This window comes from Phyllobacterium brassicacearum, from assembly GCF_003010955.1.
GTDB classification, from domain to species: Bacteria; Pseudomonadota; Alphaproteobacteria; order Rhizobiales; family Rhizobiaceae; genus Phyllobacterium; species Phyllobacterium brassicacearum.
The window spans coordinates 115,120-170,913 of sequence record NZ_PGGO01000007.1 but is presented as its reverse complement, the minus strand read 5'-3'; the positions used below and the strand labels follow the sequence as shown (position 1 = coordinate 170,913).

Here is a 55,794-nt window from a genome sequence, read left to right as displayed (position 1 = left end):
ACGACGCTTTCGATCTTTTTGGCAAGCTCGAAATCCTTGTCGGTGATGCCCTTTGCGGCATGATTCTGTAATAGGACCTCCACCCATGCATAAGAAGCCTTGAGATCAGGATGATGCCAGGCGGCTTCCGCCAGATGTCCGACAGTGTTGATCACCATCAGTGTCGATTTCCAGCTATGGGTCTTGTATTTGCGGCGAATCCAGCCGTTCTCATAGCGCCAATGCGGCAATTCCTCTTTCAGTTTTGCTACAATTTCGCTCTCCGAGTAGACCTTCTCCTTCGGTCCGGCGTTCTTCGTTTCATCGTTCATTTTGTATTGTCCTCCTATTCTTTGCGCATCATGCTTGCGCCTCGTTTGAAAGACGATATCATAGTGCAGGGCCCGATTTTTGAGATTATGTAAAGAATACGCAAATGTCGGAATCCGTCACGATCAAAGTCCCGGCCCGCCTGCATCTTGGCTTTCTTGATATACCGCGTTCAGGTCACGACCGGTTCGGGAGCGTCGGTCTCCCCATTCAGGATATCGCTACCGTCCTGACAGTTTCCCGTGCGGCGGACACACAGGTTCATGGCGAGGAGCAGAACCGCATCCTGCGGCATGCCGCCACGCTCTGCGCACATCTCGGGATCAAGGCGCAGCACCGGATCACAGTGCAAAGTGCCATACCGAGACATGTCGGCCTTGGCTCGGGCACGCAGATCGCACTGGCCGTTTCGGCAGCACTGCGCACGCTGCATTCCCTGCCACTGGACATATCCAACGATGCTGCCCTGCTCGGGCGCGGTTCCCGGTCGGGGATCGGCATTGCCGCATTCGAAGAAGGCGGCGTGATTTTCGATGCAGGCAAGGGACTTGGCGGCGAGGCTCCAACAGTCATCTCGCGCATGCCATTTCCGGAAGACTGGCGCATCATTCTCGTGCTCGACACCTTTACACAGGGCATTCACGGCGAGGCCGAGATCGAAGCGTTCCGGACGTTGCCGCCCTTCCCGGCCCCCACCTCGGCCTTGATCTGCCGCCACGTGTTGATGGGCCTGATGCCGGCACTGATCGAACAGGATATTGCCTCGTTCGGCAGGGCTGTGGGAGCCATCCAGACCGAGATCGGCACCTACTTTGCGCCGGCACAGGGCGGCGTATTTACCAGCAGGCAGGTCGAGGCAACCTTGCATCGCCTGGCGAAGGCTGGCGCCTTCGGGATCGGCCAGAGCTCCTGGGGCCCGACAGGCTTTGCCTTTGCCGCTTCGCAGTCCGACGCGGAACGCATCGTCGACGAGATCGGGGGACGTTCTCCCGGCACAACGATCCAGATTGTTGCGGGCAGAAATGCGGGGGCGGATATCACGCACACCGCCTTGAACCTCGCCAGAGCTTAAAAAATGGGCACCATCACTAATACGGAGCGGATAAAATGAGCCGCAAGACGATCCTTCATATGCTGACCCCCCTCCGGCACATGAGCCCCTTCGACGTCAATATGGCGCTCGATGCGGGTTACGACGCAGTGATCCCCTATACGGATGTCAGCCTTGCCGATGTGGGCAATCTGGTCCAGGACGCCATCTTCTCGCGCCCACCGGATGCAGGCGTCGCAACGGGCATTTTCCTTGCAGGCAAGGATGCGCCGCTCGCGCTCGATATGCTGGACGTGGCGAAGAAATCCATGGTCCCGCCCTTCGAGATCTCGGTATTCGCCGATCCGGCAGGGTCATTCACCACCGCAGCGGCAATGGTCGCCAAGGTCGAGAAAGCGCTGATCAAGCACCACGATCGCGAGTTGAACGGCACATCGGTGGCCATCTTTGGCGCGACCGGTGTCGTCGGCTACTGCACCGCAGTGATTGCCGCCGGCGAAGGCGCCAAGGTGACCATCGTCGGGCATGACGGGATCGAGCGCGTTCAAGAGATAGCCGCCTCCATGAAGGAGCGGTTCGATGTAACGGTCGAACCCGCAGATGGTTCGACCGAAGCCCAGAAAACCGCTGTGATCAGGGATTCGGAGGTGGTCCTGACAGCTGCGAAAGCCGGTGTGCAGGTGATCTCGAAAGCACAACTTGGTTCTGCAGGCGGTCTCCTTGTCGCGGCGGATGTGAATGCCGTCCCGCCGGCCGGTATCGAAGGTCTGAAAGTCAATGCCAATGGGGAGACACTCGATGCGACACAGGCTGTCGGCATTGGTCCGCTTTCCATCGGCAACGTAAAATACAAGACGCAGGCTGGTTTGTTCGAACAGATGATCAAAGCCGAAAAGGCCGTTATCTTTGACTTTCGGGACGCTTTCATCCTTGCCCGCAGCATCGCAAAATAAGCCCGTGCTCCTGATCGCTGCGATCTCGGGCCGTTCACTTGCAGCCGCTGCGCGGCGGGCGGGTTTCCGGCCGCTCGTCGCCGACCTTTTCAACGATGCGGACACGTTGGCGCTGGCGGAGCGCGCGATCAAACTTGCGGGAACCCTGCAGAGCGGCATCGACGAGCATCGGATCGTCGAGGCCCTGACGCAACTTGCTGGTGATGATCAGCCTGTTGCGCTGGTTTACGGGTCCGGATTTGAACAAAATCCAGCGATGCTCGACACGATCGCCCCAACATTCCCGGTTGCCGGCAACAATGCGGAGACGATCCGACTGGTGAAGGACCCAGTTCGTCTGTCACACCTGTGCACTGAACTGCGAATCCCGCATCCGGATATTTGCTTCAACACCCCCGAAAATCCCAAAGAATGGCTGACAAAGCTGACCGGCGGCGCTGGCGGCTCGCATGTGAAACTGGCCAATGGCGATGCCTGTAACGGCGGGCGCTATTTCCAGCGCTTCGTTCCCGGGAGAAACCTCTCCGCACTCTTTCTTGCCGACAGGAACAAATCCCATGTCGTCGGCTTCAGCCGCCAATGGGCTTCACCTTCCAGGGAAGCACCCTTTCGCTATGGCGGCGCTGTCCGGTTGCAGCGCTACGACAAGAGAAATACAGGACGGATAGAAGAGTGGCTGACAGGACTGACAAAGCGCACTGGTCTCTGCGGGCTGTGCAGTGCCGATTTCGTCGATAACGGACCCGATCTCCATCTCATCGAGATCAATCCGCGTCCGGGCGCAACGCTGGATATCTTCGATAATGAGACAACGCCCCTCATTCGTGAGCATCTGCGCGCGATCACGGGCACCCGTGTATCGGTGCCCGCCTATGCGGATTCAAGAGCATCGGCAATTGCCTATACGGCCAAGGCCATCAGCGCGTTCCCAAAGGTCGTATGGCCTGCACAAACCGCCGATCACCAGATGCCGGGCACGGCACTTGAGGCCGGCGATCCGGTCTGTACGGTTTTCGCCACTGCAGATTCGGCTGCGGCCGCAATGAGGGCCGCCAAGGATCGTGTCAAGGAAGTTGCAATTCATTGGAGGGAGGATTTCCGATGAGGGATGGTCATGCCTATCTGAACAGAAGCGCGCAGCACATTGCCGATGCCATGATCGAGGATGCAGACCGGCTCGGCATCGGTCACAGCCGGGGTAGTCTGGGCGAACATCTGATCGACGCAGGCGCAAACCATCAAGGCGGCATCGAAGCCGGTCTCCGGATCGTGGAAATCTGCATGGGCGGATTGGGCAAAGTATCGGCCGCACTGGCGACCGGAAAATGGCCGTATTCAGTCGATGTACGCTCTTCGCAGCCGGTGCTTGCCTGCCTTGGCAGCCAGTATGCCGGGTGGAATCTATCCCACGAGAAATATTTCGCCATGGGTTCAGGTCCGGTACGCGCTCTCGCGCGCGTCGAACCGCTGTTCGAGGAAATCCCCTATCGGGAGCCAAACGCCGATTCGTCGGTCGTTGTGCTCGAAACATCGACGCCTCCGCCTGCTGCCGTCGTTGAAAAAGTGTCGAAGGCCACGGGACTCGCGCCTGAAAAACTGACCTTCGTTTATGCCCCGACGCAAAGCCTGACGGGTTCAATGCAGATCGTCGGGCGAGTCCTGGAAGTGGCATTGCACAAGGCGCACGATTTGAAATTTCCAATGGATGCGATCGTTGATGGCGCCGGACGAGCACCCATTCCAGCACCACATCCGGACTTCCTGCAGGCCATGGGACGGACGAATGACGCAATCATCTATGGCGGTCTTGTCCAGCTCTATGTGCGCGGCAGTGCTGAAGCAGCGCGCGATCTGGCGGAACAGTTACCCAGCCGCACATCGCGCGATTATGGGCAGCCTTTCGCCGACATCTTCAAGAAATTCAAGGGCGATTTCTATGCCATTGACCCGCATCTCTTCAGCCCTGCCGAGGTGATAATCACCGCAATTGAAACCGGTGATACCTTCCGCAGCGGCAGTGCAGACAACGCCATGCTTGAACAATCCCTGGGGTGAAAAACAAACAATGCGAGATACGATTCTGATCCTATCCGACCGGCCCGACGCCCAAGTTCGACAGCTTCAATCTTCATTTCGATCACTCGGGTTCGAAGTCCTGGCCCTGGCATTGGCGGATATAGGTTTCGACACCCGTTACCCATCCGGCATTGCCATTCCGGGCATGGCGGGCGCCTTGCCTGCTGCAGTGATCGTCCGGTCTATTTCGTCGGGAACTTTTGAAGCAATAACCCGGCGTCTGGGTATTTTGCATGCTTTTGCACATCTTGGTGTACCCGTCTGGAATTCGGCAAAGGCTATCGAGCGCTGCGTTGACAAATCGACCACGACCTTCTTTCTGGCCCAGGCGGGCCTGCCTACGCCGGAAACCTTTGCCGTCGAAAGTCTCGCAAATGCGAGGGAGGTTGCCGAGCGCGAACTTGCGCATGGTCCACTTGTGTTGAAGCCGCTGTTCGGCTCGCAGGGCAAGGGTATCCGGCTTGTCCGCCGCCTCGACGATCTGCCTTCTCCGGACGATATCGATGATGTCTACTATCTCCAGCGTTTTGTGGCGCACTCCGGCCCGCCATTCTGTGACTACCGTGTCTTCACCTGCGCTGGCGAAGTACTCGGCATGATCACGCGACGCGCCGAAGGATGGATCACTAATATCGCCAAGGGCGCGAAGGCTGAGCCTGTCGTCGGACCACTGCGTAGCAAACTGGAAAGCCTCGCCCTCGCGGCCTCGAACGCAATCGGCACCGATTTCGCGGGTATCGATATCGTCCCCGCGGTTGATGGAAGGCTGCTGGTTCTCGAGGTCAACAGCATGCCGGCGTGGACTGGCCTGCAATCCGTTGTTCCCGTGAAGATCGCCGATTGCATTGCCAACGCTCTCGCTGCACGGATCATGCCGGCTCTGAATGAGAGGCCGGCGGCGTGACACCGGCGCGCGAACAAATCCGGCGTGCCTATATCGATGCCTGCTATCAGGAGATCGAAGCGCTGAAACCGGGCAATGTTCATCGCTTTGCCGATGGTCACCGGATGAACGCCGAGCAGTTTTTTGAAAGCGCCCGGATCTCTTCGTATGCGGTCAGCGACCCCGCGCTTAACACCGGAGAACGTATCCTTGCGGCAGTGACCGCGACGCAAGCCAAAATCGAAACCAACACCAATCTCGGTATCCTGCTCCTCTGCGTTCCCTTGGCCAAAGCTGCCGAGAGCGGTGGCGATCTGCAGACCAATCTTGCCGCGACGCTCGACCTGCTGGACGTCGATGATGCGCGAAATGTATTTGCTGCGATCGTGCTGGCACGACCCGGCGGACTTGGATCGGCGCCGAAGCACGATGTCTCCAACGAACCCGAAGCCCCGCTTCTGGAAGCCATGCGGGCGGGCGCCGATCGCGACATGATTGCCCGCCAATATGTCACCGGATTTGCCGACATTTTTGCGGGCGGGCTTGGCGCGCATGGAGCCGCCGTCGATGCTGACGAGCGCGGGATGTGGCCAACTGTTTTCGTCTATCTGTTTTTTCTTTCGAGCTATCCTGACAGTCACATTGTCCGCAAGCACGGCGCTGTCATTGCCGAGAAAACGCAGAAGGAAGCCAGGCACATTTTCGAACGCGTTGAAGCTTTGAAAGACGGAAAGGAGCGCGAAAAAGTGCTGCTTGCTTTCGATGCCCAGTTGAAGGCCGACGGGATCAATCCCGGAACTTCCGCAGACCTCACAGTCGCAACCCTTTTTGCGATTCACCTCAACTTGGTCTTGCATATTGATGAGGTAAATGCTTGAATTTCACGAGCGGATTTCGTCCGCTGCTATCTGGCCAACCGACCCCCCACTCAAGGGTGCTGCGAACAAGGATAGCTGTCCATCGAGAGTCGTGTCTCGAGAGGTACGGCGTCTTTGGACAAACCATTTGGGACCGCTATAGGGAGGAATCAGGCCGTGGCGAAAATCAATAGAGTTATGGTTGGCGAGTCGCTTGTTGGCGACGGAAATGAAGTTGCGCATATCGATCTTCTGATCGGACCGCGCGGTAGCGCCGTAGAGACGGCGTTCTGCCATGCGCTGACGAACAACAAGGACGGATTCACCTCGCTTCTTGCTGTTATTGCACCGAACCTTGCATGCAAACCGAACACGATCCTGTTCAACAAGGTCACGATCAAGGGCGCCAAACAGGCCGTCCAGATGTTCGGACCTGCGCAGCACGCCGTTGCAAAGGCAGTTCAAGACAGTGTTGCCGATGGCACGATCCCAGCGGAAGAGGCAGACGACATCTTCATCTGCGTTGGCGTCTTCATCCATTGGGAAGCTGAGAGCGATGCCAAGATTCAGGACTTCAACTACCGCGCAACGAAGGAAGCGATCCAGCGCGCGGTGACGGGCTGGCCGACGGCTGCAGAAGCGACCGCGCAGCGCGAATCTGTAAAGCATCCGTTCAGCGCCTAGACAAGAGACAACCCCGCACAGAGCACGCCCTCTGGCGAACCGGAAGGCCTGTTGCGCCGGTTGGCAAAAGTACTGGGCTTCTAAAATTGAGAATGGGGAGAAGGAGCGATCTTCCTCCCCTTCTCAGCTGTGCCGTATGTCTCATTTTCCATCAAAGATGAAATCGCTTCGGGCGTCAGGGAGCCATTGTGCAGCGCTGTTGCGACGAGTGCCGCCGCGATGCCCATCGCTTCCAGCCGCTCGAGATCGTGCAGATCGCGGACACCTCCGGCAGCGATGATGTCCCTATCGCCGGCACGGCGCTTGATGTCGGCGAGGCGATCAAAATCAGGTCCTGAATTGGCCCCAATCCGGCCCAGCGTCATGACGATCACGCGGGACGGCCAATGGTGCGCGTTTTCCAGGATTGACCGGGGGCCGAGGAAGTCGTCGCCACGAAAATCCAGGGAAAGGACAAGCCTCGCGTCGGTACAGAGCCCCTCAAGCGTTGAAGAACCGGTTTGGGATTCGGAGCCGAGGACGGGCGAAATGCCGTTGTTCTGGAGAACGCTAGCCAATTGATCCTGTTCGCTGAAACCGGCGTCGAGCCAGATATTTGCGATCGACAGCAATGGCTGCAATTGATTGAGGGGCGTCCCTTCGCCGCGGCGTTCAATCCGGTCGAGGTCGGCGATATAGAAGGCCGGGAAAGGATAGAGCTTGCGCAGGCCTTCAGCCACATCGACAAGATTGGCCGTCGGACTGAGTGGTGTATCGATCGGTTTATAGGCCTCGCGGTTGCCCATCCGGGCGCGAACCACAAGACCATCTTTTATGTCGAGTACCGGAATGATAAGCACGAGTAGATTCCAACGAATGAGTGCCCCATGAAAACGCGTTTTGCCAAGGAAGGAAAGCCACTTGTGACCGGTTGGGACCTGGGCGGCGCTCATCTCAAGATGGCCCGGTGCAAGGATGGCGAGATCGTCTCGGCAACGATCCTGAAAACACCACTCTGGCTCGGCGTCGATCAGCTGCGGGAAGCCTTGCACGGTCTGGGACCGTTGCGTGAAGACGGCAATGTCAATATCTTCACCATGACCGGCGAACTTTCTGACACGTTCGCCTCGCGCGACGCGGGAATAAGCGGGTTGCTCGGCCTCATCGAGCAGGAATTCGGTGCGGAGGACACCCTCATCTATGCGGGTCGTGCGGGTTTTCAAGACGTGGTTTCCGCGCGCCGCCTTGGCAGCGACATCGCATCCGCCAACTGGCATGCCACCGCAACGCTCAGCGCGAAACTGGCAAATGCCGGCCTCTTCGTCGACATGGGCTCAACCACCACGGATATCCTCGCGTTCAGGGATGGCGAACTCGCCAACAGCGGCTATTCCGATGCCGAGCGGCTCCTAACCGGGGAACTGGTCTATACCGGCTTTGCCCGCTCGGCGCTCATCGGTATTGCTTCCCTTGTACCTGTGCAGGGACGGATGACGCCGCTGATGAACGAATATTTCGCCAACACCGCCGATCTTGGCCGCATCCTCGGCACGCTCGACGAAGCAGACGACAAATATCCGTCGGCCGATCGCCAAGCGAAATCCGTTGCAGGGTCAATCGCCCGCTTGGCGCGTATGGTCGGGCGCGACAGTGCCGACCTCGGAGAGGACGAATGGATCGATATTGCCCGGTGGTTCAGCGAGCATCAGCTGCGGATGATCCATGACGGCGCGTTTCGCGTTGCACGCAATCTTGGATCAGATCGCGCCGCACCGGTGGTGGGCGCCGGGATCGGAAGGCCGCAGATCAAGGAACTCGCCAAGCGGCTGGAGCGGCCCTATCTCGATTTCGGCTCACTGATCCCCGCGACTGAGGCGGCGCGCGATGACGCCAGCAAAGCCGCGCCGGCGGCGGCGGTCGCCTTGCTCGCCTCGATGCACCTGCAGGGCATTAGATCCTAAATGTGCCCGCCGTGGTGATGCACCGCTTCCTTGCCCTTCGCATCGGCAGCATCGCGATGATCCTTGACCCGCTCCATGAGCCATGACCAGGCCTGATGTTCATCAGGGCCGGCCGTCTTCTCGATTGCAATCGTGAGGTACGCGATCTCCGCATCGATCTTCTCCGGAGGGAGCATGTGCAGGCGGCTGACCAGGATGGCCAGTTCGAGCACGGCAGCCTTGGCGCGGTTAAGCCCGGTGAAGGGTGCATGCGTCGCCTCTGCGACGACCTTGCAGAAATGGCGCGGGCGCAGCCCGTCATCGCTGATTGACTCGACGTGCAGCACGGAGTGGCTGAGCGCAGCCTGGAGACGGGGCACCGGGCAATTCTTGACCGCGACTGTCGGCCAATCCTTGCGGCCCGTCAGGCATCCGGCAAACACCAGCATGTCATCGGTATAGTTTGCAACCGCATAAGGAATGGCTGCAAGATTTTCCAGCGTCTTGGAGGGGCGGAAGGGGGCAATGACCCAGCCATCATCCTGCTGGATAATGCCGAGCGGGGCGATATGGGCGATGCCCTCGGCATCGACCGTCGTTACGATAGTCTCCCTGATGTAGGTCATGACGCCACATCCTTCTTTGTTCGCAACGTATGTCCCGCCTCGGCAAGGCGGGTGCGGTCCTGTTGCTTTTCCGGAGCCGCTACACCCCAGGCGAGCGGTTCATCCTGTGCGTATCGCTTGCCAAGCTTCCAGGCGATTTCGGCCTTCGTCAGTTCCGCGCCGAGATAGAAGGCGTGTGCGCCGTCATTTTCAACGCTGAGGCCGGGGAAAAGTTCAAAAGCGTCACCAGCCACCTGGTGGCTTTTCCCGTTGAAAATGTGGACCCCGTCGGGCGCGGTCATGATGCGGAAATTGGCGTCGCGCACGTCAGCGGCAAGAGCGTCAATATCTTGAATACTGTGCGGGTACGGCTTGCGGTCATGGATTTGCAAAAGACCAGCATCATAGCCTCTCGGCAGGGCATGGTCCTGCCTGGCGGCGAACATGACACGGCGGGCACGGTCGTGCTCTTCCACAGTCCGCACTGTGTGCGGACTGACGTTGACGACGAGCACATTGCCGATCGACAGCTCGGAACAGAGGCCCGTGAGGAGTGCCGTCACCCCGGATGAATCGGCGTCGGTAAGCTCGGTCAGGTTGCCGGTTCCCATCATCATCTCAACATCGGGCCAGCGGCGGCGAGCCTCGAGAAACCTCCCAAGAGAATTGGCGAAACCGAAATGGATCGGATCGAGCACGGGATCGGCAATGAAGGGAATATTCGCTGCTTTCGCAGCATCGATGGCGCGGCCAAGCGAATTGAGATCGCCCGGAACGGCCGGGATGAGCACTGGAATTGTGCCATATCTGATTGCAAGGCCGATTGTCTCTTCGGTGAGGCTGAGGAGATAATCCGCGCCGGCCGCAGCACCCGATTCGAGCTCTTCAAGATTGGCCGAATCCACGCTGACGGACAGACCTTGCGCCTTGAGGCCGCGTACAGCATCGGCGAGGTGCGGGAAAGGCGTTTCCGGCAGGCATCCAAGGTCTATGACATCCGCCCCGGCGGCGGACAGCTTCAAGGCGCGTTGCATCAATGCGTCGAGCGACAACGCCGAGGCGTCAACGATCTCGGCAAATATCCGCATCTCATGCTTTGAAAGATCGACAGGCTTGCCTTTGCGTCCAAGAAAAACCGGCAGATCGGCGACCTCATCCGGGCCGCGAACGAAGCGGACGCCAAACCGCTCGCTCAGCCGGTCGAGATCACCCCTGTAGCGGCCGGGGAGAATGACCCGGTCGGCACCGAGAGGCGGCTTCAGTCGCCGGGATATGATCTCCTCCGTCATCAGTGCGGCGACTTTCACGCCGATATCAATGATCTCAAAGGTGAATGCTGTCTTGCCGAGATCGGTCAGCACCCGCTCCAGCCTTGATCGGGCAAGATGCCCGGTCAGAAACAGCAGGTGCTCAGATGGGTGCTCAGCCATCGCCTGCGATCACTTTCTGGCGCTGCGCAATTGCCGCCTGCAGCTCGGCGAGAGATTCAACGACATGTGTACGCTCATAGGTCTTGAGCCGCGCCGTGTTTTCGAGATCGATCGGGCGCGGGTAGACCTTGACCATGCCTCCCGGAGCCATGGTTTCGAGTTCCGGCGCAGTATCGCAGGCAAACACGATCGACGGCACCAGGCACTTTCCCGCCTGCGCATAAACATTGGTCGGCAGCGAGTCTGAAATCCCGACCACGCATTTCGCCACGGTATTCGACGTTGCGGGCGCAATCACCGCCGTATGGTAAACGCCGTGGTAGAAACCGCCAATGGGAATGGAGCTCGCCGTTTTGTCATGCAACACGCGCATGGTTTCTGGAAAATCGAGCTTCAGCCCATACATGCGCAGTACTTCATTCGCAGCTTTCGACACGAAGACGTCGCAATGCTCCAGCGTGCGGATCAGCTCGAAGCTTTCCACGAAGAAATGGCCTGAGCCGGTCAGAGCCCAGGCCCAGCGTGGCGTATGAAGCTGTGTCATTGCGCGACCATTCCTTCGGCGGGCATTTCGTGCTGCATGATCATTCGTCCGGGGATGGTTGCCAAGGGTAAATCGAGCGAATTCAAGGTTTGCGGACCGGCAATGTGGAGGGTCGTGTTGGAACCTAACATGGTGGGCAACATAGCATCGACGATGCCCGCAAGAGCCAGGTCCGATACGCGGGAATAATCCCTGTATTCATCGGTCTGCTTGATCAGCAGGAGCGCATCTGCGCGCAGTTGCCCGCACAACCAGGCACTGAGTGAATCCGAGGTGACATCCCAGGAACATGGAATATCCGCCGCCCCGATCGTCATGGACGCTGGAAGCCATACAGGGATGCGGCCAACGGCCAGCGCACCCTTGATTTCGGTGACCGACCGGACGGATTGCAGACGTTCATAACGCTCGCTGATGGCAATGCCGAATTGATCCATGGCAAGGATGGCCATCGCATGCGCAGCTTCGTTGGAATAGGCCAGGCGCTTTTGCGATATTCTGACCTGGTCAGCAAACGGACCTCCGCCCGGTACGATAATCAGCGGAAAAGTAGCTGTGACCAAGGCATCGATCCAGCGCTGCATTTCCTCGTTGCCCGCCGTGCTTCCTCCCAGTTTCACGACGAGCGGCTTCATGAGGTTGCGCCCTTCCTGCCTCCATGTGCATGCACCGGTTCGGCCTTGCTTGCCGCATGCCTAGACTTCGCCGCGCTCTTCACATCGTTTTTCCGCTCGATCTCGACGCCAACACCGCCGGGTCCTAGCTCGAGCTTCTCCGCCCGGACGACGACGCGGGTAACACGGGGATTTTCCAGAACGAATGCTGCCACCTGCTCGGCAAGTGTCTCGGCGAGTTCGATGTGCCCCTGCGCAACGATGGCCCGTATACCATCCATGATGAGATCGTAGGAAACGACATGGCGCATGTCTTCCGGGTTGCGGGTCACCCGCAAGACATCGGCCGTTACATCGAAGCGCACGTTCTGCGACTTGCCATGCTCGAAGCTGTAGGCGCCAATTTGCACCGGCAGCACAAAATCGCGGACGAAAATCTTGTCCGTGCCAAGCCCGAGCTCTGCCGGATCAGGGAAATAGCCGCGTGCCGCGAGAAGTTTGTAATCGACCCCTGCTGGTGCGCCCGGCCCCTGTGCCTCGGGTATCAAGGCCCGTATTTTTGCGGTCGCTTGCGCTTCGACAGGAGAGTTCCGGCTCAGCCCTGCACACAGTGCTCCGCGAAAACCGAGAAAATCCGGCTTGAACGCCAGCAGCCTCGGAACGTCCGGCGCCTCAAGCGATCCTGCAACACCGGACATCAATCCGTGTGACTGGCAGTCTTTGACGAAATGCCCGATCTGGTCCGGCGTCATGTGATCCAGAAGACGGCCTGCCGCCTTCTTGGCCGTATCGATCATCACGCCATGAAATCCGGCTGCTGCAAATCTCTCGGCCAAACCTTCCTCATATTCATTTCGGTGGTCGGCGAAGAGAACGGCAATCAATTTCTTGTGTGACGCGAGCGGTTGCAACACTTCGATGCAGGCGGTCAACTGGCCAAAAGGGAAGAACCCGATCTTGATATAATCCACGCCGGTCGCCGCAATTTCCTCCACCTTGCGGCGGATGGTTTCGGGTTCCATGGGAAGATCGCCGCATGTGGCACTGATTGGTCGCCTGCCCGAAATAAAATCAAATACTTCCAATAGCTTCTGCGTCTCCACCGCTCCCAAAGCCCCGTTCGACGGGTCTTTCAGATCGATGATGTCAGCGCCATTGTGAAAGACTATTTCCGCTTCCTGCCGGTTCTGCACACTGGCCAGCATTTTTGTCATCAGCATAGTCCTTCAACGAGGTGAGAAACGTCCGCCTTTGGCAGATAAAAGGTGACACAAAGGGTTGAGATTTTAGCGGGGTTGTTTAAAAACACTATGGGCACCTCTGTTCTTAAGCGACCGCCATCACATGAATGGCGGCAAATCTGAATGGTATGATCATGAAGAGTATGGTGCCAAACACTCTTGTGTTTTTATTCGGCTTTTTTTTGCTCTTCGTCAACGTGTCCGAGCTGCCAGCGCAAGAGGCATCGGCAAATAAACCCACCAAAGCCGTCACAGAAACCCGTATCGGCTATCTGCGCGCCTATGAGCCGCAACTGGCCCTTTCAGTGCTCGATATCCCTCCCCGCGACGAAGGTGTGGCCGGTGCCAATGTCGCCATCAATGACAACAACACGACCGGCAAGTTTCTTGGTCAAAGCTTTACACTTGATGCAACCGAGACGAAGTTCGATGCAGATGTTGTTCCCGTCTTCAAGGAAATGCTTGCGCGCGGCGACCGTTTCATCCTGACCGACATTTCAGCCAAGCAGCTGCTGTCCATCGCTGACATTGCGAAGGAAAATGGTGCGCTGCTTTTCAATGTCGGCGCTACGGACGACATATTGCGCGAGGGGGGGTGCCGATCGAACGTCTTCCACACGGCGCCGACGCGTACGATGCTTGCAGACGGGCTGGCGCAATATCTGGTCTGGAAACAGTGGCGCAGATGGGTGCTGCTCTACGGGTCGCACGAACGCGACCAGCTCTATGCCGATGCCATCCGGCGCGCAGCGACGCGCTTCGGTGCGACGATTGTCGAAGAGCGGCTCTATGAAGACAAGGGCAGCGCACGTCGAACCGACACCGGCGTGATCCAGGTGCAGAAACAGATGCCCGTATTTACCCAGAACCTGCCCGAGCACGACGTTGTCGTTGTCGCCGACGAGAGCGAGGTTTTCGGCAGCTATGTGCCCTACCGCACCTGGACACCACGGCCCGTCGCGGGAACAGCGGGGCTTATTCCCTCAAGCTGGCATCCTGCCAGCGAACAATGGGGCGGCTCACAAATCCAGAACCGTTTCGACAAGGCAACCGGACGGCGAATGCTGTCGAAGGACATGCAGGCCTGGACCGCGGTGCGCATATTGGGAGAGGCCGTGACGCGAACCAAGGGTAATGATCCAAGCCAGGTCGAAGCTTTCATCAAGGCGGACGATTTCTCGATCGCCGCCTTCAAGGGACAGAAGGTGACCTTCAGAACGTGGAATTGGCAGTTGAGGCAACCGATCCTGCTTGGCGACAACCATGCCGTCGTTTCCACATCGCCGCAGGAAGGCTTCCTTCATCAATTTTCGGAGCTCGACACGCTGGGAGTCGACCGCCCTGAGACCAAGTGCAAGCTGAACTAACTCTTTGTTTCATCGCAATTCCGGACGGAAAACCACTTCACACTTTTCCTGGAATTGCTCCAATGGGAGGAATGAAATGCGACGACATTTGTGCCTGCTCGCTGCGACTGTGGCGCTGCCACTCCTTGCACAGCCCGCATGGGCAAATATGGTTTACGTCTCCAACGAGAAGGACAATACGGTAACCGTCGTCGATTCCGCGACAATGGAGGTGGTCAAGACCATCGATGTCGGCCAACGTCCACGTGGCATCACCATCTCCCATGACGGAAAACTCCTTTACGTCTGCGCCAGTGATGACGATACCGTCGAGATCATCGACACCAGCACGAACGAGATCGTCGGATCGCTTCCGTCTGGTCCGGATCCCGAACTCTTCGTCCTGTCACCGGATGGGAAAACGCTGTACGTCGCCAATGAGGATGACAATCTCGTCACCGCAATCGATGTCGCCGGGAAGAATGTGATTGCCGAGATACCTGTGGGTGTCGAGCCCGAAGGCATGGGCATCAGTCCGGATGGCAAGACCATGGTCAACACGTCTGAAACGACCAACATGGCGCATTTCATCGATACCTCGACACATGAAATCACGGACAATGTGCTGGTCGACTCCCGACCGCGTTTCGCTCAGTTCAAACCCGACGGCTCGGAAGTATGGGTTTCGGCAGAGATCGGCGGCACGGTCTCGGTCATCGACAACAAGAAGCGCGAGGTCACGCATAAGATCACATTCGAGATTCAAGGCTTGCGCTCGGAACAGATCCAGCCTGTGGGGGTGCGCATTACCGCCGATGGCAAGAAAGCCTATGTCGCCCTCGGTCCGGCCAACCGCGTGGCAGTGGTCAATGCAGAGACCTACGAGGTAGAGAAATACATATTGGTTGGGCAGCGTGTGTGGCAGCTGGCGTTTACGCCCGACGGCAAGACCATCATCAGCACCAACGGTCTGTCGAACGACATCACCTTCATCGACACCGCGACCGACGAGCCAGTCAAGTCTGTCACCGTCGGGCAATTGCCATGGGGCGTGACGGTAGCGCCGAATTAATTCCATAAATATCAATGGGAGGATAAAAATGACGAACTGTAAATCATTCGCTCTGGCCGCATTTCTCAGCATCGTGGTCGCTCAACCCTTCGCCTTCGCACAGGCGGATGACGACGACGATGATGCGCCGGCAGCGGCAAAGAGTGAGACGCAGACAAAGGCACCGGCAATCAGCCGCGCCAGCAAGAACGTGCCCGAACTCATCCTTGGGTCCAAGTCGGATGATTTTGCCGTCAACAAGAAGGATTTCGAGCTTGTCGCCGGTCAAGGCTATCGCTGGAAGATCACGTCTGCCGCCGGACTGGAATACAAATTCGTCACTGATCTCTTCCGCAATGTGTGGATGAACCAGATCGTCATCAATGATCTCGAAGTGCACATGAACGGCGGGCCGGCATGGCTCGAATTCGATGCGCCCGGCACAATCAATGTGCAATTCACAGCGGTACGCCCCGGAGAGTACACTTGGTCGGTTCCTGACCTTGCCGACAAGGGGATGAAGGGTAAGATAACCATCAAATAGCCGTTGGCCGGACAGTGTTTCATTGCAATTCCGGACGCAAAACCGGTTCCCACTTTTGCTGGAATTGCTCTAGACTGACCGATACACAACGTACCAAGGGTGGAGCGCGATGGGTACAAATGCCGGACTGAAGGACGTTCAGGGCAAAGCCTTGCCGGAAGCCAATAGTCCGGCGCTGGAACTTGCATCCGTAAGCTATGCCTATGGCAAGCGACAGGCGCTGGATAATGTCTCGTTTTCAATTCCTCCCGGTCGGTTTGCCGTGCTCCTCGGATTGAACGGCGCAGGCAAGACGACGCTCTTCTCGCTGGTCAGCCACCTTTTCGCAACGCGTAATGGCCATATCCACGTCTTCGGCCACGACATAAATCGCAGGCCAGGCGATGCGCTGCGGCGTCTCGGGATCGTCTTTCAGGCACGTACACTCGATCTCGACCTGTCCGTGCAGCAGAACCTGTCCTACCACGCTTCGCTGCACGGGATCGGCGCGCGCGCCGCGAACCAGCGCATTCACGAACTCATGCAATCCATCGACATGAGCGATCGCCTGTATGACAAGGCACGCAGCCTCTCCGGCGGACAGATCAGACGCGTCGAGATCGTCCGTGCGCTGCTGCACCAGCCATCGCTGCTGCTGCTCGACGAAGCGACCGTCGGCCTCGACATCAAGTCACGCGCCGCGATCCTCGCCGATATTCGCAAGCTCGTGCAGGAGAACGGGATCAGCGTGCTCTGGGCGACACATCTGATCGACGAGGTCAGCCATGCGGACCAGGTCATCGTGCTGGACCGGGGCAAACTCGTGGCGAATGGAGCTGTAAACGATGTCGTCAAGTCAGCGGGCGCCACGACAATCAACGAGGCCTTTTCGCGGCTCACCGGCGTCGTCCCGCTAAATCCAGGACACAGGCAATGACTGATATTACCAACCCCGGGCTGGCACCACTGGCACGCAAGCGCTTCGGGCTGCTGCAATATCTCGTATGCCTCAAAGGCATACTCGTCCGCGAGGGCCTGCGCTATCTCAACCAGCGCGAGCGATTCATTTCATCGCTTGTCAGGCCGCTTCTTTGGCTTTTCATCTTTGCTGCGGGCTTCCGCCAGGTGCTTGGCGTTTCCATCATCCCGCCCTACCAGACTTATGTTCTCTATGAAGTCTACATCACCCCCGGCCTCTGCGGCATGATCCTTTTGTTCAGCGGCATGCAATCGTCGCTCTCCATGGTCTATGACCGGGAGATGGGGAATATGAGGACACTCCTCGTCAGCCCCTTTCCGCGCTGGTTCTTGCTAGTCTCCAAGCTCCTAGCGGGCGTCGCTGTCTCAATCATCCAGGTCTATGCATTCCTGTTCATCGCCTGGTTCTGGGGGGTGAAGGCGCCGGTGTCAGGATATTTGTTGATCCTGCCTGCCCTTTTCCTCTCGGGAATGATGCTCGGTGCATTGGGAATGCTGCTATCCTCGATGATCAAACAGCTGGAAAACTTCGCTGGCATCATGAATTTCGTGATCTTCCCGATGTATTTCGCATCTTCGGCCCTTTACCCGCTCTGGCGTGTCCAGGAGGCAAGTCCCCTCCTCCACAAAATCTGCCTGCTCAATCCGTTCACCTATGCGGTGGAGCTTGTCCGGTTCGCCTTCTATGGGCAGATCGAATGGACGTCGCTTGCCGTGGTCTGTGCTTTCACCTTCGTCTTTATTGCCGGCGCCATCATTGCCTATGACCCTTCACGAGGTCTCGTCATCAAGAAGCAAGAGGGAGGGAACAATTGAAGCGATTGCGCATCATCATGTCGGGGGCCACAGCCTGCCTTCTCCTCTATGCAGCAAGTCCGGGCATGGCGCTTGCAGCGGCGAGCAACGATCCCGACTGGCCGTGTATCCAGCGCAAGGTACCTGAGCTTTCCATCGGTCAGGTGTGGAACGGGCCGGAAATTCCAGAAACCGCCGGAAACTGGAATGCCGATCCAAAGATCGAAGACCTTGTTGGCGAATTGGCAGCGCGGCGAAATCCGCTTGATGCCGCGCAAAAGCAGATCGTCGAGTATGCCGGGACTCTGTCCAGGGACCAGGTAAACGACAAGCTTTTCCAACTTTTTCAGGGGCTGTTCGAAACGCTCAATCGTGAGCGCGAACAGGTTATTTCCGGTATTTCGCGTTATGCAGCCAAGCAGCGGGAGCTCGCAGCGGATCTGCGCAAGGAGGCCTCTGCAGTGGATGCAATGCGCGCTAAAGCCGATGCCGATCCGGACGAGTTGGAGAGACTTGACGAGAGACTGAAATGGGAAACCCGGGTGTTCGAGGAACGGGTCCAATCGCTGACATATGTCTGTGAAGTCCCGACGATCATCGAGCAGCGGCTCTACGGCCTGTCAAAGACGATTGGCCAATCAATGATCAAATAATAGGTTCGGCGACACGTCCTATGCGCCGGTAGGTAAAAGCGTCCGGTGTCTGATCTGACGTCTTTGTGTTGACCGCTTCCTTGATCAGGGCGCCCATCCGCGCATGGAGTGGAGATTTGATGCAGGCAGGATCGGTTGCCGCAGCATCACCCGCTATCGCCATGGCTTGACAGCGGCAGCCACCCCAGTCGATCTCCTTACGCTCGCAGCTCCGGCATGGTTCCAGCATCCAGTCCGTGCCGCGGAACGCGTTGAACGCCGACGATTCGTGCCAGATGCGACTGAGACTCCAGTCGCCAAAACGCTCGAAATGCAGCGATTTGATCGTACCGGCGGCATGGCAGGGAAGGACAGTACCGTCGGGTGCAACCATGAACGCATCCCGAGCCCAGCCGCCCATGCACGGCTTCGGATAGATTGCGAAATAGTCGGGCGTGACGAAATCGATCGTCATGATGCCGCGCAATCGCTCCTGTGCCTCTTCAACAATCTGGACCTGGCGCTCGACCGCTTCCCGTTCCGGCATCAAGGCATTGCGGTTAAGCAGCGCCCAGCCCGCATACTGCACATTGGCGATTTCCAGCCGTTCCGCGCCGAGCGATAGCGCAAGTTCGATGAACTCCGGCACTTCCTCCATATTGTGCCGATGGATGGGAGCGTTGATCGTCAGCGGCAGGTCGACTTTCCGGACGCGCCTTGCTGTTTCCAGCTTTTTCTCATGAGCACCGCGGGAGTTGCCGATCTTTTCCGTCGTCGCAGCGCGTGCACCCTGGAAGCTCAGCTGAATGTGATCCAGCCCGGCGTCAGCGAAGGCCTCAATCCTACCATCGGCAATTCCAACGCCCGCCGTGATCAGATTGGTGTAGACGCCGCGACGGGCGAGACTGGCAATGAGTTCCGCAAGATCGGTGCGCAGCGTCGGTTCGCCGCCGGAAAGATGCACCTGCAAAACGCCAAGGTCTGCCGCCTGTTCGAATAGCGAGACCCAGCCTTGCGTATCCATTTCCCGGTTGGCTTTCAACAATTCAACCGGATTGGAGCAATAGGCGCACTGCAGCGGGCAACGATGCGTCAATTCCGCCAGCATGCCGATCGGGGGTAGAACAGGTTCCGTCATAGCGTCACCAGAAACTTGTCGGACCATTCCTGAAGAAAGCCGGTCACATCCGGTGTGATCTCCGCTTCGTCCGCTCCATAAAGATCGCCGAGCAAAGCGATCATTTGCGCAACGCTGTGCCGCCCGTCACACAGACGCAGGATGTCCAGACTGACTTCGTTCGGCCAGAACACCCGCTCCGGCGACAACAGCGCCCAAGCTTCGCGAACCTTATCATATTGCAGCCGCACATGCCGCTTCAAGACCGGCTTCGACTGCATCGAAACGATCGTGCGGACTCTGGTTGTTTCTATCATGACGCCTCCGGATCAAAAGCGCCGGGCGGGATATTGCCTTTTTCGCCATACGCGTGGGCCAGAGCATCAAGCATCGCCCAGAGCACGTCACACTTGAAGACCAGCGCATCGATGGCAGCCTGCTGCTTTTCCGGACTATCGGCATGACTCATCACATAGGCGAGCGCGAAGTCGGAATCGCGCGAGGCCTGTGTCGGCCGCTTGTCGAAATAGGCGAGGATGTCTTTCGTCACATAGTCATACTTCGCCAGCATGGCGGGGACACGCTCCCCGATGATAACCGGAGAGAACAGCTCGGTCAGCGAGGAGGCGACCGCCTCAAGCAGGCTACGATTGGTGCAGAAGGAAAGGTAGGCACCGACGGCAAAGCGTGTCGAGGGGAGAGCAAACCTTTCGCTTTTGACCATGCCGGCATCAAGGCCGAGCCCTGTCGCCAGCTTGAGCCACCGCGCAATGCCACCATTCCAGCCATCACTGCCGTCATGGTCTTCAATCCGCTTGCGCCATTCCGCACGGAATTCGGGATCTTCGGATCGTGCGATGATGATCGCATCCTTGCGCGGAATGACCGACTGATAGCAATAGCGATTGAGCGCCCAGGCCTGCATCTGCGCCTTGGTCAGTGCGCCACTCGTCATCTGGTGATGGAACGGATGCCGGTTGTGATAGCGCGCCGCACCGACCTCGCGCAGTACCGCTTCAAGTCCTGCCGGTGATAAACCGTTACGCGCTGCATCCGCAAATTCGATCAAAGCCGAACCTCCATGCCGTCAAAGGCGACTTCCCATCCCGCCTCCTGCACCGTCGCACGTTCGAGCGAGGTTTCTTCGAGAATGGGATTGGTGTTGTTGATGTGAACGTAGATTTTGCGTTCAATGCCGATATCCGCAAAGGAGAGCATCGAACCGTCTTCGCCCGTGATGTGCAAATGTCCCATCCGCGCGCCGGTCTTCGCTCCGACGCCTGCTGCGATCATCTCATCATCGGTAAAGACAGTTCCATCGAATAACAGGCACGACGCCCCTGACAATCGCTGCTTCAGAGCATGATCAATGCGCGCGCAGCCGGGAATGTAAAACGCCGCCTGATCACCGGTCAGCGAAGAAATGCGCAGCCCGATCGTATCGCCCTCCTCCGTACCGAAGCCATCGGCTGCTTTCGTCTGGTCTTCCAGGAAGAGCGCCACCTTGCCGCGGACCGGGAAGGTTTCAATCACGATACCTGTTGGCAGGTGCTTCACGTCCAGGATATCGGTTCGCTGACCCAGCACAAGTTCACGCCGCTGGACGATTGAGGGGTCGAGAACGTTGAAGATAGAATTCGTTTCGAGAACCTGCAGCACCCGGCGGGTCGCATAGATGGCAAATGGTTCGCGCTCGCGCAGGCTGAGTAGCCCGGCGATGTGATCAACATCCGCATTGGTCAGAACAACGGCCCTGATTGGCGTGCCACGCAACGGACCTTCAGCACGGGGTTGAAGCTCCGGCGTTGCTGCAATCTGCTGGCGGATATCAGGAGATGCATTGAACAAGACCCAATCACTCCCGTTTGCGCTCGCAGCCAGACTGGATTGGGTTCGGGGACGAACGTTGGCTGAGCCGCTCCACGCTCCACGGCTCAACCGGTAATTGCAATTCCATTGCGGAAATCCACCCCCTGCCGCGGAGCCTATAATTTTCAAACGCATTATGGGCAAATTTCCCTATCGCCGGAGAACAGTTCCCCCGGCCTGATCAAACCCAATTCGCCCCACGCAATCACATCACGCAGGGCGAGGGTTGGGGTTTACTTCTTTGCTTTCAGCTCGGCTGGCAGGTAACGGGAAAGTTCCATCCCTGCAGCAACCTGGCACATGGTAGGCTTGGTCCATGTTTTCTTCATGCTTTCCTCCTTCTCATTCAAAGATCAGTCTCTGATCTTTCTCCGGCATCATACGCCACCCTGGCGCAGGATTGAAAATTAATAGGGCTCATTTCTTTGTGTGGGCTGCTTCGCCGCGACCCAGCCGTCGGTTCCGAAGGGGTACCAAAGCACCGATCGGTATCCCCATTCAACCGCCCTTTTGGCCGCGTTCCAGGACATCCAGCAGTTCTCCATGCAATAGAAAAGCACCTTTCGATTCATGTCATCTCCCAGTCGCGACGTTAGCCCCTTGCGGAAATAGGCTTCCGTCTCCTTGTTTATGACTCCGTAACCCACATTGGGGAGCCAGATACTCCCCGGAATGTTCTCGCGTACTTTCTCCTTCCAGATCGTTCCAGCCGGAAGATTTGCCGGCTTCGGATCATGGGGAAGAACATCGACAAACACCGCCGATTTGTCTTTCCAAAGAGCAATGGTTTCATCTGTCGTGACAACCGTTGCCCCCTTCAACGTGCCAGGAACAGGGGCGCGGTACTCCTCCATCCTGTATCCCGCAGGTTCCGGAACCGTCTCGGCCGCAGAAACCGCCGTCGCCATCGTGGCGAAAAGAACGGCCATCGCTCCAATACAGTCCTGAACCAATTTTCTCACATCGCAATCCCTTTACAATTATTGGGTAATGGGCTTGTTATTCTCGTCGATCAGCGGAACCTGATATTCTAGCAGGATCTTGTTGATCTCCGACTGGTTCTCCCTGATCACCTTGTTCAGCGTTCGTTTCCATTCCTGATCGGAAGGGCGCACACCCATGGTGATCCGGTAGGCCATATGTCCGGATTTTTCCTTGACCAATGGTACAGTCGTCAGGTTGGGATCGATTTCCTTGGCGTAATATCCGGCCATCGGGCCCCAGAGGATCGCAACGTCGATAACGCCGCTGAGAAGCTCCTTCAGCATCACGTCGGCCATGGAAGGAGCCAAACGTGTATCGACCATCAGCGGATAAGGATGCACATTGCGCATGTATCCGACCGCTGCGAGGTTTGCCGCCGGCGGTGTGCCCGCAACGACGCCAATTTTCTTGCCGGCAAGTTTGGTGTCCTCGATCGTGTCGACGCCATCGAGGCCGCTGCCCTTCTTGTAGATCATGACATAGGTGGAACGGTAATAGGCATTGGTATTCTGAACCAATTCGTCGCCCTGGGCATAGCCCATGATGATGTCGCAGCGATTGGATCTCAGCGTATTGCGCACGAAACCTGTAGCCATCGGATACCAGGTGTAGGCGACCGATTTACGTCCTGTCTTGGCGGCAACGAGCTCCGCCAGCTTGTTTTCGAACCCTTTACCGCTCTCATCGGAGAACGGCATGTTCGATGGATCGGCGCAAACCCGCAGCACGTCCGGATCAACCAGTTCGCCCGCAGCACCGAGGCCAGCCCCTTGCGCCAGGACATCGGACGGCACGGCGGCGACTGCCGCCACCACCATGCAACGCCCAATCCATTTCACCAGAGATCGCCCATGCCGTATCATCTTATCCACCCATGCATGATGCTTCCGCATCCTTGGCTGCCTGCGGCTTGTCCTCTTTTTTTGCTGGGCGACCGCGCGGCAGATCACCAACTGCGCGAGCGCGCAGATAGACATAAAGATCGTCCATATAACAGTAGACATTCTTGTTGTTACCGAACGCCGGCATGACGTTTTCCTTGCCGGCACTGAGATTCTTGCGTCCCTCGGCGACAATGGAAAGGAAATCGGCATAAGTCATCGTCTTCAGCGAATTGGCAAGTGCCGGGGCAAAGGACGACCCAGCACCGTCGGCGCCATGGCAAACGAAGCAGTCTGAATTGAACCGGCGGAAACCGCTATAGGTATACCAGTCTACAGTACCGTCTTCCTGAATCTTGAATGTGGGATTTCCCTCCTTATCGGCATATTTGCCGTTGTCGTCGGAGGCAACCGCGGCGGCCGCCTTGTCGTCGGCATAGGTGCTGCCCTGGCTTGCCAACAGGGCAAGGCCGGCAGCAACGGCAAGAAATGTCATTCGAATGGGCATCCGTAACCTCGCATTCCAACCCGTCAGGTCGGCGCCTCCCGGCACCGGTTTAACGGTTGTGATTGATCGTCATTTGGTTGGTGACACGAGGGGCCCGGCCTGGTCGAAACCGGGCACCCTGTTTGCAAGCCTGCTTTTGCAGGCCAACGTGTCCACTTCGTCCCGATTACTCCGGAACGGTGAATACGGTCAGCTGACCGCCGAGAGCCGTATAGTCCGAAAGAGCGGCATAACCGCCGACGGCACCCAGACCCTCGTTTGGCTTCGTCAAACCGGCAGCAAGACCAATGCCAGCCCATCCGCCAACACCGGACAGAACGGCAACATATTGCTTGCCATTATGTTCGTATGTGGTGACGTTGCCGATGATGCCGGAAGGTGTCTTGAACTTGTAGAGTTCCTTGCCGTCCTTATCGACCGCCTTCAGATAGCCTTCGAGCGTTCCGTAGAAGACTACATCGCCGTCAGTTGCGAGAGCGCCTGACCAGACCGAGAACTGCTCGGGCTTGGACCAGACAATTTCACCCTTTGCTGCATCCCAGGCGATGAAATTACCCATGCCACCATGACTATTGGGAGCCGGATACATGGAAAGCGTTGCGCCGACATAAGGTTGACCGGCGGTGTAGCTGACCTTGTAGGGTTCATAGTCCATGCAGACATGGTTCGTCGGAACGTAGAAGAGCTTGGTCTTTGGCGAGTAGGTCGCCGGCTGCTGGTCCTTGGTACCAAGAGCTGCCGGGCAGACACCCGTCGTATTCACGTCCTCACCCTGCTTCTGGGTCGAGTACTTGTCTACTACAGTCGGACGCCCGTAGTTCTTGCTGCTCTTGTCCATGACGACTTCGGTCGCCCAGTTGACTGCCGGATCGTATTTCTTGGCGACAAGAAGTTCGCCCGTTGCACGATCCATCGTATAGGCGAAACCATTGCGGTCGAAGTGGACGAGAACGTCGCGAGGCTGTCCCTCGACCTCAATGCCGTCAGCCAGGATCATTTCGTTGATACCGTCATAATCCCACTCGTCATGCGGGGTCATCTGGTAGAGCCATTTGGCCATGCCCGTGTCTGCATCACGGGCCATGATCGTCATGGACCAGCGATTGTCACCTGGACGCTGACTGGGGTTCCATGTCGATGGATTGCCTGTGCCGTAATAGATCAGGTTCAGCTTGGGATCGTACGAATACCAACCCCAGGTCGTCCCACCGCCGATTTTCCACTGGTCGCCTTCCCAGGTATTGGTTCCGGAGTCAGCTCCAACCGGCTTGCCGAGGTGTGTGGTTTTTTCCGGATCGATCAATGTGTCCTTGTCGGACCCCATCGACCAGGCCCGCCACGCCTGCTTGCCGTCACTGATGTTGTAAGCCGTCAACGAGCCGCGAACACCAAACTCACCGCCGGAAATACCGACAATCACCTTGTCTTTCACAACCATGGGAGCCGAAGTGCCGGATTCGCCCTTGCTGCCATCCGCTACGTCGCCGTTCTTGACAGACCAGGCAGGCTTGCCGGTCTTTGCATCGAGAGCAACAAGTGTTGTATCGGCCTGATAGAGGAATATCTTGCCATCACCATAGGCGACGCCGCGATTGACCGTGTCACAGCACATAATAGGAATAACGTTTGCATCCTGCTTGGGCTCGTACTTCCAGAGGATCTTGCCGTCATTGTTCAGATCGAGCGCATATACCGTATTGGGATATGGCGCGTGGACATACATGATATCGCCGACGATAAGCGGGCCGCCTTCATGGCCGCGCAGCACGCCCGTTGAAAACGTCCAGGCAACCTGGAGGTTCTTAACGTTGTCCGCATTGATCTTGTTGAGTTTTGAGTACCGGGTATTGGCGTAATCGCCAGTCTGAATCGCCCAGTTCTTGGAATCAGAAATCAAGCCCTGCAAGTCGTCATTGGCAAAGGCTCCACCCGCCAACGAGAACGACATGGCCGTCGTAGCCAATGCAATTCCAATTAATTTCTTGTGTACACGCATTTTGAGTCCTCCCTAAGTTCACTTTAATGAACCATCGGACGGCCCCGTTTCAAAAGACGGTTCCGCTCCATTAGCTCACGCAAATGGGAAGTATTTCCGGCAGCGTGTCACGACCTAAGCCAGGCGCGCAGAGGGCACCGTTACTGCCCACCCCGCTTGGCCTACGAAGACTGTCACCACTCCCTTGACGGTAACGTCCTTGAAGCCGGAAACAAGTGGACGATAGGAGAAACATTTGCATTACGCAAGCATGTTTCTCAATTTATATTTGCTGCATTGCAATACACAATTGTCGCAGCGCAGTAAGCGATCGGTTTAATTGCCGAATTCTGTCAAATGGCTCTGTCACATAAATTGATACTTGCATCCGCATTTATGTTTGCAGATCAATATTGTTTTTTGTTATCTACTTGAAAAATGTATATTTCAACTGGATGAAAGCGAGAAATTCGATGATCGCGTCCAAAATCGCACAAGCCGCCTTGTTAGCAGGTGCAGCATTTGCCCTCGTTTTGCCGGCAAATGCTGCGTCAGATTACCCCACTTCGACGCTTGCTGAATACGTCTATGGATGCATGAAAGCCAATGGCGAGAACCGCGATACGCTGCAGCGCTGCTCCTGTTCGATCGATGTGATCGCCTCTGTCGTGACCTATGAGCACTATGTTGCAGCCGAGACTTTCAAGCAAATGGGACAGATGACCGGCGAAAACGGCGTCCTCTTCCGTGAGAGTGCGCCAGCCAAAGCCGCGACAACCGAACTCAAGCGGGCCCAGGCGGAAGCGGATATCCGCTGTTTCTAGAACGTATCAGAGACTGGAGGATTGCAGCGGCCATTCGTTCTGGAATTTCTTGCCCTCGGTATCCGCTGCCTCGACTTTCACATCTTCGCCTGGCTTTGCGTCGAATTCGAAACGGAAATTCGGGTCTTCCGAGATCGATATGCCGCCCTCCATCGACATGATGAGCCGATCGCCTTGCGATACCGTAAGCCCCTGGATGAAGTGAGCAGGGATATAATAGCGGGTGATCTGATCCATCTGCAGTCCGGAATTGTTGGGATGGCGTATCATCAGTTGCATTTCAGTTGCCCGCGTCATCGGTTCAGAGCCTGGCGCACTGGATGGAAACACGCGCAACTTCATTTTGCCGAGCGAGGCCACAGCCTCGTCCTGGTTCTTGAGCGCTGGTGCCGAGCATCCGCCTGATGCCTTCACAAACGTCTCGGTCATGTGAAGCTTGCCGTCTTCGGTTTCCGCTATCGCCCTGACATAGGAATAGGCATTGACCCGCAATCGCGTCGCGAGATGGGTCACGCCTGCATCCTTGCCGAACTTGAACACGGCAGCGACAGGCGACGGGTTTTCGTCAACGATGAGTGTGACAGTCTTGATCCGGCCGGACGTTGCATCCGTTTTGAAATGCAGATCAATCGGCACGAGCGCCGCATCTTCGGCTCGCTTCGGCGCCTCGATTGTGATGATACCGTTCGCCGGCTCGACCGCTTTCTGACCGAAAACGTCGCCCTTCAAGCTGGTCCAGGTGGTGCTTGCGGGAACAGTTGTACCCTGCGCACCCGCAGCCAAGGGAACTGCAGTTGCGAGCAATGTCAAAAGAACAACCGAAATAATCCGGTTGTGTCGGATTGTAGAAACGATCGTCATGCGTTGCCTCCACCAAGAACATTGGCGGTGCCCGGCCAGCTGCCACTATATCACTTCGCAGGATGATCTGGCAAACCTGGCAATCATTCCCATTCGAGCTCAGCAAAGGCGGCTGTTGCATTGCGTTCGTTGTATTCATCGAAGAGGCGCCAGTTCGGCCGTTCGCTTTGCGCCGCTGTCTTGACGGCCTCTGCCATCGGCACGCCATCGGCGATCGACTTGCGGATGTCGCGCGCGAGGGTTTCAAAGTAACGGCGCTCGACCTCGAGCGCTTCCGGCCATTTCGACGGAACTGGGCCATGGCCCGGAACAGCCAGCTTGGCGTTGATTGTCTTCAGCGTTTCGAGTTGCTCCATCCAGCCTCGAAGTGATCCGTCCATGGTCGGAAGATGGTCAATGAAACAAAGATCGCCAGTGAAAAGAGCCTGTGATTGTTGATCGAAGACAGTCAGGTCATTGTCCGTATGGGCGGGTTTCCATGCCTTGAGCGTCAATTGCCGCTTGCCCAGGTCGAGCGTCTCCTCGCCTGCAATCAGTTTGGTTGGAGGGATGATCTTTACGTCCGCCATCAAGCTCGCGCCCAGGCTTTCGCGAAAGCTCCGCAGATAATAATCGCCGCGGCTGGCAAGCGCACGCGGCAGGCTTTGATGCCCGACGACGGTTGCGCCCGTATCCTCGAACGCCGCATTGCCAAAGATATGATCCGGATGCATGTGAGTATTGATCAGATAACGAATGGGTTTGTCGGAAACCGCGCGGATCGAAGCTATCAGCGCCCGGCCTTCGGCGACACTTCCACCACTGTCAACCACGGCCACGGCTTCCTCGCCGACAATGAAACCCACATTGCAAATCTCGCCCCGGTTGTTCGCGCTCATCATCTCGGGGATACCGGAGAAAGCAAAAACACCATCCTCAAACTCTGTGACAGGCAAGGCCACGCGGCCTGCCGATTGTGCCCGCGCCAGGCTGAATTGCCCCAGACAGCAACACGTGAAGAAAGCCCCGGTCTTGAGAACGCTGCGCCGCGTTGGATGGATCATGGCGCATTCCTTATGCCGGCGAACTTCTCGTTGAATGAACGCAACAGATCAGCCCTGACCTGTTCGTTGCGATATTGCCGGGGCAGACGGATATCGAACGTGCCGATCACATGTGCGGGACGATCTGAAAGGACGATGACCCGGTCAGATAGCATGATCGCTTCCTGCAGATTGTGTGTCACCATGAGGGCTGTTGTCGGACGCTCCGACCAGACCGTCATGAGCAAGTAGCGCAATTGCTGCGCTGTTGCCTCGTCCAGCGAAACAAAGGGTTCATCAAGCAAAAGAATGTCCGGCTCGATTGCCAATGCCCTTGCGATGGCGGCGCGACGCGCGAGGCCGAGGGAAAGTTCAGACGGATAAAAGGAGCGCATTTTCGTAAGGCCCAGCTGATTGAAAAGCGCATCGAGATTCGCATTCCGCTGATCCTCGGGCATAGCAAGCCGCACATTCTGCTCGACCGTACGCCATGGCAGGAGCGTCGGTTCCTGAAACACTGCGGCCATCCGCGCTTGCGCAAGCCCCGGTAGCTGAATAGTGCCGCGATAGTCATGCTCGAGTCCGAGCAGGATACGGAGCGTCGTGGTCTTGCCGCACCCGGAAGGACCGAGGATACAGGCGAATTCGTTCTGCACGACTTCAAAGCGCAGATCCTGCAACACGTCGATCGTTCCGCCGTTCGATGAGCGGAATGATTTCTGGTCGATATCAACCTTAAGCCGCGCGGCGGCGCCAGCGAGTGGATGTGTGTTCAAGAGGCTGCACCACGACAAGTTCTATGAAAAGCATCACAGCGACAAAGGCCAGAGTATAGGCGAGGATCGCGGCAACATCGAATAGCTGGAAAAACAGATTGATCTGGAAACCGACTCCGTTTGACCTGCCAAGCAGTTCGACGACCAGCACGATCTTCCAGATCAGCGCAACACCGGACCGCGAAGCTGCTGCGATATAGGGCTGCAACTGCGGCAACATGATATGCCGCAAGCGGTCGAGAGCGCCCAGTCGGTACACCTTGGCCATTTCGGCATAGCGAGGGTCAAGTGCCCGTGTCCCTTCCCGTATGGTAACTACCACGTTCGGAATCTTGTTGACCGCGACCGCGCCGATGGCCGCGGCCTCATTCAGGCCGAACCAGATATAGGCGAGCACAATAATGACGAGAGCGGGGACGTTCAGGAAAAGAATGAGCCAGGGATTGAAGAATTGATCGGCGCGACTGTGGTTGCCCAGCAAGACGCCGATCACCGATCCAATGGTCATTGCCAGAAAAAAGGACGCCGCAACACGCCAAAGCGTAATAGCCAAATGGTAGGGCAAATCACCACTTGCGGTTTCGCTGATGAACGTTTGCAAAACATTCAATGGTGCCGGGAATGACCGGCTTGGCCAGAGGGTTGCTCCGATATGCCATGCGACCAGCAATACACCGAACGACAATACGACCATTAAGGTTGAATTCCATCGATGCAGTGCCGCGACAGGCTGTTTGATCTGCTCGAACCGTTCGGGATCAGTCGCCGCATGCCCCATTTATTTTCCCTTCCAGAACGTGCCGGGGGCCAGTGTTTTGGCGGGGCCGACCAGCCGGGTACCGCCAAGTTCAGCAAGAACAGCGTAGAGCTTTGTCGCATCTGCCTCTTCTTCATCAACGGTTCCCTTGGGAATTCCTTCCCGATAACGGTCCCGCAACACATCAAGTTCGCGGCCCTCAGCCTTGATGACCGGCGCGAGACGTTGCCAATCCTCGTCCGACCTGGCGAGAAGCTCCTTCGCATCACGGCTGGCGCTGATGAATCCTGCGATAGCTTTTGGATGCGCGTCGGCCCATTTGTCGTGAAAGATGTAGCCGATCGCCGACGCCGTCCCGGAGGCACCCAGCGCTTTTGCGGCGTCACTCGTACTGATCAGGCGGTGGAACCCGTTTGCTTCAAGCCGCGCGCAGAAGTTCCAGAAATTCAGGACGGCATCAAGCTCACCCTGCTGCGCTTTTTCGGCGAGCAGCGGCGGCGCGCCATAAATGATCTCGTTTTGCGCCGCCATATCAACAGATAGTTGCTGCTTCGCGAGACCTTGCAGAAGCAACCAACTCTTGTCGAGGGGTCCGCCTGCGACACCGATCTTTTTGCCTTTCAAATCGGCAAGGCTCTTCAGCGGCGACTCGTCGCGAACCATCAAGGCGCCCACAGAGCTGGAATAGGGTACGAACGCCAGATCTTCGCCGGAGGTGCGCTGCCTAGACACCCAAAGCCAGTCGCTCACGATGATATCAACGTCACCGGCCATCATTGCGACGTTGGTCGCATCTTCACTGGCGAAGAAGCGGACATCCACGTTCACGCCATGCTTCTCGTCGAGCTTGTGGTGTTTGATCGTATCAAGCTCCCAATTCACGGTGCCGAACTTGAGGACGCCAACCCTCACAGTCTCAGCGGCAAGGCCCGCAGAAATGCCGAGGCCGCCAAGCACGAGCCACACAAACAGGAAGCGAAGGGGATGCTGAAATAGTCCTGTCACGATGTCCTCCCAGACAGATCGCCATGTTACGCGCTGAACTACAGAGTCAGCTCATTCGTAGGATAATCACACCTCCACCGGACGACCCGAAGCTTTGGATGTTCTTCGGACCACTTTGCGATTTCAGTTGGTGCAAGGAACATGCAAGTGTGCAGGCCGCCCTTGTTTTCGAAATGCAGCCGTTCCTCCCGGCAACTTGACGGGTTCGACACAAGGCAGATCATTAGGACGAGATCAATAACATCCATGCCAGCACCTCCAATCCCGACCAGATCGCCTGCGGTAAGGCAGGAGCAATTGTTCGTTGGTTAGACTTCTCAAGGTGCCCGAATGAGAAATATAGCTTTCAAATTACGGTTCTCGCCGCCAGACGTCAATCGCGGGCCTAGGGAAAACATGAGCAAGGCGGTGCGGCGTTATTTCCTCGGCGGGCGATTGACTTATCAAATGCGACAGGTAACTCTGGAAGGGTTCTAAAAATGGGGGCGCCAATGCATGGAAATTGGCGCCAGTCTTCGTCCAGGGCACCCTTGGCGAATATGAGGAAATGCCATGCGATATCAAATTCTGCTGACAGGTATGTCAGTTGCCATGTTGTTTACTGTAGGAGCACACGCTCAGGAGGGCGATGCCACCGCGGGTGCAACCGTCTTCAAAAAATGCTCCGTTTGCCACGTCGCTGATTCCGACAAGAACAAGGTCGGGCCGTCGTTGATCAATTTGTTCGGAAGAACAGCCGGAACGCACCCGGGCTTCAAATATTCACCGGCCATGGTCGATGCTGGCAAGGCGGGTCTCGTCTGGGATCCAGCCAGCCTGCGGGAATATCTGCACGATCCAAAGGCAAAGGTAAAAGGCACGAAGATGGCTTTCGCCGGATTGAAAGACGAAACCGAGATCTCCAATCTCGAAGCCTATCTGAAGCAGTTTTCAAAGTGATCAGATCGCCGTCGACAGGTTGTCGGCGGCTCCCCTCCCGCCTCAGGCAGTCTCACGCCATTTGATCGAGCAACCGATCGACGCGATCTGTTCGCGCGGACCCTGCCCCGAATTGGCAACCTGCTTCATGGCTTCGAACAAATCCCGACGCATGTCGGCTGCTCCCTCCTCCTTGCGTGATGCATCGAGGCGGCCGCGATATTGCAATTCGCTAGCACCGTTGAACCCGAAGAAATCCGGGGTGCAGACTGCGTTATAGGTTCGTGCGACGGTCTGGTCCGCATCGTGCAAATAGTGAAACGGGAAATCGTGCTCGCTGGCGAAGCGCTGCATGTTCTCATAGGAATCAGCCGGATAAGTCACCGCGTCATTGGAATTGATGGCAACAAAGCCGACGCCATATTCCTTGAGGTCCCTCGCGTCGCGCACAATGCGCCCGATAACCGCCTTCACATAGGGACAGTGATTGCAGATGAAGACGACGACGAGGCCGCGACGACCGGCCTGCGCCAGAATGGAATGGCGCTGACCATCGACCCCGATGAGGCTGGCATCGACAGCATTCCAACCGAAATCGCACAAAGGTGGTGTCGCTGCCATCGTCTTCCTCCCAGTCAGGCCGCGGCCCGGTGCCTCGCATGATCGGCAGCATGACGGATTGCGGCGATGTTGTCAGCATAAGCTGCCTTGCCGTTTCCTTTGAACACCGCAGAACCGGCGACGAGTACGTCAGCCCCTGCGGCAGCCACCAGAGGCGCCGTATCCGGGGTGACGCCGCCGTCGATCTCGATATGGATGGGGCGCTTCCCGATCATTGACTTGACACGCCCAACCTTCTCAACAACCGACGGAATGAATGCTTGACCGCCAAATCCCGGATTGACAGTCATCAGCAGGACAAGATCCAGACGATCCAGAACATACTCGATAACACTTTCCGGTGTCGAGGGATTGAGTGAAACGCCAGCCTTTTTGCCGAGATTGCGAATTGCCTGGAGCGAGCGATCCAGATGCGGCCCGGCTTCTGCATGGACGGTGATGATATCGCATCCTGCATCGGCAAACGCAGCGAGATATTGGTCGGCTGGTGCGATCATCAAGTGACAATCGAATATCGCGCGGGTCCTGTTGCGGATCGATTTTATGATCTGCGGCCCGAAGGTTATGTTGGGCACGAAGTGACCGTCCATGACATCGAGGTGCACCCAGTCGGCTCCAGCGCTGATGATATCCTCGACCTCGTCCCCGAGACGTGAAAAGTCTGCCGAGAGGACCGACGGTGCGATGAGCGTCTTGTGATTCATGGCGTTTGTTCCTCCCTTGGTGCTGCGGAAAACACGCGACTGACCCTGATATCATCGGCAGTGATCGTCGACAGTGCGGCTGCATCGGTCGGGCCATTGGAGGCCTCGAACAGCCGGTTGGCATGTCGCAACCTCGCCCGGTCAAGAGCATTGCGGATGGAGCGGGCATTGGCGAAGTGCGGCTGCTGCCGACGCCGTTCGATATAGTCGGCCATGATCGCCCGGCCCTCGGCATCGAAGGCATAGTTCTGCTTCGACAGCATGGTATCCGCAATGCCGAGCAACTCAGCCGAACTATAGTCCGGAAAATCGATATGATGGGCGATGCGCGAACGGAAGCCCGGATTGCTCTCGAAGAATTTATCCATGCGATCGGCATAACCGGCGAGGATGACGACGAGATCGTCGCGCTGGTTTTCCATCACCTGCAACAATATCTCGATCGCTTCCTGACCGTAGTCGCGCTCGTTTTCCTGCCGGTGCAGGTAATAGGCCTCGTCGATGAACAGCACGCCGCCCATCGCCTTCTTCAGGATTTCCTTGGTCTTCGGTGCGGTGTGGCCGATATACTGGCCGACGAGATCATCGCGCGTGACAGAAACGAGATGACCCTTGCGGATATAGCCAAGCCGGTGCAGCAGATCCGCCATGCGTAGCGCCACGGTGGTCTTGCCGGTGCCGGGATTGCCACTGAAGCTCATATGCAATGTCGGCGTTTCATGGGCGAGCCCCATCCTCCGGCGAGCCCGTTCGACAAGCAAAAGGGCCGCCGTTTCCTTGATGCGCTGCTTGACCGGCTTCAGGCCGATCAAGTCGCGATCTAGTTCATCAAGGACATCCTTCACGCCAGATTCCACGTATTCGGCGCGCAGGTCTATTGCTGCGGGAATCTCTTCATGACCCTCGGCCAGTTGCGCGATGCTGGCGTCAGCCATAGCGCTGCCCCGCAGGCTTGTCCGTTGCATAGGATCTCGTCGTATAACGAACGACACGCCCCTCGCCCTCCTGCCTTGCAAGGTGGAACCCGGGTTCCTCGGCTGGCCGGTTGACGAGGAAGGACAGTTTGACCGACTCCCAGCCATGACTGTTGTCGAAGGCAACCAGGCGAATATAGCTGTCACCATAGACCTTGCGGCATTCCTTCAACTCCATCATCAGCGCGGCTGCGTCGGGGTTGTCGAACATGGGATGCCCCCACATGTCCCAATAGGTGTTGCGCGGGTGCGGATCGTCCGTGAATTCCAGACTCACCGCCCAACCATTGTCGATGCAATATTGCACTTGCTTTGCGATCTGCTGATCGGTGAGGTCAGGCAGGAACGAGAATGCTCCCTGGGTAATACGCATGTCGCTGCTCCTATTCTGCTGCTGTTGCTGTCGGAATGAAATCCGGCGAGTCGGTTGAGGTGTAGTTGAAGGAAACGTCCTTCCAGACTTCGAGCGCCTGCTGCAGGGGCTGGCAGTTGCGCGCAGCCATGCGGAGGATCTCGGGGCCTTCGTTGACGATGTCGCGTCCCTCATTTCTCGCCAAGACCATGCACTCGAGTGCGACACGATTGGCGGTTGCGCCGGCGGCAATGCCCATCGGGTGACCGATCGTTCCCCCGCCGAACTGCAGCACGACATCCTCACCCAACAGGTCGAGAAGCTGATGCATCTGGCCGGCATGGATACCGCCCGAGGCCACCGGCATCATCTTGTTGAGTGACGCCCAGTGCTGATCGAAGAACACGCCGTTCTCCAATCGCATCGGATTGAAGTCTTCGCGGCAGATGTCGTAGTAGCCGCGCGTCGTGGCCGGATCACCTTCCAGCTTGCCGACAACAGTCCCTGCATGGATGTGATCCACGCCGGCAAGCCGCATCCACTTGGCGATGACGCGGAACGATACGCCGTGGGATTTCTGCCGCGTATAGGTTGAGTGACCCGCCCGGTGCAGATGCAGGATCATGTCGTTGCGCCGTGCCCATTTGGCCATGGACTGAATTGCCGTGTAGCCAATGACCAGGTCGATCATGACGATGTTCGAACCGAGCTCCTTGGCAAAATCGGCACGCTCATACATATCTTCCATCGTCGCCGCGGTGACGTTGAGGTAGCTGCCCTTGACTTCACCGGTTGCGGCCTGCGCCTTGTTGACGGCTTCCATGCAGTAGAGGAACCGTTCGCGCCAATGCATGAAAGGCTGTGAATTGATGTTCTCGTCGTCCTTGGTGAAGTCGAGGCCACCCTTGAGGGCCTCATATACGACGCGCCCGTAATTGCGGCCGGACAAGCCGAGCTTCGGCTTCACTGTTGCACCGAGCAGAGGTCGACCGAATTTATCCAGACGTTCACGTTCCACAACGATGCCTGTGGGCGGACCCTGGAAGGTTTTGACGTAAGCAACCGGCAGGCGCATGTCCTCCAGCCGCAGCGCCTTCAATGGCTTGAAGCCGAAGACATTTCCGATGATCGACGCCGTCAGGTTCGAGATCGACCCCGGTTCGAAAAGATCGAGGTCGTAGGCGATGTAGGCGAAATACTGCCCTTCCCCGTTTGGCACCGGGTCCACGCGATAGGCCTTCGCGCGGTACTTCTCTGTCGCAGTGAGGCGGTCGGTCCAGACAACCGTCCAGGTCGCAGTCGACGATTCACCGGCGACGGCGGCGGCGGCTTCGATAGGATCGACGCCATCCTGCGGCGTGATGCGAAAGAGCGCAATGATGTCGGTGTCCTTCGGTTCATAGTCGGGCTCCCAATAGCCCATCTTCTTGTATTCCATGACACCGGACCTGTAGCGGTCCTTTCCCGTGACCGTTTCTGACTTGTTCGACATGGTGGGGTCCTTTCCTTTTAATTTCAGTCTCAGGCAGCCTTGGCTGCGGCGATCTGCGGGTCGAGTTTGCCGGCGGCGTAGCGCTTGGCCATTTCATCGAGTCCTATGACCCTGATCTTCGAAGCGTTACCGGCCGTGCCGAACCGTTCGAAACGATCGCGGCAAAGATCGCGCATGGCATCCATGGCGGGTTTCAGGAATTTGCGCGGATCGAATTCCGCCGGATTCTCCGTGGCGATCCTGCGAAACTGCCCGGTCATCGCCATGCGGCAGTCCGTATCGATATTGACCTTGCGAACGCCGTGACGAATGCCGCGCTCGATCTCTTCGACCGGCACACCATAGGTTTGCGGCATCTCTCCGCCAAACCGGTTGATCACATCCTGCAAGGCCTGCGGCACTGACGAAGAACCATGCATGACCAGGTGCGTATTCGGCAGCTTGCGGTGGATCTCTTCGATCACCCCCATCGCCAGAATGTCGCCGTCGGGAGCGCGGGTGAACTTGTAAGCGCCGTGCGAGGTTCCACAGGCGATGGCGAGCGCATCGACCCTCGTGCGCATGACGAAGTCCACCGCCTGATCCGGATCGGTCAGCAACTGGTCATGGCTCAGTGTGCCGCTCGCCCCGTGGCCATCCTCGGCTTCCGCTTCGCCGCTTTCGAGCGAGCCAAGCACACCCAGCTCGCCTTCAACCGAAACGCCAACCCAATGGGCGATCGTTGTCACACGCCTGGTGATCTCGACATTGTAGTCATAGGAGGCAGGCGTTGCCGCATCCGCTTCGAGCGAGCCATCCATCATCACCGACGTAAAGCCGTGCCGGACTGCGGTCATGCAGGTCGCTTCGTCGTTGCCATGATCCTGATGCATGCAGACAGGGATCGAAGGATAGATATCGACCAGGGCATCGATCATCCGCGCAAGCATCAGATCCTTGGCGTAGGAGCGTGCGCCCCGCGACGCCTGCAGAATGACGGGCGCATCGCAAGTGGCAGCGGCCTCCATCACGGCGAGCCCCTGCTCCATATTGTTGATGTTGAAGGCGGGCACGCCGTAGCCATGTTCGGCAGCATGATCGAGTAATTGTCGCAAGGTAATTCTGGCCATGATCAATGTTCCTTGTCGTTGATGAGCTTGCGCGCGGTGGCGACGATGTTCTCCGGTGTGATGCCGAAGTGGCGATAGAGATCCGGAGCCGGAGCACTGGCGCCAAATCCCTGCATGCCGATGAAAGCGCCCTTCTCGCCGATCCAGCGGTCCCAGCCCAACCGTGCTGCGGCTTCGATGCCAATGCGCGGTGCCGCGGCGAGGACTGAGCGGCGATAGGCCGGGGTCTGCGCCTCGAAAAGCTCCCAGGACGGCATCGAGACAACTGCGGCAGCGATCTTGTACTGGCCCCGAAGGATATCGGCGGCAGTACAGGCTATCTCCACTTCCGACCCGGTCGCGAGGAGCGTTACGGCGCGCGGTTCGGCAGTCTCGCGCAGCACATAGGCCCCGCGGCTCGACCGGTTGTCATCACTGTGAGCATGCCGCAGCATTGGAAGGTTCTGGCGTGAGAGCACGAGAACACTTGGCCGGTCACGATACTTCAGTGCGAGCTCCCAGCATTCCGCTGTCTCGATGATATCGGCCGGCCGGAACACATTGATGCCGGGGGTCGCGCGCAACATCGCCAGATGCTCGACCGGCTGATGCGTCGGGCCATCTTCGCCAAGGCCTATCGAGTCATGCGTCATGACATAGATGACCTGCTGGCCCATCAGAGCCGACAGCCGCATCGCCCCGCGTGCATAATCGGCAAAAACCAGGAATGTGCCGCCATAGGGGACAAAGCCTCCATGCAGCGCAATGCCATTCATGGCAGCCGCCATCGCGTGCTCACGGATACCGTAGTGGATATAGCGGCCGGAGAAACTCTCCGGAGAAACATCTCGCATGTCTGCCGTGACGGTCAGGTTGGAATGGGTCAGGTCCGCCGAACCGCCGATCGTCATATCGGTCGCATTGTTGATGACACCGAGGACCATTTCAGATGCCTTGCGCGTCGCTACCTTGGTTGCCTTCTCGACATGTTCGCGGCGGAACGCACTGAGCTCATCATAAAGGGCATCCGGCAGTTGCTTCTGGATCGCCTGCTTGAATTCGTCACAACGCGATGTGGCGGCTACCCGCACACACCATTCGCGGCGTTCGTCCGCTCCGCGGCGGGCAACATTGCGCCATGTTTCAACGATGGCTTCTGGAACCTCAAACGGCCGATGCGGCCAATCAATCGCAAGGCGGGCTGCGGCAATTTCCGCGTCACCCAGCGGGGCACCATGGGTCTTTTCGGTTCCCTGCAGATTGGGTGCACCCTTACCGATAATCGTACGGCAAGCGATCAGCGAGGGCAGATCCGACGATTGCGCACGCGTGATTGCCTCTGCGATCGCTTCGTAGTCATGACCGTCGATCGCTTGCACGTCGAAGCCGGCAGCCTCGAAACGGGCCAACTGGTCCATGGAGGTCGAAAGCGAGGTTGGCCCGTCAATCGAGATCGAGTTGTTGTCCCAAAATACGATCAGCTTCGACAATTTCAAATGGCCGGCGAGATCGATCGCTTCATGGCTGATGCCCTCTTGCAGGCAACCGTCACCGGCAATCACATAGGTGTAGTGATCGACGGTTTCCGAGCCGAAACGGTCGCTGAGCAGGCGCTCAGCTAAAGCCATGCCAACGGCCGTTGCGATGCCTTGGCCCAGAGGTCCGGTCGTGGTCTCGATCCCCTGCGCGTGACCATATTCCGGGTGGCCAGCTGTCTTGGCGCCAAGCTGGCGGAACCGTTGTAACTCCTCGATAGGCATATCGGGATAGCCGATCAGGTAATGCAGTGCATATTGCAGCATCGAACCGTGTCCAGCGGAGAGAATGAAACGGTCCCGATCCGGCCATTGTGGGTGGAGCGGGTCGAGCTTTATAAAGCGGTTGAAGAGCACTGTCGCGACATCCGCCATGCCCATCGGCATTCCCGGATGGCCGGAATTCGCCTTCTGGACGCTGTCCATGGCGAGCGCCCGGATTGCATTGGCCATGTGGCGCTCAGAAACAGTTTCAATCTCGGGGTTCTCTTGAAGGAAAGCTTGCGTATTCATCATCTTCTCCTCACGAGGCTCGGTTTTTGCGTTCCATCAACTGCATGATCAGCGGCGTCAGGATCAGTTGCATGGCGAGGTCAAGCTTGTTGCCGGGCACAACAATCGAGTTGGCCCGCGACATGAAGGAGTCGTGGATCATCGAGAGCAGATAGGGGAAATCGATGCCACGCGGCCGGGCAAAACGGATCACCAGCATCGACTCATCGGGCGTCGGTATCCAGCGAGCGATGAAGGGGTTCGAGGTATCGACGATCGGCACACGTTGAAAGTTGATATCGGTCAGCGTGAACTGCGGCGTGATATAGCGGACATAGTCCGGCATACGGCGCAGGATCACGTCCATCACCGCTTCGGTCGAATAGCCGCGGGTCGCGCGGTCGCGATGAATCTTCTGAATCCATTCGAGATTGATCACCGGCACCACGCCGATCTTCAGATCGGCATGACGCGCGAGGCTGACATCGTCTGTGACCGCACAGCCATGGAGTCCTTCGTAGAAGAGCAGGTCGCTAGCCGGAAAGTCGCGCCATGGCGTGAAGGTGCCTGCCGGCGCCTCGTATAGCCTTGCCTCCTCGTCGTCATGGATATAGGTGCGGGTCTGCCCCGTACCCCGCCGGCCATATTGTTCAAACACCTCCTCCAGCTTCTGCAATTCGTTGGCATCGACATGGAAATGAGTGAAGTTCGGGTTTCCCTTCTGCTCCTCCTCGGCAACCTTCTCCTTCATGGCGTTGCGGTCATATTTGTGAAAGGCGTCGCCTTCGATGAAGGCCGCCTCGATCTCCTCACGGCGGAAAATCAGCTCGAATATGCGCTTGACCGAGGTGGTACCTGCGCCGGACGAACCGGTGATGGAAATGATGGGGTGCTTTGCCGACATGATTTCCTCCTATCCTCAAGCCCTGAACAGGCCGCGATTGCTGAAGAGCGGCGCGCGCTCGCCAATGTTGCTGGGTTCAGTGTGGTATCTTCCGATCCGTGCCACTTCCCGCGCCGAGCCGAAAGTCAGCGGCACCCGCTGATGCATGCTCTTGGGGGTGAGATCGAGAATGCGGTTGACCGTATCCGTCGCGGCACCGCCCGCCTGTTCGATGATGAACGCGATGGGATTGGCCTCGTAGACCAGGCGGATCCGCCCTTCGCCATAACCCTTTCGCCGGTCACCTGGATAGAGAAACACACCGCCGCGGACGAGAATGCGATAGGCTTCCGCGACCAGAGACGCGATCCAACGCATGTTGAAGTCACGATCGCGAGGCCCCTCTGTACCCTTGAGGCAGTCATCGACATAGAGACGCACGGCCTCATCCCAATGGCGGTAGTTCGCTGCGTTGACGGCGAACTCATGCGCCCGGTCGGCAATGATGATGCTCTCATAGGCTTGCACGAATGTGCCGAGCCGGGACGAGAACACGAAGACATGCGTGCCGCTGCCGAGCGTCAGGACCAGCGCCAGTTGCGGTCCGTATATAAAAAAGCCGGCAGCGAGCTGGTGTTGCCCCTTTTGAAAGAACGAAGCACCAGGCTCGCTGTCCGGTAGGCCAACCACCGGGAGGATGGAGAAGATAGTCCCAATGGAGACATTGGTGTCGATGTTCGAAGAACCGTCCAGCGGATCGATCGCCAGCGCCAGCGGTGCACTCGCGTCAAGCAAGGCCGGATGCTCCAGCTCTTCGGACCCGTAAAGCGCAACTGGCGCCTGACGCATGGCTTCGAGGAACATGTCGTCGGCAAAGACATCAAGATCCTTCTGGGCGTCGCCATCAGCATTTTTGCCGCCGTGCTGGCTGGCAAAAGCCTTCCCCAGTGCACCTTGATTGATCGTGTTGCGGATCTTGACCGATGTCAGCGAGAGGTGGCGCACGACGGATGATACTGCGGCCCGAAGCGCATCTCCGTTCTCAGCATAGGATCCCAGAAAGGCGTCTAGTGTCGCCGTTGTCATGTCTTCCTCCCGTGCCTGATCGTCTTGAGCGTCAGACTTCGGAAGCATGGAAACAGCTCCACCTTGATAAGTAAAATTTATTATATTTACGTACTTGCTAAATTATATTAAGTGTCCGTATGCGCAATCTCAGTCTGAAACAACTTAGGGCCATACAGGCTATTATGAAGCACGGCACAATCGCCGCGGCGGCGAATGCACTTGGCCTGACTCCGCCAGCGGTCACGATCCAGCTCAAGCTCATAGAAGAAGACGCGAACATCATCCTGTTCGACCGCACCAACGAAGGGCTGCGCCCGACCATCGCCGGTCTTGCATTTCTTGATGCGGCGCAAATGATCGAGGAGCGGCTGCGGCTGCTCGACGACGAAATCGACGCTATCAAGGGCGTGCGGGTCGGCAGCCTCACACTTGGCGTCGTCTCGACAGCCAAATATTTTGCGCCGCAGTTGATGGCGACATTCAAAAAGGAACATCCGGACATCGCCATCAAACTCGCGATCGGCAACCGGGCAGAAACGATTGCGAGTTTGAAGAACCACGAGGTCGATATCGCGCTGATGGGCCGTCCGCCAAAGGACATTCCGCTTCGCTCGTCAGTCTTTGGCGATCACCCGCTCGTCGTGATCGCGGCGCCCGACCACCCCCTTGCCAAGTCGCGCGACATCACAAAGGAGCGCATTGCCCAGGAGCACTTTCTCGTCCGTGAGCCGGGATCTGGAACACGTATATCGCTGGAGATCTTCTTGAGCGAATTGCCAGGACGGCTTGATGATCTCGGGACGGAGATGTCATCGAACGAGACCATCAAGCAGGCTGTCATGGCCGGGCTTGGCATCGCGTTCATTTCCGCTCATACAATTGCGCTGGAGCTTGAAGTCCGCAAGCTGGTGATGCTCGATGTGATAGGTATGCCCATTCGCAGACAATGGTTTTCCGTGGTCCGTACGGACCGGGTCCTGTCGCCGGCGATGCGCGCCTTCCAGGATTTTCTCAGCCGCAAGGGCGCGCAGTGCCTGCCATTTTTCGAAAAACTTTATCCGGACACCGCCCATCGGTGACCCCGTAGCCACAAGAGCGCGGCCCTTTCCTCCGGAGTCGTCACCTTCAATGATTAGTTCAAGTAGGGATATTGCGGTCAGGACATCCGTGCGCTGGAATGACCAAACTCGCTCCGGCCCCAAAACTGCGGACGAAGCGCGTCAAATTGGCTATGCTGAACCGACGAGCAGCTCGCGGACGATGCACGAGCAGGGAGATCCTCCATGGTATTGATAGCGAGAATTTTGCGTGGCATCGTGCCTGCGCTCTTCGTATTTGCGCTCTGCGCGAGCAGCGCACTAGCCCAATCGAACGCCTCGGGGTGCGCGTTGCAACCCGTAGGGGGCACTTCCAGGCAGTTGCTGCGATGCCAGGGCGGGCTGACAATCATTGCGGAAGCCGGTGCCAGGTACACGCTGGTTGATCGTAATCGGGACGGCAAGGCAGATGCGGCTCGTCTTCAGAGCAAGGCAATGCTGCTGGATTTTGCGACGGGTTCGGCGGGTACCGGCTTCCAGGTCAGCACGCCCCAGGCGATTGCGGCGGTCCGCGGCACAAAATGGGCGGTTGATGTTACGGCAGGCAAGACCTCCGTATTTGTGGTCAGGGGACAGGTCGCGGTGCGGCGCCCTGTCGCTGGCCCCGGTGTACTCCTTGGTCCCGGCGAAGGTGTCGATGTCGATCAAGGAAGCGGCGCCCTCACCGTCAAGCGCTGGCCCAGGGCACGTGTTTCAGCTTTGATGGCCCGCTTCGGCCAGTGAGTCACATGAGCAGACGAGCGTTCCAGACTATGATCGCTTTGATTCTGGCGGCGCTCTGGGGTGCTGGTGTCGGCATCGCACATATGCGGGGCGAGACGTGGTTTCTCGACCGTGTCGAGGCCACAATGACCGATCTTCGCACTGTCATTCGCGGACAAAAGCCCGCGCCCGAGACAGTGACGATCGTCGCTATCGACGACGAGGTGGTTCGCCAGGCAGCAACCTATCCGCTCGCCCGAGCTGAGCTTGCCCGGATCATCGACGCAATCGCCGGGCTGCACCCGAAAGCCATCGGCGTGGACATACTTCTTTTGGACCCTGGGACGGCAGAGGGGGACCAAGCCCTGGCGGAGGCGCTTGGGCGGAGCACGAGCATACTCGCAGCAGCCGCTGTCTTTCCCGAAGGACGACAGCGCATAGAGACAAACCGCGATGATGCCCTGGCGGGCGTGCCGAGCGCCAAACAATTCCTGCTGCCGCTTAAACCGTTTTCCGATGTTGCAGCTACTGGTGTGGTGAATGTCGCTACCGACCGGAATGGAACCCCCCGGCTTGTTCCGATGCTGTTCAAAAGCGAGGACCGTATCGAGGCGTCATTTCCGCTGCGGGTGGTCTCTGTTGCGCAGGGCATCGAGCCCGCTTTCGAACCCGGCCGTATTCTGCTTGGCGAAGATGTGATCCGGACAGATAATGGCCAGTCCCTGCCTCTGACATTCTATGGCCCCCGCGGCACAATACGCACATTCAGCGCCGCCGATCTCCTCAATGGGAAAGTCACCCGCGAAAGCATCGAAAATCGCGTCGTCATTATCGGCACAACTGTTACCGGTGGCGGGGACGTCTTCCCTACATCATTCGATCCGGTCTTGCCTGGAGTCGAAGTTATTGCGACCGCTGTATCGCACTTGTTGAATGGGGACGGAATTGTCCGTGACGCCAATATCCGCCTGATTGATGCGGGCTTTGCTGTGGGGCTCCCGGTGGCGCTCGTTGCCCTGCTGGCCTGGAGGCGCAATGTCATCGGGCTCATTATGATCGTCTGTGCAATTCTGGCGTGGCTGGCGATCAACGTCGCTGCATTCACTAACGGCATCTGGCTCAGCGCAGCCGTCCCCATGACAGCCGCCATCCCGCCGGCCATAATCTTTGGAGCGGTCCAGCTTTGGCTCGGGAAGCGACGGGCTCAGCATTTCGCCAGGCAAAGCCAGCTTCTGCAGCAAGTTCAGGCGCCCGGCCTTGGAAACTGGCTTGCCCGGAATCCTGGATTTCTGGCAGAACCGGTTCGCCAGGACGCCGCCGTACTCTTTATCGATCTCTCGGGATTTACCGGACTGAGTGAAACATTAGGACCGAACGCGACCCGCGAATTGCTGAACGGATTCTACAAGATGGTGGACGAGGAGGTGGCCGTCTCAGGTGGAACAATCACAAGTTTCATGGGCGACGGAGCGATGATCCTGTTCGGTCTGCCGGAACCTGATGCTGATGATGCCCTCAATGCTGCGACCTGTAGTGTCAGGCTTTGCCACAGCACAAGGGAATGGCTCGCTTCATTGCCGGCATCCGCAACGTCGCGGATCGGCTTCAAGATGGGGGCGCATTTCGGAACAGTCATCGCCTCCAGGCTAGGCGGCAGCCGCCAGCAGATCACCGCGACCGGCGACACCGTCAATGTGGCCAGCCGGTTGATGGAAGTTGCTGCAAGGCATGGAGCGGAACTCGCATTAAGCACCGAAATATTGCGCATGGCGGGAGAGCTCAGCGCGCCCTACAAATCTGGAAAACTCATTGGGCCGCTGGAAACGCAGATAAGGGGACGGACCGGCTCAGTTGCCGTCTGGCCGTGGCAAGCCTGACCATGAGCTAGCGTGCCGGAACAAAAAATCTGAGTATGTTGTAGCATTGCCCATCGCGCGAACGTTCCTTTGATTGTTCCAAACAAAAGGAGGCATGCATGTCCTACGTCGACGGTTTCCTACTCGCAGTTCCAAAGGACAGAATTGACGACTACAAAGCGCTGGCTCGAAGGGCGGGGGAAGTCTGGAAAGACCTTGGTGCGCTCGCCTATGTCGAATGCACGGCTGACGATGTCCCCTACGGTGAACTTACCTCTTTCCCGCGTGCGGTTCAGGCCAAGGACGACGAGATCGTAATCTTTGCCTGGATCGTCTATCGATCGCGCGAAGAACGCGACGCGATCGATGCTAAAGTCATGCAAGACCCGCGGCTGAAGGGAGACGAGTCGAACATGCCTTTCGACGGCAAGCGAATGATCTACGGAGGGTTCGAGGCGTTCGTGCAACTATAGCGACACGGCGCATAACGGCCCCAAGAGCAACTTATCTTGTCAGCATTGCCGTTGATGACGGCAATGCTGAAGTAGAATGTGTGTGCGTATATGTTGATATCCAGATCTTCTTCGTCGCCACTGATCTGACTGCCTGTATTTCTCTTTCATGAAATGCTACGCTGACATTTCGAGAGATTGCGAGTTCATGTCCACAGCCAAATAAGGCAGGGAGGGGACAAGAAATGGCTGTCGTACTTATTCTGGTTCTTGTAGCGGTTGCGTCAGTTCTGTTTCATCTTTTGAGTCCGTGGTGGTGGACGCCAATTGCGTCAAACTGGCACTACATCGACAATACAATCATCATTACATTCTGGATCACTGGCTTCGTTTTCACTGCGGTCGTGCTTTTTGTTGCCTATTGCGTTTTCCGTTTCCGGCACAAGCCGGGAAATCAGGCACATTATGAGCCTGAGAACAAAAAGCTGGAGTTCTGGCTTGCCACAGTGACCACCATTGGCGTCGTTGCCATGCTGGCGCCGGGCCTGTTCGTGTGGAACCAGTTCGTGACAGTCCCCAAAGAGGCCACCGAAGTAGAGGTCGTGGGCCAGCAATGGTTGTGGAACTTTCGTCTTCCGGGCGCGAACGGCCAGTTGGGAACATCGGAAACCCGCGACGTCACTGCCGAGAATCCATTAGGCATCAACAAGAACGATGCGGCCGGGCTCGATGATATCGTCATAGCGGGCGCCGAATTGCATATTCCCGTCGATAAACCGGTGAAGATGCTGCTTCGCTCAGTCGATGTCCTGCACGATTTCTATGTACCCGAATTCAGGGCCAAGATGGACATGGTTCCAGGTATGGTCACCTATTTCTGGTTTACACCGACCAAGACGGGAACCTTTGAAATCCTTTGCGCCGAATTGTGCGGCGTCGGGCATCCGCAAATGCGCGGGACCGTCGTTGTCGACACGGCGGAAGATTACCAGACATGGCTGCAGCAGCAGCAGACATTCTCGCAAATGATGGCATCGGGAGAGTCGATGACCGTGAACTAAAGCAATTCCAGGAAAAGTGGGAACCGGTTTTCCGTCCGGAATTGCGACAAACAAAGAGTTAGAGCAATTTCCATTGCTCCGTTAAAATGGAATTGCTCTGTGACACCGTCCTTCGGGAGAGGACGTTCGAGACAACAGGGAGGGCCATGATGGTCAATATTCCATCCAGCATTGACGACACCGTCCCCGCCGCGGAAGTCGAGGATGTCGAGCTTTACCATCCACATAGCTGGTGGACGACTTACGTCTTCAGCCAGGACGCCAAGGTCATTGCCATTCAGTATTCCATGACGGCCCTGGCGATCGGCCTGGTTGCCCTCGTCCTGTCATGGCTCATGCGATTGCAACTGGGTTTCCCTGGCTATTTTACCTTCATCGACGCTGAGCGGTATTATCAGTTCATCACCATGCACGGCATGATCATGGTGATCTACCTCCTCACCGCTCTGTTTCTGGGTGGTTTCGGCAATTACCTGATCCCGTTGATGCTGGGTGCGCGGGACATGGTGTTTCCTTATGCGAACATGCTGAGTTATTGGCTCTATCTGCTCGCGGTGCTTGTTCTGGTAGCAGGGTTCTTCGTTCCCGGCGGTCCAACAGGCGCTGGCTGGACACTTTACCCGCCACAAGCGGTGCTTTCCGGCACTCCCGGCGGCCAGGATTGGGGCATCATCCTGATGCTGACTTCGCTCATCCTGTTCATCATCGGATTTACCATGGGCGGTTTGAACTACGTGGTCACCGTGTTGCAGGGCCGCGCACGGGGCATGACCCTGATGCGGATGCCCTTGACTATTTGGGGGATCTTCACCGCCACGGTCATGGCGCTGCTCGCCTTCCCTGCCCTCTTCGTTGCCTCGGTCATGATGTTGTTCGACCGGTTGCTTGGCACCAGTTTCTTCATGCCCGCCATTGTCGAAATGGGCGAACAGCTGCAACATGGTGGTGGCAGCCCAATTCTCTTCCAGCATCTTTTCTGGTTCTTCGGCCATCCCGAAGTGTACATTGTGGCCCTGCCAGCCTTCGGCATCGTATCCGACCTTATCAGCACCCACGCCCGCAAGAATATCTTCGGATATCGCATGATGGTCTGGGCAATCGTCATTATCGGCGCTCTGAGCTTCATCGTCTGGGCGCACCACATGTATGTCAGCGGCATGAATCCGAACTTCGGATTCTTCTTCGCAACCACGACGCTCATCATCGCCGTCCCAACCGCGATCAAGGTCTATAACTGGGTGCTTACATTATGGCGCGGCGATATTCACCTGACCTTGCCGATGCTGTTTGCCCTTGGTTTTATTGTCACCTTCGTCAACGGCGGACTGACAGGGCTTTTCCTCGGCAATGTGGTCGTTGACGTTCCACTTTCCGATACCATGTTTGTCGTCGCGCATTTCCACATGGTCATGGGCGTCGCGCCGATCATGGTGATATTCGGGGCGATCTATCATTGGTATCCCAAGATTACCGGGCGGATGCTGAACGAAATCATGGGACGTATCCACTTCTGGGTGACGTTCCTCGGTGCCTATCTGATCTTCTTCCCCATGCATTATCTCGGCCTCCTGGGGGCACCCCGCCGCTACTACGAACTCGGCGAGTCAGCCGTCAATCCGCCATCTGCTCATGATCTCAATGTCTTCATCACCTTGATGGCATTGACCGTCGGCGCAGCCCAGATGCTGTTCCTGTTCAATTTGATCTGGAGCCTTCGCAACGGCAAGGAGGCCGGCGGCAATCCATGGCGGGCAACCACGCTTGAGTGGCAGACGCCTACAACGCCGCCTCCCCATGGCAATTGGGGCAAGGAGCTTCCTGTCGTCTATCGTTGGGCCTATGATTACAGCGTTCCAGGTGCGCCGGAGGATTTCATCCCGCAGAACCAGCCGAACTCCAACCGGCTTTCCATGGAAAATGCCTCATGAGCGTCATCCTGATCTTCCTGGCCGGGATCGCCGCGATCATCACATGGTGGATGGCACAGCAACGCCTGACGTCGCGGCCGTGGCTCGAAGCAGGGAGCGTCGGAGACACTCCGCGTTATGACGTGTCTTCCATTCCCACGGCGAAGATCGGTCTTGGCGTCTTTCTGGCAGTTGTCGGGGCCCTCTTCACGCTGTTCATCAGCGCGTACTTCATGCGCATGGGCCTTCAGGATTGGTGGGCAATTCCCGTTCCGGGACTGCTTTGGGTCAACACGATCGTGCTCGCGCTAAGCAGCGTCGCCTTGCAATGGGCGAAAATTGAAGCAGAGAAGCACCATATCGAGGCTATGAGGACCGGGCTTTTGATCGGCCTGGCGACTGCCATCGGCTTTCTCGTCGGGCAGTTGTTCGTATGGCGCGAACTGGTCTCCGCCGGATATGTACTCGCCGACAATCCTGCTAACAGTTTCTTCTATCTCATCACCGGCATGCACGGCTTGCATATTCTCGGTGGGCTCGTCGCACTCGGCCGCACCACGTTCAAGGCGTGGCATGCTGAACAGCCGGGCAAGGTGCTCCTGAGCGTCGAGCTTTGTGCCATGTACTGGCATTTCATGCTGCTGGTCTGGTTGGTCCTGTTTGCCCTGTTTGCGGGGTGGGCAAATGATTTCGTCGATATCTGCCGGCAATTGCTGACATAGGGGATTTGAGATGCATGAATCCGCGAAAACAACTCCGAGCACATCCCTCCCCCGCCCGTCCGGACTAAGTGGCTTTGCGTCCGATTGGGCCTCGGACCAACGGACGTTCAAGAACGTGTCCTGGGGCAAGGCCATGATGTGGATCTTCCTACTCAGCGACACCTTTGTCTTTGGATGCTTTCTGCTTGCCTATATGACGGCCCGGATGTCCACCACTGTCCCCTGGCCCAATCCCAGTGAAGTCTTCGCCCTGCATATTGGCGGCCAGGACGTCCCCCTGATCCTTATTGCCATCATGACCTTCGTGCTCATCAGCAGCAGCGGAACAATGGCAATGGCGGTCAACTATGGTTACCGGCGCGATCGCCGCAAGACAGCTATACTGATGCTTTTGACAGCTCTCTTTGGCGCGACATTTGTCGGCATGCAGGCTTTCGAATGGACCAAACTGATTATGGAAGGCGTCCGGCCTTGGGAGAATCCATTCGGCGCGGCACAATTCGGTTCAACTTTTTTCATGATCACGGGATTTCACGGAACCCACGTCACGATCGGCGTCATCTTCCTCATCATCATCGCGCGCAAGGTCTGGCGCGGAGATTTCGACACGGAGAAGCGCGGCTTTTTCACATCGAGGAAAGGTAACTACGAGATCGTCGAAATCACGGGTCTCTATTGGCATTTCGTCGATCTGGTCTGGGTATTCATCTTTGCCTTCTTCTATCTATGGTGAGGTAAGTCACATGGCACAGACCGCAGCACATAGCGCACAACCAACTGCCCAAGCGGAGCATCAGCAACATCCGATCAAGCTTTATCTGGCTGTGTGGGGACTGTTGTTCGTTCTCAGCTTCTTCTCATACCTCGTCGACTACCTCCACGTGCAGGGTTACCTCAGATGGTCGCTGATCCTGATCTTCATGGTCTTGAAGGCGGGGCTGATTGTCGCGATTTTCATGCACATGGCATGGGAGCGGCTGGCTTTGACCTATGCCATTCTGCTTCCGCCAATATTGGTGCTGGTCTTCGTCGCGATGATGGTATCAGAGGCCAATTACACGCTCCTCACCCGGTTGACCGCTTTCGGCGCTGCGCCTTGACACAAGTTCGGCGCGGCTCTTATAGCCGCGCCGTTTTTTTCAGTCCCTATCAAATTGTATGAGCTACCTACCCGCGCTGGTAACCTCGCGCGGCAGCGGTACGACGACCTTCCGGTAAAGGTGCCATGTCGCGTGTCCGAGTACGGGTATGAAGATGGCAAGCCCGACGAACAGAGTGAGGAAGCCAACCAGAAGGAGTGCCGCAACGATCAGCCCCCAAAGCGCCATCTCGACGGGATTGGTCAGTACAGCTTTTACTGAGGTGACCACCGCCGACAGTGCACCGACGTCGCGGTCGAGCAGAAGCGGAAATGCGATGACGGTTGTGCACAGAACGACGACGGCAAAGACAAAGCCGATAGCGTTGCCGAGAATGATCATTCGCTGGCCCTCAGGTGTGGTAAACACCTGGTTCAGGAAGGCACCGATGGATGCAGGCGCTTCAGCGCCAAAAAGACTCGTATACAGGCTCTGAGCTGTCAGGATCCACGCAACGAAAAGCACCAGAAGCATGATGCCTACGGCCACAATGGAAGGTATCGCGGGCGAGTGCCTGACTTCCAGGGCGTGACGCCATGACGTATCGAGATTGAGCTCGCGCCTTCGGCTGATCTCATAGAGGCCCAAAGCCGCAAATGGCCCGACCAGGGCAAAACCGGACATCAATGGAAAGAGCAGCGGCAATAAATTGGCGCCCGACGTCCAGCGCGCGAGAACCAATCCAGCAATCGGATATATCAGGCAGAGAAAAACGTAATGTGAGGGCTTATCCCAAAAGTCGTCGAGGCCTTCGCGAAGCGCAGCGAAAACATCTGCCACACTTATTCGCCGTACCTCAGGATAGACGTTTGTTTCACTTGCACCAGCGATCACATGAAATTGTGCCATGAACAATTCTCCCAATCTCGTTCGGAGCGGGAAAGGCACCGTGGCGCCGTGCAAAGGGCGGACCATGGGACCTAAACCTGCACAACTCAAAACATAACCTGATTGTCAGCAGTTTGCCAGAGAGCAACTTGATGATTGCCGATCCCGGGGAGTGCCGCTCCACAACGGCCATATAGCCGAAGCGCCAGTGTCGTATCTTGATTTGCGTGCAATTTTTTTTTCGCAACCCATACCCTTTAGTAGTTTGACTTCCTACATAACTTTACGAGGGACATGACGAGAAAGGGTGATCGTCATCTAATAAAGGACACATCTGCGTGTCTTGATTGCAACTACACAATATTACTGCAATCAGTGTCTTGCGCAGTGCAGCGACTCACCCGACACTGGTAGGTAATCGGCATGCGATCCTCTGAGCGGAGGGGCGGCCCCTTCAGCTCAAATTCCTGTGTGAGTTTGCATGCGGCTGGAGGTTGAACATGACTACGCAAGCGTCTGACGTTTTTAGTCTCTTCTCTGAAATCTACAGCAGCGAGAAGCAGGAAGAGATGAGCCTGCAGGAATATCTGCTCGCTTGCCGAAATGATCCCCGCATGTTTGCTACTGCGTCGGAGCGAATGGTTGACGCCATCGGCGAGCCGAAGCTCATCGACACCAGTGGAGATGAACGTCTCGGCCGGATCTTCCTCAATCGAACGATCAAGATTTACCCGGCGTTCGCTGATTTCTACGGAATGGAAGACACGATCGAACGCATTGTCGGCTATTTCCGGTACGCGGCGCAGGGTCTGGAAGAGCGCAAGCAGATCCTCTACCTGCTCGGACCTGTCGGCGGCGGCAAGTCCTCCCTGGCCGAGCGGCTCAAGCAATTGATGGAACACCGCCCAATCTACACACTGAAGGCCGGTAATCAGATAAGCCCGATTTTTGAATCGCCGCTTGGCCTTTTCCATCCCGATCGCATGTCCGGGCTTCTGGAAGACAAATACGGAATTGCAAGGCGCCGTCTCAATGGCTTGATCTCACCATGGGCCTCCAAACGACTTGACGAATTCGCAGGCGACATCTCGAAGTTCAGCGTGGTAAAACTCACGCCGTCCCGCTTGCGGCAAATCGGCATCGCCAAGACTGAACCGGGCGATGAGAACAACCAGGACGTTTCCTCGCTTGTCGGCAAGGTGGATATCCGCCAGCTCGAACACTTCAGCCAGTCAGACCCAGACGCCTATTCGTTCAGCGGCGGGTTGAACAGGACGACGCAGGGCATGCTCGAGTTCGTCGAAATGTTCAAAGCGCCGATCAAGGTCCTGCATCCCCTTTTGACTGCAACCCAGGAAGGTAACTACAACGGCACCGAGAACTTCGGCGCATTCCCGTTCCAGGGCATCATCCTGGCTCACTCCAACGAATCTGAATGGCTGCAATTCAAGAACAACAAGAACAACGAAGCCTTCCTCGATCGAATGTCAGTGGTCAAGGTTCCCTATTGCCTGCGGGTAACAGAAGAAAAGCAGATCTATGAGAAGCTGCTGCGTGAAAGCGAATTGCTCAACAATCCTTGCGCACCGGAAGTGCTGGAAATCCTGAGCCGTTTCACCGTGTCGACACGACTGGCCGAGCATGAGAACTCACCGCTCTACACCAAGATGCGAGTCTATGACGGCGAGAATCTCCGGGAGTCCGATCCGAAAGCCAAATCGGTGCAGGAATATCGAGATGCAGCTGGCGTGGACGAGGGCATGAACGGCATCAGCACCCGCTTTGCCTTCAAGGTATTGTCGGAAACGTTCAACTACGACACCAAGCAAGTGGCCGCCGACCCGGTGCATCTCATGTATGTACTCGAGCAGTCGGTCAAACGGGAGCAGTTCCCCCAGGAGACGGAAGCGAACTACCTCGACTTCATCAAGTCGGAACTTGCCTCACGATATGCCGAATTTATAGGCCATGAAATCCAGAAAGCCTACCTCGAATCCTATAGCGAGTACGGTCAAAATCTGTTTGACCGTTACATCGCCTATGCCGACGCCTGGATTGAAGATCAGGATTACAAGGATCCAGATACCGGCCAGATCCTGAACCGCGGGATACTCGATAGCGAGCTGTCGCAGATCGAAAAACCTGCTGGCATCGCCAACCCCAAGGACTTCCGCAATGAAGTGGTGAAATTCACCTTGCGGGCAAAGGCCAAGAACAACGGCCGCAACCCGTCATGGACGAGCTATGAAAAGCTGCGCGAGGTCATTGAGAAACGCATGTTCGGCCAAGTCGAGGATTTGCTGCCGGTCATCAGTTTTGGCTCGAAAAAGGATGGGGCTACCGAAAAGCAACATACGGAATTCGTCCAGCGTATGGTGGAACGCGGTTACACGGAGAGGCAGGTTCGCCGGTTGGTTGATTGGTACATGCGGGTAAACAAGGCGGGCTAATCGCCGGAGAGAGGTGCGTGCATGCCGAGCTTCATCGATCGCCGCCTGAATCCCAAGGACAAAAGCCTAAGCAATCGTCAGCGCTTTCTACGACGTGCGCGTGCAGAGTTGAAACGCTCTGTCCATGAGCAGATCAAGGCCGGCAAAATTGTCGATGTCGACGCCGGCCACTCCGTTCCCTTCCCTATCGATGGCACCAACGAGCCAACCTTCCAGACCGATCGCAGCACCGGGCGACGCGAACACGTTTTGCCAGGCAACCGGGATTTCGTTTCCGGTGACCGCCTCCCCAAGCCCGGCCAAAGTGGTGGAACTGGCGCTGGCAAGGGCGCCGCATCAGAAGGTGACATGGAGGATGACTTTCGCTTCGTTTTGTCCCGCGAAGAGGTCCTCGATCTCTTCTTTGAAGATCTTGAACTCCCGGACATGGTCAAGTCGAGTTTGAAGGAAGCCGTCACCTTTAAACCACGGCGCGCCGGCTTCACCATCGCCGGATCACCCACCAACATCAATGTCGGGCGCACAATGCGCAACAGCTTTGGCCGCCGCATCGCGCTGCAGCGTCCCAAGCAGGCGCAGGTGGATGCTCTGGCCGAGGAGATAACAAAACTTGAAGCAAAGGACCCGAAACCCGCTTCCGCTGCTTTCAAGCGCCTTGCCGAGTTACGACAGGAGATGGAAATCCTGCAGCGCAGGCGCAAGGTCGTTGCCTATATTGACCCGGTCGACATCCGGTTCAACCGTTTCGAGCCAATGCCGTTGCCGAACGCGAATGCCGTGATGTTTTGCCTGATGGATGTTTCAGGCTCCATGGGTGAGCGCGAAAAGGATCTCGCCAAGCGCTTCTTCGTGCTCTTGCACCTTTTTCTCAAACGGCGCTACGATCGCATCGATATCGTCTTCATCCGCCACACGCACCAGGCGCATGAGGTCGACGAGGAAACATTCTTCCGCAGCACCCAGAGCGGCGGAACCGTCGTATCGACGGCTCTTGAGGAAATGCAGCGCATCATTCTTGAGCGCTATCCCAGTCGAGACTGGAACATCTATGCCGCGCAAGCGTCCGACGGCGACAACCTCGCGGGCGATTCAGAGCACTGTGTCAACCTTTTGAACCGTGATTTGATGAAACTTTGCCAGTATTATGCTTATGTCGAGATTCTGGATGAACGCGAAAGTGCTATATTCCGATCAACCGATAACGGCACCTCGCTCTGGCGCTCCTATCGTGTTGTCGGAGAAAACTGGCGGAATTTCCAAATGACGCGAATAGCAAAGCCCGGCGATATCTACCCCGTCTTCCGTCAGCTTTTCGCCAAGCAGTCAGCTGCTGCCAAGAACAGCTAGGGTGACAACGGATGAGTAAGATCGCGGGATCGTCTGACCTTCTGTTTCATGGCTCCGATTGGACCTTCGACACCTTGTCCCGCACCTATGATGCAATCAAGGAAATTGCGATTGATGACCTTGGATTGGATGTCTATCCGAACCAGCTGGAAATCATTTCATCCGAACAAATGCTCGACGCCTATTCCTCAAACGGCATGCCGCTGATCTATCAGCATTGGTCATTCGGCAAACATTTCGTCTATGAGGATTATCTTTATCGCAAGGGGCGACGCGGCTTGGCCTACGAGATCGTAATCAATTCCAATCCTTGCATCAGCTATCTGATGGAAGAGAACACAATGGCGCTCCAGGCACTGGTGACGGCACACGCCGCCTTTGGCCACAATCACTTTTTCAAGAACAATTATCTATTCAGACAATGGACGGATGCCAGCGCAATCTTGAACTATATGGAGTTCGCTAAAGGATATGTCACGCGCTGCGAGGAGAGGTACGGTCTCGCCGCGGTCGAATCCATTCTGGACGCGGCTCATACCCTCATGGATCAAGCCGTGTTCCGTTACCGCCGGCCGCCACGCATTTCATCGGCGAAGGAGCAGGAGCGCGCTCGCGAAAGGCTGGAATATGAGGATCGCGTATTCAGCGACCTATGGCGAACCCTGCCGCATCCGAAACAAAGTGCTGATCCGAATGTCGATGAACTTGATGCCCAGGAACGCAAGAAATCACTCAACCTTCCGGAAGAAAACCTGCTTTACTTCCTCGAGAAAAACAGCCTGATCCTTGAACCTTGGCAACGCGAAATCCTGCGCATTGTCCGCATCGTCGCCCAATATTTCTATCCGCAGCGGCAGACCAAGGTGATGAACGAAGGTTGTGCCACTTTCGTCCATTACACGATCATGAATATGTTGTTTGACAAGGACCGGATTAGCGAAGGGCATTTGCTGGAGATGCTCCACAGCCACTCCAACGTTGTCTTTCAGCCGGGATTCGACGATCCACGATATTCCGGTCTCAACCCCTATGCACT

At 57.1% G+C, this 55,794-nt stretch carries 59 protein-coding genes (2 of these 59 cut by a window edge); 28 read left to right on the top strand and 31 right to left on the bottom strand.

Features of this window, described 5'->3' with window-relative positions:
• Positions 1-311, bottom strand: partial view of a 4a-hydroxytetrahydrobiopterin dehydratase gene (locus CU102_RS11390; protein ID WP_106711213.1) — the 5' portion only. 88 nt of this gene lie to the left of the window's left edge; the window shows 311 of its 399 coding nt (coding positions 1-311); its start codon is at positions 309-311; the stop codon falls past the left edge of the window.
• Positions 312-415: 104 nt separating this feature from the next.
• Between CU102_RS11390 and CU102_RS11385 the strand changes: the two genes are divergently transcribed.
• The 7 genes from CU102_RS11385 (at position 416) to fae (ending at position 6,813) form a co-directional block, all read left to right on the top strand.
• Entirely contained in the window at positions 416-1,381 is a 966-nt protein-coding gene (locus CU102_RS11385) for a beta-ribofuranosylaminobenzene 5'-phosphate synthase family protein (RefSeq protein ID WP_106711212.1), read from the top strand.
• Positions 1,382-1,416: 35 nt separating this feature from the next.
• A complete protein-coding gene (locus tag CU102_RS11380) occupies positions 1,417-2,313 on the top strand; it encodes an NAD(P)-dependent methylenetetrahydromethanopterin dehydrogenase (RefSeq protein WP_106711211.1) in 897 nt (298 codons plus the stop codon).
• A 4-nt stretch (positions 2,314-2,317) separates the two neighbouring features.
• A complete protein-coding gene (locus tag CU102_RS11375) occupies positions 2,318-3,418 on the top strand; it encodes an ATP-grasp domain-containing protein (protein WP_106711210.1) in 1,101 nt (366 codons plus the stop codon).
• The gene (gene mch, locus CU102_RS11370; RefSeq protein ID WP_106711209.1) at positions 3,415-4,368 is read left to right on the top strand and encodes a methenyltetrahydromethanopterin cyclohydrolase; all 954 of its coding nucleotides are present in this window, start codon (positions 3,415-3,417) and stop codon (positions 4,366-4,368) included. The genes CU102_RS11375 and mch overlap by 4 nt, the downstream gene beginning before the upstream one ends.
• A gap of 10 nt (positions 4,369-4,378) precedes the next feature.
• Positions 4,379-5,293, top strand: coding sequence for an ATP-grasp domain-containing protein (locus CU102_RS11365; RefSeq protein WP_106711208.1), 915 nt, complete (start codon positions 4,379-4,381; stop codon positions 5,291-5,293).
• On the top strand, positions 5,290-6,150 hold the full coding sequence (locus tag CU102_RS11360; protein ID WP_106711207.1) for a triphosphoribosyl-dephospho-CoA synthase: 861 nt from the start codon (positions 5,290-5,292) through the stop codon (positions 6,148-6,150). The genes CU102_RS11365 and CU102_RS11360 overlap by 4 nt, the downstream gene beginning before the upstream one ends.
• Before the next feature lie 156 nt (positions 6,151-6,306).
• Positions 6,307-6,813 (top strand): formaldehyde-activating enzyme, encoded by a 507-nt coding sequence (gene fae / locus CU102_RS11355; RefSeq protein WP_106711206.1) that lies wholly within the window; start codon positions 6,307-6,309, stop codon positions 6,811-6,813.
• A gap of 80 nt (positions 6,814-6,893) precedes the next feature.
• Here fae and CU102_RS11350 read toward each other — a convergent pair whose 3' ends face one another.
• Positions 6,894-7,652 carry a HisA/HisF-related TIM barrel protein gene (locus CU102_RS11350; RefSeq protein ID WP_166648378.1) on the bottom strand — a complete coding sequence of 253 codons (759 nt, stop codon included), beginning with the start codon at positions 7,650-7,652 and terminating at the stop codon, positions 6,894-6,896.
• Positions 7,653-7,679: 27 nt separating this feature from the next.
• On the opposite strand from CU102_RS11350, the gene CU102_RS11345 reads away from it, so the two are divergent.
• Complete coding sequence (locus tag CU102_RS11345; RefSeq protein WP_106711205.1) at positions 7,680-8,753, top strand: hydantoinase/oxoprolinase family protein; 1,074 nt, start codon at positions 7,680-7,682, stop codon at positions 8,751-8,753.
• On the opposite strand, the gene CU102_RS11340 is transcribed toward CU102_RS11345, so the two are convergent.
• Genes CU102_RS11340 through CU102_RS11325 form a run of 5 tightly spaced genes read right to left on the bottom strand, consistent with a single transcriptional unit; the run spans position 8,750 to position 13,139 of the window.
• The gene (locus CU102_RS11340; RefSeq protein WP_106711204.1) at positions 8,750-9,358 is read right to left on the bottom strand and encodes a DUF447 domain-containing protein; all 609 of its coding nucleotides are present in this window, start codon (positions 9,356-9,358) and stop codon (positions 8,750-8,752) included. The genes CU102_RS11345 and CU102_RS11340 overlap by 4 nt on opposite strands.
• On the bottom strand, positions 9,355-10,767 hold the full coding sequence (locus tag CU102_RS11335; protein ID WP_106711203.1) for a DUF6513 domain-containing protein: 1,413 nt from the start codon (positions 10,765-10,767) through the stop codon (positions 9,355-9,357). The genes CU102_RS11340 and CU102_RS11335 overlap by 4 nt, the downstream gene beginning before the upstream one ends.
• A complete protein-coding gene (locus CU102_RS11330; protein WP_106711202.1) occupies positions 10,760-11,311 on the bottom strand; it encodes a flavoprotein in 552 nt (183 codons plus the stop codon). Before CU102_RS11330 ends, CU102_RS11335 begins: the two co-directional genes overlap by 8 nt.
• Positions 11,308-11,946: an amino acid kinase family protein gene (locus tag CU102_RS29810; RefSeq protein ID WP_166648377.1), complete on the bottom strand. Its 639-nt coding sequence runs from the start codon at positions 11,944-11,946 to the stop codon at positions 11,308-11,310. Before CU102_RS29810 ends, CU102_RS11330 begins: the two co-directional genes overlap by 4 nt.
• Positions 11,943-13,139, bottom strand: a complete 1,197-nt coding sequence (locus CU102_RS11325; protein ID WP_166648376.1) for a (5-formylfuran-3-yl)methyl phosphate synthase — start codon at positions 13,137-13,139, stop codon at positions 11,943-11,945. The genes CU102_RS29810 and CU102_RS11325 overlap by 4 nt, the downstream gene beginning before the upstream one ends.
• Before the next feature lie 161 nt (positions 13,140-13,300).
• Between CU102_RS11325 and CU102_RS11320 the strand changes: the two genes are divergently transcribed.
• The 6 genes from CU102_RS11320 to CU102_RS11295 all read left to right on the top strand — a co-directional run bounded on the left by CU102_RS11320 (position 13,301) and on the right by CU102_RS11295 (position 18,512).
• Positions 13,301-14,533, top strand: a complete 1,233-nt coding sequence (locus CU102_RS11320) for an ABC transporter substrate-binding protein (protein WP_106711315.1) — start codon at positions 13,301-13,303, stop codon at positions 14,531-14,533.
• A 76-nt stretch (positions 14,534-14,609) separates the two neighbouring features.
• The gene (locus CU102_RS11315) at positions 14,610-15,584 is read left to right on the top strand and encodes a YVTN family beta-propeller repeat protein (RefSeq protein WP_106711201.1); all 975 of its coding nucleotides are present in this window, start codon (positions 14,610-14,612) and stop codon (positions 15,582-15,584) included.
• A 28-nt stretch (positions 15,585-15,612) separates the two neighbouring features.
• The gene (locus CU102_RS11310; protein ID WP_106711200.1) at positions 15,613-16,107 is read left to right on the top strand and encodes a cupredoxin domain-containing protein; all 495 of its coding nucleotides are present in this window, start codon (positions 15,613-15,615) and stop codon (positions 16,105-16,107) included.
• Between the two features lie 109 nt (positions 16,108-16,216).
• Positions 16,217-17,023: an ABC transporter ATP-binding protein gene (locus CU102_RS11305; protein ID WP_106711199.1), complete on the top strand. Its 807-nt coding sequence runs from the start codon at positions 16,217-16,219 to the stop codon at positions 17,021-17,023.
• Positions 17,020-17,880 (top strand): ABC transporter permease, encoded by an 861-nt coding sequence (locus CU102_RS11300; protein ID WP_106711198.1) that lies wholly within the window; start codon positions 17,020-17,022, stop codon positions 17,878-17,880. The genes CU102_RS11305 and CU102_RS11300 overlap by 4 nt, the downstream gene beginning before the upstream one ends.
• Positions 17,877-18,512 carry a hypothetical protein gene (locus CU102_RS11295; protein WP_245425301.1) on the top strand — a complete coding sequence of 212 codons (636 nt, stop codon included), beginning with the start codon at positions 17,877-17,879 and terminating at the stop codon, positions 18,510-18,512. Before CU102_RS11300 ends, CU102_RS11295 begins: the two co-directional genes overlap by 4 nt.
• On the opposite strand, the gene pqqE is transcribed toward CU102_RS11295, so the two are convergent.
• The 9 genes from pqqE to xoxF5 all read right to left on the bottom strand — a co-directional run bounded on the left by pqqE (position 18,505) and on the right by xoxF5 (position 25,798).
• Positions 18,505-19,629 (bottom strand): pyrroloquinoline quinone biosynthesis protein PqqE, encoded by a 1,125-nt coding sequence (gene pqqE / locus CU102_RS11290; protein WP_106711196.1) that lies wholly within the window; start codon positions 19,627-19,629, stop codon positions 18,505-18,507. The genes CU102_RS11295 and pqqE overlap by 8 nt on opposite strands.
• Positions 19,626-19,925: a pyrroloquinoline quinone biosynthesis peptide chaperone PqqD gene (gene pqqD / locus CU102_RS11285; protein WP_106711195.1), complete on the bottom strand. Its 300-nt coding sequence runs from the start codon at positions 19,923-19,925 to the stop codon at positions 19,626-19,628. The genes pqqE and pqqD overlap by 4 nt, the downstream gene beginning before the upstream one ends.
• Positions 19,922-20,677 carry a pyrroloquinoline-quinone synthase PqqC gene (gene pqqC / locus CU102_RS11280; RefSeq protein WP_106711194.1) on the bottom strand — a complete coding sequence of 252 codons (756 nt, stop codon included), beginning with the start codon at positions 20,675-20,677 and terminating at the stop codon, positions 19,922-19,924. Before pqqC ends, pqqD begins: the two co-directional genes overlap by 4 nt.
• Entirely contained in the window at positions 20,674-21,612 is a 939-nt protein-coding gene (gene pqqB, locus CU102_RS11275) for a pyrroloquinoline quinone biosynthesis protein PqqB (RefSeq protein WP_106711193.1), read from the bottom strand. The genes pqqC and pqqB overlap by 4 nt, the downstream gene beginning before the upstream one ends.
• Positions 21,613-21,710: 98 nt before the next feature.
• Positions 21,711-21,806: a pyrroloquinoline quinone precursor peptide PqqA gene (locus CU102_RS11270; RefSeq protein ID WP_100002498.1), complete on the bottom strand. Its 96-nt coding sequence runs from the start codon at positions 21,804-21,806 to the stop codon at positions 21,711-21,713.
• Positions 21,807-21,884: 78 nt separating this feature from the next.
• Complete coding sequence (locus CU102_RS11265) at positions 21,885-22,406, bottom strand: PQQ-dependent catabolism-associated CXXCW motif protein (RefSeq protein WP_106711192.1); 522 nt, start codon at positions 22,404-22,406, stop codon at positions 21,885-21,887.
• Between the two features lie 51 nt (positions 22,407-22,457).
• Entirely contained in the window at positions 22,458-23,279 is an 822-nt protein-coding gene (locus CU102_RS11260) for a substrate-binding domain-containing protein (protein ID WP_245425300.1), read from the bottom strand.
• Positions 23,280-23,325: 46 nt separating this feature from the next.
• Positions 23,326-23,838, bottom strand: coding sequence for a c-type cytochrome, methanol metabolism-related (locus tag CU102_RS11255; protein WP_106711190.1), 513 nt, complete (start codon positions 23,836-23,838; stop codon positions 23,326-23,328).
• A gap of 178 nt (positions 23,839-24,016) precedes the next feature.
• Positions 24,017-25,798, bottom strand: coding sequence for a lanthanide-dependent methanol dehydrogenase XoxF5 (xoxF5, locus tag CU102_RS11250; RefSeq protein WP_208113814.1), 1,782 nt, complete (start codon positions 25,796-25,798; stop codon positions 24,017-24,019).
• A gap of 500 nt (positions 25,799-26,298) precedes the next feature.
• Here xoxF5 and CU102_RS29805 point away from each other — a divergent pair, with 500 nt between their 5' ends.
• Positions 26,299-26,649, top strand: a complete 351-nt coding sequence (locus tag CU102_RS29805; RefSeq protein ID WP_166648375.1) for a hypothetical protein — start codon at positions 26,299-26,301, stop codon at positions 26,647-26,649.
• Positions 26,650-26,655: 6 nt separating this feature from the next.
• On the opposite strand, the gene CU102_RS11240 is transcribed toward CU102_RS29805, so the two are convergent.
• From CU102_RS11240 to CU102_RS11220, 5 genes are all read right to left on the bottom strand, one after another.
• Positions 26,656-27,510, bottom strand: a complete 855-nt coding sequence (locus CU102_RS11240; protein WP_106711188.1) for a quinoprotein dehydrogenase-associated SoxYZ-like carrier — start codon at positions 27,508-27,510, stop codon at positions 26,656-26,658.
• An 83-nt stretch (positions 27,511-27,593) separates the two neighbouring features.
• A complete protein-coding gene (locus tag CU102_RS11235; RefSeq protein WP_106711187.1) occupies positions 27,594-28,553 on the bottom strand; it encodes a quinoprotein relay system zinc metallohydrolase 2 in 960 nt (319 codons plus the stop codon).
• Positions 28,550-29,308, bottom strand: coding sequence for an ABC transporter ATP-binding protein (locus CU102_RS11230; RefSeq protein ID WP_106711186.1), 759 nt, complete (start codon positions 29,306-29,308; stop codon positions 28,550-28,552). The genes CU102_RS11235 and CU102_RS11230 overlap by 4 nt, the downstream gene beginning before the upstream one ends.
• A complete protein-coding gene (locus tag CU102_RS11225) occupies positions 29,268-30,002 on the bottom strand; it encodes an ABC transporter permease (RefSeq protein WP_166648386.1) in 735 nt (244 codons plus the stop codon). Before CU102_RS11225 ends, CU102_RS11230 begins: the two co-directional genes overlap by 41 nt.
• 84 nt (positions 30,003-30,086) lie before the next feature.
• The gene (locus CU102_RS11220) at positions 30,087-31,070 is read right to left on the bottom strand and encodes an ABC transporter substrate-binding protein (RefSeq protein ID WP_245425299.1); all 984 of its coding nucleotides are present in this window, start codon (positions 31,068-31,070) and stop codon (positions 30,087-30,089) included.
• A 552-nt stretch (positions 31,071-31,622) separates the two neighbouring features.
• Here CU102_RS11220 and CU102_RS11210 point away from each other — a divergent pair.
• Positions 31,623-32,009, top strand: a complete 387-nt coding sequence (locus CU102_RS11210; protein ID WP_106711183.1) for a c-type cytochrome — start codon at positions 31,623-31,625, stop codon at positions 32,007-32,009.
• A gap of 42 nt (positions 32,010-32,051) precedes the next feature.
• Here CU102_RS11210 and CU102_RS11205 read toward each other — a convergent pair whose 3' ends face one another.
• Genes CU102_RS11205 through CU102_RS11165 form a run of 9 tightly spaced genes read right to left on the bottom strand, consistent with a single transcriptional unit; the run spans position 32,052 to position 41,215 of the window.
• Positions 32,052-32,609, bottom strand: a complete 558-nt coding sequence (locus tag CU102_RS11205; protein ID WP_106711182.1) for a thioredoxin family protein — start codon at positions 32,607-32,609, stop codon at positions 32,052-32,054.
• A gap of 14 nt (positions 32,610-32,623) precedes the next feature.
• Entirely contained in the window at positions 32,624-33,313 is a 690-nt protein-coding gene (gene rpe, locus CU102_RS11200) for a ribulose-phosphate 3-epimerase (RefSeq protein ID WP_106711181.1), read from the bottom strand.
• On the bottom strand, positions 33,310-34,248 hold the full coding sequence (gene cbbX / locus CU102_RS11195; protein ID WP_106711180.1) for a CbbX protein: 939 nt from the start codon (positions 34,246-34,248) through the stop codon (positions 33,310-33,312). Before cbbX ends, rpe begins: the two co-directional genes overlap by 4 nt.
• The gene (locus tag CU102_RS11190; RefSeq protein WP_106711179.1) at positions 34,241-34,660 is read right to left on the bottom strand and encodes a ribulose bisphosphate carboxylase small subunit; all 420 of its coding nucleotides are present in this window, start codon (positions 34,658-34,660) and stop codon (positions 34,241-34,243) included. Before CU102_RS11190 ends, cbbX begins: the two co-directional genes overlap by 8 nt.
• A gap of 10 nt (positions 34,661-34,670) precedes the next feature.
• On the bottom strand, positions 34,671-36,131 hold the full coding sequence (locus CU102_RS11185; protein ID WP_106711178.1) for a form I ribulose bisphosphate carboxylase large subunit: 1,461 nt from the start codon (positions 36,129-36,131) through the stop codon (positions 34,671-34,673).
• A gap of 29 nt (positions 36,132-36,160) precedes the next feature.
• A complete protein-coding gene (gene fba / locus CU102_RS11180) occupies positions 36,161-37,240 on the bottom strand; it encodes a class II fructose-bisphosphate aldolase (RefSeq protein ID WP_106711177.1) in 1,080 nt (359 codons plus the stop codon).
• A gap of 2 nt (positions 37,241-37,242) precedes the next feature.
• Positions 37,243-39,267 carry a transketolase gene (gene tkt, locus CU102_RS11175; RefSeq protein ID WP_106711312.1) on the bottom strand — a complete coding sequence of 675 codons (2,025 nt, stop codon included), beginning with the start codon at positions 39,265-39,267 and terminating at the stop codon, positions 37,243-37,245.
• Between the two features lie 10 nt (positions 39,268-39,277).
• The gene (locus CU102_RS11170; RefSeq protein WP_106711176.1) at positions 39,278-40,150 is read right to left on the bottom strand and encodes a phosphoribulokinase; all 873 of its coding nucleotides are present in this window, start codon (positions 40,148-40,150) and stop codon (positions 39,278-39,280) included.
• Between the two features lie 15 nt (positions 40,151-40,165).
• Positions 40,166-41,215: a class 1 fructose-bisphosphatase gene (locus CU102_RS11165; protein WP_106711311.1), complete on the bottom strand. Its 1,050-nt coding sequence runs from the start codon at positions 41,213-41,215 to the stop codon at positions 40,166-40,168.
• A 119-nt stretch (positions 41,216-41,334) separates the two neighbouring features.
• On the opposite strand from CU102_RS11165, the gene CU102_RS11160 reads away from it, so the two are divergent.
• From CU102_RS11160 to CU102_RS11120, 9 genes are all read left to right on the top strand, one after another.
• Positions 41,335-42,276 carry a LysR family transcriptional regulator gene (locus tag CU102_RS11160; RefSeq protein WP_106711175.1) on the top strand — a complete coding sequence of 314 codons (942 nt, stop codon included), beginning with the start codon at positions 41,335-41,337 and terminating at the stop codon, positions 42,274-42,276.
• Positions 42,277-42,480: 204 nt separating this feature from the next.
• On the top strand, positions 42,481-43,017 hold the full coding sequence (locus CU102_RS11155) for a FecR domain-containing protein (protein WP_106711174.1): 537 nt from the start codon (positions 42,481-42,483) through the stop codon (positions 43,015-43,017).
• A gap of 5 nt (positions 43,018-43,022) precedes the next feature.
• Complete coding sequence (locus CU102_RS11150; protein WP_106711173.1) at positions 43,023-44,873, top strand: CHASE2 domain-containing protein; 1,851 nt, start codon at positions 43,023-43,025, stop codon at positions 44,871-44,873.
• Positions 44,874-44,971: 98 nt separating this feature from the next.
• Entirely contained in the window at positions 44,972-45,325 is a 354-nt protein-coding gene (locus CU102_RS11145) for a DUF1428 domain-containing protein (protein ID WP_106711172.1), read from the top strand.
• 224 nt (positions 45,326-45,549) lie between these two features.
• Positions 45,550-46,365, top strand: coding sequence for a cytochrome c oxidase subunit II (coxB, locus tag CU102_RS11140; protein ID WP_106711171.1), 816 nt, complete (start codon positions 45,550-45,552; stop codon positions 46,363-46,365).
• Between the two features lie 149 nt (positions 46,366-46,514).
• Positions 46,515-48,293 carry a cytochrome c oxidase subunit I gene (gene ctaD, locus CU102_RS11135; protein ID WP_166648385.1) on the top strand — a complete coding sequence of 593 codons (1,779 nt, stop codon included), beginning with the start codon at positions 46,515-46,517 and terminating at the stop codon, positions 48,291-48,293.
• On the top strand, positions 48,290-48,994 hold the full coding sequence (locus tag CU102_RS11130) for a cytochrome c oxidase subunit 3 (protein WP_106711170.1): 705 nt from the start codon (positions 48,290-48,292) through the stop codon (positions 48,992-48,994). Before ctaD ends, CU102_RS11130 begins: the two co-directional genes overlap by 4 nt.
• 10 nt (positions 48,995-49,004) lie before the next feature.
• Positions 49,005-49,727, top strand: coding sequence for a heme-copper oxidase subunit III family protein (locus CU102_RS11125; RefSeq protein WP_106711169.1), 723 nt, complete (start codon positions 49,005-49,007; stop codon positions 49,725-49,727).
• Between the two features lie 10 nt (positions 49,728-49,737).
• Positions 49,738-50,094 (top strand): cytochrome C oxidase subunit IV family protein, encoded by a 357-nt coding sequence (locus tag CU102_RS11120; protein WP_106711168.1) that lies wholly within the window; start codon positions 49,738-49,740, stop codon positions 50,092-50,094.
• A 63-nt stretch (positions 50,095-50,157) separates the two neighbouring features.
• On the opposite strand, the gene CU102_RS11115 is transcribed toward CU102_RS11120, so the two are convergent.
• Positions 50,158-50,982, bottom strand: a complete 825-nt coding sequence (locus CU102_RS11115; RefSeq protein WP_106711167.1) for a DUF2189 domain-containing protein — start codon at positions 50,980-50,982, stop codon at positions 50,158-50,160.
• Positions 50,983-51,461: 479 nt separating this feature from the next.
• On the opposite strand from CU102_RS11115, the gene CU102_RS11110 reads away from it, so the two are divergent.
• The 3 genes in view from CU102_RS11110 to CU102_RS11100 are tightly spaced (at most 21 nt apart) and all read left to right on the top strand, a layout consistent with a single transcriptional unit that may run on beyond the window.
• On the top strand, positions 51,462-53,411 hold the full coding sequence (locus tag CU102_RS11110) for a PrkA family serine protein kinase (RefSeq protein WP_106711166.1): 1,950 nt from the start codon (positions 51,462-51,464) through the stop codon (positions 53,409-53,411).
• Positions 53,412-53,432: 21 nt separating this feature from the next.
• Positions 53,433-54,758 carry a YeaH/YhbH family protein gene (locus CU102_RS11105; protein ID WP_106711165.1) on the top strand — a complete coding sequence of 442 codons (1,326 nt, stop codon included), beginning with the start codon at positions 53,433-53,435 and terminating at the stop codon, positions 54,756-54,758.
• An 11-nt stretch (positions 54,759-54,769) separates the two neighbouring features.
• Positions 54,770-55,794 carry the 5' portion of a SpoVR family protein gene (locus tag CU102_RS11100; protein ID WP_106711164.1) on the top strand. 526 nt of this gene lie beyond the right edge of the window, so 1,025 of the gene's 1,551 nt are visible here — the first part of the coding sequence; its start codon is at positions 54,770-54,772; the stop codon falls past the right edge of the window.

Bases quoted from the DNA above. Each gene is read 5' to 3' on its own strand.
- CU102_RS11270 (WP_100002498.1), bottom strand. From the start codon at position 21,806: ATGAAGAAAACATGGACCAAGCCTACCATGTGCCAGGTTGCTGCAGGG.
- CU102_RS11240 (WP_106711188.1), bottom strand. From the start codon at position 27,510: ATGACGATCGTTTCTACAATCCGACACAACCGGATTATTTCGGTTGTT.
- CU102_RS11105 (WP_106711165.1), top strand. From the start codon at position 53,433: ATGCCGAGCTTCATCGATCGCCGCCTGAATCCCAAGGACAAAAGCCTA.
- cbbX (WP_106711180.1), bottom strand. From the start codon at position 34,248: ATGGCTGACGCCAGCATCGCGCAACTGGCCGAGGGTCATGAAGAGATT.
- CU102_RS11115 (WP_106711167.1), bottom strand. From the start codon at position 50,982: ATGGCACAATTTCATGTGATCGCTGGTGCAAGTGAAACAAACGTCTAT.
- CU102_RS29810 (WP_166648377.1), bottom strand. From the start codon at position 11,946: ATGAAGCCGCTCGTCGTGAAACTGGGAGGAAGCACGGCGGGCAACGAG.
- CU102_RS11160 (WP_106711175.1), top strand. From the start codon at position 41,335: ATGCGCAATCTCAGTCTGAAACAACTTAGGGCCATACAGGCTATTATG.
- CU102_RS11205 (WP_106711182.1), bottom strand. From the start codon at position 32,609: ATGGCAGCGACACCACCTTTGTGCGATTTCGGTTGGAATGCTGTCGAT.
- CU102_RS11330 (WP_106711202.1), bottom strand. From the start codon at position 11,311: ATGACACAGCTTCATACGCCACGCTGGGCCTGGGCTCTGACCGGCTCA.
- CU102_RS11145 (WP_106711172.1), top strand. From the start codon at position 44,972: ATGTCCTACGTCGACGGTTTCCTACTCGCAGTTCCAAAGGACAGAATT.
- CU102_RS11210 (WP_106711183.1), top strand. From the start codon at position 31,623: ATGCGATATCAAATTCTGCTGACAGGTATGTCAGTTGCCATGTTGTTT.
- CU102_RS11125 (WP_106711169.1), top strand. From the start codon at position 49,005: ATGCATGAATCCGCGAAAACAACTCCGAGCACATCCCTCCCCCGCCCG.
- pqqB (WP_106711193.1), bottom strand. From the start codon at position 21,612: ATGCGTTTGAAAATTATAGGCTCCGCGGCAGGGGGTGGATTTCCGCAA.
- CU102_RS11335 (WP_106711203.1), bottom strand. From the start codon at position 10,767: ATGGCTGAGCACCCATCTGAGCACCTGCTGTTTCTGACCGGGCATCTT.
- coxB (WP_106711171.1), top strand. From the start codon at position 45,550: ATGGCTGTCGTACTTATTCTGGTTCTTGTAGCGGTTGCGTCAGTTCTG.
- CU102_RS11190 (WP_106711179.1), bottom strand. From the start codon at position 34,660: ATGCGTATTACCCAGGGAGCATTCTCGTTCCTGCCTGACCTCACCGAT.
- tkt (WP_106711312.1), bottom strand. From the start codon at position 39,267: ATGAATACGCAAGCTTTCCTTCAAGAGAACCCCGAGATTGAAACTGTT.
- CU102_RS11310 (WP_106711200.1), top strand. From the start codon at position 15,613: ATGACGAACTGTAAATCATTCGCTCTGGCCGCATTTCTCAGCATCGTG.
- CU102_RS11345 (WP_106711205.1), top strand. From the start codon at position 7,680: ATGAAAACGCGTTTTGCCAAGGAAGGAAAGCCACTTGTGACCGGTTGG.
- CU102_RS11365 (WP_106711208.1), top strand. From the start codon at position 4,379: ATGCGAGATACGATTCTGATCCTATCCGACCGGCCCGACGCCCAAGTT.
- ctaD (WP_166648385.1), top strand. From the start codon at position 46,515: ATGGTCAATATTCCATCCAGCATTGACGACACCGTCCCCGCCGCGGAA.
- CU102_RS11225 (WP_166648386.1), bottom strand. From the start codon at position 30,002: ATGGTCGTATTGTCGTTCGGTGTATTGCTGGTCGCATGGCATATCGGA.
- CU102_RS11315 (WP_106711201.1), top strand. From the start codon at position 14,610: ATGCGACGACATTTGTGCCTGCTCGCTGCGACTGTGGCGCTGCCACTC.
- CU102_RS11155 (WP_106711174.1), top strand. From the start codon at position 42,481: ATGGTATTGATAGCGAGAATTTTGCGTGGCATCGTGCCTGCGCTCTTC.
- CU102_RS11380 (WP_106711211.1), top strand. From the start codon at position 1,417: ATGAGCCGCAAGACGATCCTTCATATGCTGACCCCCCTCCGGCACATG.
- CU102_RS11385 (WP_106711212.1), top strand. From the start codon at position 416: ATGTCGGAATCCGTCACGATCAAAGTCCCGGCCCGCCTGCATCTTGGC.
- rpe (WP_106711181.1), bottom strand. From the start codon at position 33,313: ATGAATCACAAGACGCTCATCGCACCGTCGGTCCTCTCGGCAGACTTT.
- CU102_RS11110 (WP_106711166.1), top strand. From the start codon at position 51,462: ATGACTACGCAAGCGTCTGACGTTTTTAGTCTCTTCTCTGAAATCTAC.
- fba (WP_106711177.1), bottom strand. From the start codon at position 37,240: ATGGCCAGAATTACCTTGCGACAATTACTCGATCATGCTGCCGAACAT.
- CU102_RS11320 (WP_106711315.1), top strand. From the start codon at position 13,301: ATGAAGAGTATGGTGCCAAACACTCTTGTGTTTTTATTCGGCTTTTTT.
- CU102_RS29805 (WP_166648375.1), top strand. From the start codon at position 26,299: ATGATCGCGTCCAAAATCGCACAAGCCGCCTTGTTAGCAGGTGCAGCA.
- xoxF5 (WP_208113814.1), bottom strand. From the start codon at position 25,798: ATGTCGTTCTCGTTGGCGGGTGGAGCCTTTGCCAATGACGACTTGCAG.
- CU102_RS11165 (WP_106711311.1), bottom strand. From the start codon at position 41,215: ATGACAACGGCGACACTAGACGCCTTTCTGGGATCCTATGCTGAGAAC.
- mch (WP_106711209.1), top strand. From the start codon at position 3,415: ATGAGGGATGGTCATGCCTATCTGAACAGAAGCGCGCAGCACATTGCC.
- CU102_RS11185 (WP_106711178.1), bottom strand. From the start codon at position 36,131: ATGTCGAACAAGTCAGAAACGGTCACGGGAAAGGACCGCTACAGGTCC.
- pqqE (WP_106711196.1), bottom strand. From the start codon at position 19,629: ATGACGGAACCTGTTCTACCCCCGATCGGCATGCTGGCGGAATTGACG.
- CU102_RS11255 (WP_106711190.1), bottom strand. From the start codon at position 23,838: ATGACATTTCTTGCCGTTGCTGCCGGCCTTGCCCTGTTGGCAAGCCAG.
- CU102_RS11150 (WP_106711173.1), top strand. From the start codon at position 43,023: ATGAGCAGACGAGCGTTCCAGACTATGATCGCTTTGATTCTGGCGGCG.
- CU102_RS11170 (WP_106711176.1), bottom strand. From the start codon at position 40,150: ATGTCGGCAAAGCACCCCATCATTTCCATCACCGGTTCGTCCGGCGCA.
- CU102_RS11325 (WP_166648376.1), bottom strand. From the start codon at position 13,139: ATGACAAAAATGCTGGCCAGTGTGCAGAACCGGCAGGAAGCGGAAATA.
- CU102_RS11130 (WP_106711170.1), top strand. From the start codon at position 48,290: ATGAGCGTCATCCTGATCTTCCTGGCCGGGATCGCCGCGATCATCACA.
- CU102_RS11265 (WP_106711192.1), bottom strand. From the start codon at position 22,406: ATGGCCGTTCTTTTCGCCACGATGGCGACGGCGGTTTCTGCGGCCGAG.
- CU102_RS11300 (WP_106711198.1), top strand. From the start codon at position 17,020: ATGACTGATATTACCAACCCCGGGCTGGCACCACTGGCACGCAAGCGC.
- CU102_RS11260 (WP_245425300.1), bottom strand. From the start codon at position 23,279: ATGGTGGTGGCGGCAGTCGCCGCCGTGCCGTCCGATGTCCTGGCGCAA.
- CU102_RS11235 (WP_106711187.1), bottom strand. From the start codon at position 28,553: ATGATCCATCCAACGCGGCGCAGCGTTCTCAAGACCGGGGCTTTCTTC.
- CU102_RS11305 (WP_106711199.1), top strand. From the start codon at position 16,217: ATGGGTACAAATGCCGGACTGAAGGACGTTCAGGGCAAAGCCTTGCCG.
- pqqD (WP_106711195.1), bottom strand. From the start codon at position 19,925: ATGATAGAAACAACCAGAGTCCGCACGATCGTTTCGATGCAGTCGAAG.
- CU102_RS11340 (WP_106711204.1), bottom strand. From the start codon at position 9,358: ATGACCTACATCAGGGAGACTATCGTAACGACGGTCGATGCCGAGGGC.
- CU102_RS11120 (WP_106711168.1), top strand. From the start codon at position 49,738: ATGGCACAGACCGCAGCACATAGCGCACAACCAACTGCCCAAGCGGAG.